This is a genomic window from Pseudomonas sp. RA_15y_Pfl2_54 (genome assembly GCF_963971015.1).
GTDB lineage: Bacteria > Pseudomonadota > Gammaproteobacteria > Pseudomonadales > Pseudomonadaceae > Aquipseudomonas > Aquipseudomonas baetica_A.
Map to the genome: position 1 here is coordinate 55,192 of NZ_CAXAPN010000017.1, position 55,840 is coordinate 111,031.

General features: G+C 60.6%; 56 protein-coding genes and 1 pseudogene (2 of these 57 running past the window's edge). 29 read left to right on the plus strand and 28 right to left on the minus strand.

Going from position 1 to position 55,840, the window contains the following annotated elements:
* The 4 genes from AACY50_RS14250 to moaA form a co-directional block, all read right to left on the minus strand.
* Window positions 1–595, minus strand: the 5' end (the start) of a protein-coding gene (locus AACY50_RS14250) for an NAD(P)/FAD-dependent oxidoreductase (protein WP_339538743.1). 689 nt of this gene lie to the left of the window's left edge; 595 of the gene's 1,284 nt are visible here — the first part of the coding sequence; its start codon is at window positions 593–595; its stop codon lies off the left edge, out of view.
* Between the two features lie 32 nt (window positions 596–627).
* A complete protein-coding gene (locus AACY50_RS14255) occupies window positions 628–1,992 on the minus strand; it encodes a glutamine synthetase family protein (protein WP_339538744.1) in 1,365 nt (454 codons plus the stop codon).
* Between the two features lie 408 nt (window positions 1,993–2,400).
* Window positions 2,401–3,744 carry a chromate efflux transporter gene (gene chrA / locus AACY50_RS14260; RefSeq protein WP_339433233.1) on the minus strand — a complete coding sequence of 448 codons (1,344 nt, stop codon included), beginning with the start codon at window positions 3,742–3,744 and terminating at the stop codon, window positions 2,401–2,403.
* Window positions 3,745–3,936: 192 nt separating this feature from the next.
* Complete coding sequence (moaA, locus tag AACY50_RS14265; protein WP_339433232.1) at window positions 3,937–4,935, minus strand: GTP 3',8-cyclase MoaA; 999 nt, start codon at window positions 4,933–4,935, stop codon at window positions 3,937–3,939.
* 669 nt (window positions 4,936–5,604) lie between these two features.
* Here moaA and AACY50_RS14270 point away from each other — a divergent pair.
* The gene (locus AACY50_RS14270; protein WP_339433231.1) at window positions 5,605–6,063 is read left to right on the plus strand and encodes an REP-associated tyrosine transposase; all 459 of its coding nucleotides are present in this window, start codon (window positions 5,605–5,607) and stop codon (window positions 6,061–6,063) included.
* A gap of 145 nt (window positions 6,064–6,208) precedes the next feature.
* Here the strand turns inward: AACY50_RS14270 and AACY50_RS14275 are convergent, their stop codons facing one another.
* A complete protein-coding gene (locus AACY50_RS14275; RefSeq protein ID WP_339433230.1) occupies window positions 6,209–7,060 on the minus strand; it encodes a CAP domain-containing protein in 852 nt (283 codons plus the stop codon).
* A 199-nt stretch (window positions 7,061–7,259) separates the two neighbouring features.
* On the opposite strand from AACY50_RS14275, the gene AACY50_RS14280 reads away from it, so the two are divergent.
* The gene (locus AACY50_RS14280; protein ID WP_339433229.1) at window positions 7,260–7,880 is read left to right on the plus strand and encodes a cell wall hydrolase; all 621 of its coding nucleotides are present in this window, start codon (window positions 7,260–7,262) and stop codon (window positions 7,878–7,880) included.
* Here the strand turns inward: AACY50_RS14280 and AACY50_RS14285 are convergent.
* Window positions 7,877–8,764: a LysR family transcriptional regulator gene (locus AACY50_RS14285; RefSeq protein ID WP_339538745.1), complete on the minus strand. Its 888-nt coding sequence runs from the start codon at window positions 8,762–8,764 to the stop codon at window positions 7,877–7,879. The two genes, AACY50_RS14280 and AACY50_RS14285, sit on opposite strands and share 4 nt — an antisense overlap.
* Window positions 8,765–8,867: 103 nt before the next feature.
* On the opposite strand from AACY50_RS14285, the gene AACY50_RS14290 reads away from it, so the two are divergent.
* The gene (locus tag AACY50_RS14290) at window positions 8,868–10,280 is read left to right on the plus strand and encodes an MFS transporter (RefSeq protein WP_339538746.1); all 1,413 of its coding nucleotides are present in this window, start codon (window positions 8,868–8,870) and stop codon (window positions 10,278–10,280) included.
* Between the two features lie 51 nt (window positions 10,281–10,331).
* Here the strand turns inward: AACY50_RS14290 and AACY50_RS14295 are convergent, their stop codons facing one another.
* On the minus strand, window positions 10,332–11,045 hold the full coding sequence (locus AACY50_RS14295) for a murein L,D-transpeptidase catalytic domain family protein (RefSeq protein WP_339466112.1): 714 nt from the start codon (window positions 11,043–11,045) through the stop codon (window positions 10,332–10,334).
* 150 nt (window positions 11,046–11,195) lie between these two features.
* Between AACY50_RS14295 and AACY50_RS14300 the strand changes: the two genes are divergently transcribed.
* The 4 genes from AACY50_RS14300 (at window position 11,196) to AACY50_RS14315 (ending at window position 16,087) form a co-directional block, all read left to right on the plus strand.
* Window positions 11,196–12,812, plus strand: a complete 1,617-nt coding sequence (locus tag AACY50_RS14300) for a L,D-transpeptidase family protein (protein ID WP_339433225.1) — start codon at window positions 11,196–11,198, stop codon at window positions 12,810–12,812.
* Between the two features lie 75 nt (window positions 12,813–12,887).
* The gene (locus AACY50_RS14305) at window positions 12,888–13,772 is read left to right on the plus strand and encodes a LysR substrate-binding domain-containing protein (protein ID WP_339433224.1); all 885 of its coding nucleotides are present in this window, start codon (window positions 12,888–12,890) and stop codon (window positions 13,770–13,772) included.
* A gap of 99 nt (window positions 13,773–13,871) precedes the next feature.
* Window positions 13,872–14,987: an agmatine deiminase gene (gene aguA, locus AACY50_RS14310; protein ID WP_339507921.1), complete on the plus strand. Its 1,116-nt coding sequence runs from the start codon at window positions 13,872–13,874 to the stop codon at window positions 14,985–14,987.
* Window positions 14,988–14,989: 2 nt separating this feature from the next.
* Complete coding sequence (locus AACY50_RS14315; RefSeq protein WP_339538747.1) at window positions 14,990–16,087, plus strand: extracellular solute-binding protein; 1,098 nt, start codon at window positions 14,990–14,992, stop codon at window positions 16,085–16,087.
* 104 nt (window positions 16,088–16,191) lie between these two features.
* Here the strand turns inward: AACY50_RS14315 and AACY50_RS14320 are convergent, their stop codons facing one another.
* The gene (locus tag AACY50_RS14320; RefSeq protein WP_339433221.1) at window positions 16,192–16,809 is read right to left on the minus strand and encodes a DNA-3-methyladenine glycosylase family protein; all 618 of its coding nucleotides are present in this window, start codon (window positions 16,807–16,809) and stop codon (window positions 16,192–16,194) included.
* Window positions 16,810–16,877: 68 nt separating this feature from the next.
* Window positions 16,878–17,960 carry a bifunctional transcriptional activator/DNA repair enzyme AdaA gene (locus AACY50_RS14325; protein ID WP_339433220.1) on the minus strand — a complete coding sequence of 361 codons (1,083 nt, stop codon included), beginning with the start codon at window positions 17,958–17,960 and terminating at the stop codon, window positions 16,878–16,880.
* 109 nt (window positions 17,961–18,069) lie between these two features.
* Between AACY50_RS14325 and AACY50_RS14330 the strand changes: the two genes are divergently transcribed.
* The 4 genes from AACY50_RS14330 (at window position 18,070) to AACY50_RS14345 (ending at window position 22,295) form a co-directional block, all read left to right on the plus strand.
* On the plus strand, window positions 18,070–18,483 hold the full coding sequence (locus AACY50_RS14330; protein WP_339494702.1) for a VOC family protein: 414 nt from the start codon (window positions 18,070–18,072) through the stop codon (window positions 18,481–18,483).
* Between the two features lie 292 nt (window positions 18,484–18,775).
* Complete coding sequence (locus tag AACY50_RS14335; protein WP_339538748.1) at window positions 18,776–19,390, plus strand: biliverdin-producing heme oxygenase; 615 nt, start codon at window positions 18,776–18,778, stop codon at window positions 19,388–19,390.
* Window positions 19,387–21,624 carry an ATP-binding protein gene (locus AACY50_RS14340; RefSeq protein ID WP_339538749.1) on the plus strand — a complete coding sequence of 746 codons (2,238 nt, stop codon included), beginning with the start codon at window positions 19,387–19,389 and terminating at the stop codon, window positions 21,622–21,624. Before AACY50_RS14335 ends, AACY50_RS14340 begins: the two co-directional genes overlap by 4 nt.
* 83 nt (window positions 21,625–21,707) lie before the next feature.
* On the plus strand, window positions 21,708–22,295 hold the full coding sequence (locus tag AACY50_RS14345) for a LysE family translocator (protein WP_339538750.1): 588 nt from the start codon (window positions 21,708–21,710) through the stop codon (window positions 22,293–22,295).
* A 21-nt stretch (window positions 22,296–22,316) separates the two neighbouring features.
* Here the strand turns inward: AACY50_RS14345 and AACY50_RS14350 are convergent, their stop codons facing one another.
* Both AACY50_RS14350 and AACY50_RS14355 read right to left on the minus strand, forming a co-directional pair.
* Window positions 22,317–23,150 carry an AraC family transcriptional regulator gene (locus AACY50_RS14350; RefSeq protein WP_339538752.1) on the minus strand — a complete coding sequence of 278 codons (834 nt, stop codon included), beginning with the start codon at window positions 23,148–23,150 and terminating at the stop codon, window positions 22,317–22,319.
* Between the two features lie 35 nt (window positions 23,151–23,185).
* Window positions 23,186–23,392 (minus strand): annotated as a pseudogene (locus AACY50_RS14355) (VOC family protein); the annotation flags it as partial.
* Between the two features lie 15 nt (window positions 23,393–23,407).
* On the opposite strand from AACY50_RS14355, the gene AACY50_RS14360 reads away from it, so the two are divergent.
* Window positions 23,408–23,542 (plus strand): hypothetical protein, encoded by a 135-nt coding sequence (locus AACY50_RS14360; protein ID WP_445261488.1) that lies wholly within the window; start codon window positions 23,408–23,410, stop codon window positions 23,540–23,542.
* Between the two features lie 27 nt (window positions 23,543–23,569).
* On the opposite strand, the gene AACY50_RS14365 is transcribed toward AACY50_RS14360, so the two are convergent.
* The gene (locus AACY50_RS14365; protein WP_339433214.1) at window positions 23,570–24,238 is read right to left on the minus strand and encodes a class I SAM-dependent methyltransferase; all 669 of its coding nucleotides are present in this window, start codon (window positions 24,236–24,238) and stop codon (window positions 23,570–23,572) included.
* Between the two features lie 113 nt (window positions 24,239–24,351).
* On the minus strand, window positions 24,352–24,717 hold the full coding sequence (locus AACY50_RS14370) for a DUF6124 family protein (RefSeq protein ID WP_339433213.1): 366 nt from the start codon (window positions 24,715–24,717) through the stop codon (window positions 24,352–24,354).
* Between the two features lie 543 nt (window positions 24,718–25,260).
* On the opposite strand from AACY50_RS14370, the gene AACY50_RS14375 reads away from it, so the two are divergent.
* The 6 genes from AACY50_RS14375 (at window position 25,261) to map (ending at window position 30,638) form a co-directional block, all read left to right on the plus strand.
* The gene (locus AACY50_RS14375; protein ID WP_339538754.1) at window positions 25,261–25,716 is read left to right on the plus strand and encodes a (2Fe-2S)-binding protein; all 456 of its coding nucleotides are present in this window, start codon (window positions 25,261–25,263) and stop codon (window positions 25,714–25,716) included.
* Window positions 25,717–25,736: 20 nt separating this feature from the next.
* Entirely contained in the window at window positions 25,737–27,899 is a 2,163-nt protein-coding gene (locus tag AACY50_RS14380) for a xanthine dehydrogenase family protein molybdopterin-binding subunit (protein ID WP_339538755.1), read from the plus strand.
* A gap of 1 nt (window position 27,900) precedes the next feature.
* Window positions 27,901–28,479 (plus strand): hypothetical protein, encoded by a 579-nt coding sequence (locus AACY50_RS14385; protein WP_339433210.1) that lies wholly within the window; start codon window positions 27,901–27,903, stop codon window positions 28,477–28,479.
* Between the two features lie 63 nt (window positions 28,480–28,542).
* Complete coding sequence (locus tag AACY50_RS14390) at window positions 28,543–29,508, plus strand: sensor domain-containing diguanylate cyclase (RefSeq protein ID WP_339433209.1); 966 nt, start codon at window positions 28,543–28,545, stop codon at window positions 29,506–29,508.
* Window positions 29,509–29,622: 114 nt separating this feature from the next.
* Complete coding sequence (locus AACY50_RS14395; RefSeq protein WP_221734137.1) at window positions 29,623–29,850, plus strand: ParD-like family protein; 228 nt, start codon at window positions 29,623–29,625, stop codon at window positions 29,848–29,850.
* On the plus strand, window positions 29,847–30,638 hold the full coding sequence (gene map / locus AACY50_RS14400; protein WP_339433208.1) for a type I methionyl aminopeptidase: 792 nt from the start codon (window positions 29,847–29,849) through the stop codon (window positions 30,636–30,638). The genes AACY50_RS14395 and map overlap by 4 nt, the downstream gene beginning before the upstream one ends.
* A gap of 108 nt (window positions 30,639–30,746) precedes the next feature.
* On the opposite strand, the gene AACY50_RS14405 is transcribed toward map, so the two are convergent.
* From AACY50_RS14405 to ribBA, 5 genes are all read right to left on the minus strand, one after another.
* Window positions 30,747–31,901: an ABC transporter ATP-binding protein gene (locus tag AACY50_RS14405; protein ID WP_339433207.1), complete on the minus strand. Its 1,155-nt coding sequence runs from the start codon at window positions 31,899–31,901 to the stop codon at window positions 30,747–30,749.
* A gap of 17 nt (window positions 31,902–31,918) precedes the next feature.
* Window positions 31,919–32,728 (minus strand): ABC transporter permease, encoded by an 810-nt coding sequence (locus tag AACY50_RS14410; RefSeq protein WP_339433206.1) that lies wholly within the window; start codon window positions 32,726–32,728, stop codon window positions 31,919–31,921.
* Window positions 32,729–32,734: 6 nt separating this feature from the next.
* Window positions 32,735–33,682, minus strand: coding sequence for an ABC transporter permease (locus tag AACY50_RS14415; protein WP_339433253.1), 948 nt, complete (start codon window positions 33,680–33,682; stop codon window positions 32,735–32,737).
* Window positions 33,679–34,704, minus strand: coding sequence for an ABC transporter substrate-binding protein (locus tag AACY50_RS14420; protein WP_339433205.1), 1,026 nt, complete (start codon window positions 34,702–34,704; stop codon window positions 33,679–33,681). The genes AACY50_RS14415 and AACY50_RS14420 overlap by 4 nt, the downstream gene beginning before the upstream one ends.
* A 321-nt stretch (window positions 34,705–35,025) precedes the next feature.
* On the minus strand, window positions 35,026–36,135 hold the full coding sequence (gene ribBA, locus AACY50_RS14425; protein WP_339433204.1) for a bifunctional 3,4-dihydroxy-2-butanone-4-phosphate synthase/GTP cyclohydrolase II: 1,110 nt from the start codon (window positions 36,133–36,135) through the stop codon (window positions 35,026–35,028).
* A gap of 65 nt (window positions 36,136–36,200) precedes the next feature.
* Here ribBA and AACY50_RS14430 point away from each other — a divergent pair, with 65 nt between their 5' ends.
* Window positions 36,201–36,497 carry a DUF1330 domain-containing protein gene (locus tag AACY50_RS14430; protein WP_339538756.1) on the plus strand — a complete coding sequence of 99 codons (297 nt, stop codon included), beginning with the start codon at window positions 36,201–36,203 and terminating at the stop codon, window positions 36,495–36,497.
* A gap of 38 nt (window positions 36,498–36,535) precedes the next feature.
* On the opposite strand, the gene AACY50_RS14435 is transcribed toward AACY50_RS14430, so the two are convergent.
* From AACY50_RS14435 to AACY50_RS14470, 7 genes are all read right to left on the minus strand, one after another.
* The gene (locus AACY50_RS14435) at window positions 36,536–37,099 is read right to left on the minus strand and encodes an NUDIX hydrolase (protein WP_339433202.1); all 564 of its coding nucleotides are present in this window, start codon (window positions 37,097–37,099) and stop codon (window positions 36,536–36,538) included.
* 1 nt (window position 37,100) lies between these two features.
* Window positions 37,101–37,853: a GntR family transcriptional regulator gene (locus AACY50_RS14440; RefSeq protein ID WP_339433201.1), complete on the minus strand. Its 753-nt coding sequence runs from the start codon at window positions 37,851–37,853 to the stop codon at window positions 37,101–37,103.
* Between the two features lie 58 nt (window positions 37,854–37,911).
* Window positions 37,912–38,301 (minus strand): carboxymuconolactone decarboxylase family protein, encoded by a 390-nt coding sequence (locus AACY50_RS14445; RefSeq protein WP_339433200.1) that lies wholly within the window; start codon window positions 38,299–38,301, stop codon window positions 37,912–37,914.
* 137 nt (window positions 38,302–38,438) lie between these two features.
* Complete coding sequence (locus tag AACY50_RS14455) at window positions 38,439–38,924, minus strand: flavin reductase family protein (protein WP_339538757.1); 486 nt, start codon at window positions 38,922–38,924, stop codon at window positions 38,439–38,441.
* A 12-nt stretch (window positions 38,925–38,936) separates the two neighbouring features.
* Window positions 38,937–40,418 (minus strand): aldehyde dehydrogenase, encoded by a 1,482-nt coding sequence (locus tag AACY50_RS14460; protein WP_339538758.1) that lies wholly within the window; start codon window positions 40,416–40,418, stop codon window positions 38,937–38,939.
* A complete protein-coding gene (locus AACY50_RS14465; protein WP_339538760.1) occupies window positions 40,415–41,248 on the minus strand; it encodes an alpha/beta fold hydrolase in 834 nt (277 codons plus the stop codon). The genes AACY50_RS14460 and AACY50_RS14465 overlap by 4 nt, the downstream gene beginning before the upstream one ends.
* A gap of 31 nt (window positions 41,249–41,279) precedes the next feature.
* Window positions 41,280–41,870: an amino acid synthesis family protein gene (locus AACY50_RS14470; protein WP_339433196.1), complete on the minus strand. Its 591-nt coding sequence runs from the start codon at window positions 41,868–41,870 to the stop codon at window positions 41,280–41,282.
* A 439-nt stretch (window positions 41,871–42,309) separates the two neighbouring features.
* Here AACY50_RS14470 and AACY50_RS14475 point away from each other — a divergent pair, with 439 nt between their 5' ends.
* Window positions 42,310–43,353 (plus strand): WD40/YVTN/BNR-like repeat-containing protein, encoded by a 1,044-nt coding sequence (locus AACY50_RS14475; RefSeq protein WP_339538761.1) that lies wholly within the window; start codon window positions 42,310–42,312, stop codon window positions 43,351–43,353.
* Window positions 43,350–45,734, plus strand: a complete 2,385-nt coding sequence (locus AACY50_RS14480) for an efflux RND transporter permease subunit (protein ID WP_339433194.1) — start codon at window positions 43,350–43,352, stop codon at window positions 45,732–45,734. Before AACY50_RS14475 ends, AACY50_RS14480 begins: the two co-directional genes overlap by 4 nt.
* Before the next feature lie 102 nt (window positions 45,735–45,836).
* Here the strand turns inward: AACY50_RS14480 and AACY50_RS14485 are convergent, their stop codons facing one another.
* Window positions 45,837–46,556 carry a FadR/GntR family transcriptional regulator gene (locus AACY50_RS14485; RefSeq protein ID WP_339433193.1) on the minus strand — a complete coding sequence of 240 codons (720 nt, stop codon included), beginning with the start codon at window positions 46,554–46,556 and terminating at the stop codon, window positions 45,837–45,839.
* 171 nt (window positions 46,557–46,727) lie between these two features.
* Window positions 46,728–48,464 (minus strand): IlvD/Edd family dehydratase, encoded by a 1,737-nt coding sequence (locus AACY50_RS14490; RefSeq protein ID WP_339538762.1) that lies wholly within the window; start codon window positions 48,462–48,464, stop codon window positions 46,728–46,730.
* A gap of 194 nt (window positions 48,465–48,658) precedes the next feature.
* Between AACY50_RS14490 and AACY50_RS14495 the strand changes: the two genes are divergently transcribed.
* The 8 genes from AACY50_RS14495 to AACY50_RS14530 all read left to right on the plus strand — a co-directional run bounded on the left by AACY50_RS14495 (window position 48,659) and on the right by AACY50_RS14530 (window position 55,358).
* The gene (locus AACY50_RS14495; protein WP_339466132.1) at window positions 48,659–49,981 is read left to right on the plus strand and encodes an MFS transporter; all 1,323 of its coding nucleotides are present in this window, start codon (window positions 48,659–48,661) and stop codon (window positions 49,979–49,981) included.
* Between the two features lie 99 nt (window positions 49,982–50,080).
* Window positions 50,081–51,073, plus strand: a complete 993-nt coding sequence (araD1, locus tag AACY50_RS14500; protein WP_339538764.1) for an AraD1 family protein — start codon at window positions 50,081–50,083, stop codon at window positions 51,071–51,073.
* 9 nt (window positions 51,074–51,082) lie between these two features.
* On the plus strand, window positions 51,083–52,663 hold the full coding sequence (locus AACY50_RS14505; RefSeq protein ID WP_339538765.1) for an aldehyde dehydrogenase (NADP(+)): 1,581 nt from the start codon (window positions 51,083–51,085) through the stop codon (window positions 52,661–52,663).
* A 166-nt stretch (window positions 52,664–52,829) separates the two neighbouring features.
* A complete protein-coding gene (locus AACY50_RS14510; protein WP_339466136.1) occupies window positions 52,830–53,141 on the plus strand; it encodes a DUF5629 family protein in 312 nt (103 codons plus the stop codon).
* Window positions 53,128–54,303 carry a lactonase family protein gene (locus AACY50_RS14515; protein ID WP_339538766.1) on the plus strand — a complete coding sequence of 392 codons (1,176 nt, stop codon included), beginning with the start codon at window positions 53,128–53,130 and terminating at the stop codon, window positions 54,301–54,303. The genes AACY50_RS14510 and AACY50_RS14515 overlap by 14 nt, the downstream gene beginning before the upstream one ends.
* A gap of 156 nt (window positions 54,304–54,459) precedes the next feature.
* Window positions 54,460–54,639, plus strand: coding sequence for a hypothetical protein (locus AACY50_RS14520; RefSeq protein ID WP_339433186.1), 180 nt, complete (start codon window positions 54,460–54,462; stop codon window positions 54,637–54,639).
* Window positions 54,640–54,891: 252 nt separating this feature from the next.
* Window positions 54,892–55,104 (plus strand): hypothetical protein, encoded by a 213-nt coding sequence (locus tag AACY50_RS14525; RefSeq protein ID WP_339433185.1) that lies wholly within the window; start codon window positions 54,892–54,894, stop codon window positions 55,102–55,104.
* Window positions 55,101–55,358 (plus strand): hypothetical protein, encoded by a 258-nt coding sequence (locus tag AACY50_RS14530; protein WP_339433184.1) that lies wholly within the window; start codon window positions 55,101–55,103, stop codon window positions 55,356–55,358. Before AACY50_RS14525 ends, AACY50_RS14530 begins: the two co-directional genes overlap by 4 nt.
* 11 nt (window positions 55,359–55,369) lie before the next feature.
* Here AACY50_RS14530 and AACY50_RS14535 read toward each other — a convergent pair whose 3' ends face one another.
* Window positions 55,370–55,840, minus strand: partial view of a glutathione S-transferase gene (locus tag AACY50_RS14535; RefSeq protein ID WP_339433183.1) — the 3' portion only. Its footprint extends 114 nt past the window's final position; the window shows 471 of its 585 coding nt (coding positions 115–585); its start codon lies beyond the right edge, outside the window — the gene reads right to left on this strand; it ends in the stop codon at window positions 55,370–55,372.

The following is a 55,840-nucleotide window of genomic DNA, read 5'->3' on the forward strand; positions in this document are numbered from 1 at the left end:
CCGCCGCTCGCGCTTCGCCGATGCACAGGTTGAGCGGGTGCAGATGCAGGTTGCGGGTGTTCTTGATCGCCCCGTGATAGAGGTCGCTTTGCAGCAAGTCGCGCACCTGGCTGCGGTCGAGCAGGCTGACTTCATCACCCAGGCCGCGGCGCACGGCTTCTTCGTAATCGTTGCGCAGACCGGTCATGTGGCTGGGCTTGTACGCCGCGTGCAAATGGCCGTGTTTGAGATCGCACTGGATGGCATATTTCTCGACACGCTGCTTGATGATTTCATGCCCGCGCCAGCGCAGGTGCCAGATGAAATCATCGACCTCGTCGCCGAGTTTCGGACGCATCTGTTTGCGCATCGCACCGTCGCCGGAGAGGCTGCCGGTGACTTGCCCGCCGTTGCGCCCGGTGGCACCCCAGCCGATTTTGTGGCTTTCGACGATGGCGACTTTCAGGCCTTTTTCGGCCAGTTCGACGGCGCTGGCGACGCCGGTGAAACCGCCGCCGATGATCACCACATCAACCTTGTGCCTGCCTTGCAGAGTCGGGTAGTCGGTGTCGCGGTTGAGGGTTGCGGTGTAGTAGGAGTTGCTGCGTTCAGTCATGTCGGTATCCAAGGCAAAAAGAGGAAAAAAGATCAGGCTTCGGTCAGGTACCAGCGCCAGTCCTGCTCACCCACTTCGGCCATGAACTGCCGGTACTCCGCACGTTTCACTGCCAGATACACCCCAAGAAATTCCTGCCCCAGCGCATCCCGTGCCCACGCCGAATTTTCCAGCGCCGTGAGCGAGGTCAGCCAGTCGGTCGGCAGCAATTCTTTCGCCTGCGCATACCCATTGCCTTGCACCGGTTCGCCCGGATCGATGACTTCTTTTATGCCGCGATGAATGCCCGCCAGGATCGCCGCCGCTGCTAGATACGGGTTGGCGTCGGCGCCGCAGATGCGATGTTCGATGTGCCGGGTATTGGCCGGACCGCCCGGCACGCGCAGGCTGACGGTGCGGTTATCGACGCCCCAGGTCGGCGCCAAAGGCGCGTAGCTGTTGGCCTGAAAGCGCCGGTAGGAGTTGGCGTTCGGGCAGAACAGCAGCAGCGAATCGAGCAAGGATGCGAGCATCCCGCCAATTGCCGTACGCAGCAGCGGCGTGCCGGCAGGGTCTTCGGAGGCGAACAGGTTGCGCCCCTCGGCGTCAGCGAGGCTGACGTGCATGTGCATGCCCGTGCCGGCCAGATCATCGAACGGTTTGGCCATGAATGTCGCTTGCATGCCGTGCTTGTGCGCGATGGCTTTGACCAGCCGTTTGTAGCGCACCGCCTGATCCATCGCCTCCAGAGCGTCGCCGTGTTCAAGGGTGATTTCCACTTGCCCCGGTGCGTATTCCGAGATCGCCGTGCGCGCCGCAATGCCGTGCAGTTTGCAGGCGCTGTAGAGGTCGGCGAGAAACGGTTCGATCTGCTCCAGCTCACGCAAACCGTAGACCTGAGTGTGTCGCGGTCGCCCACCGTCGGCATCCAGCGCCGGTTGCGGACGGCCGTTGTGATCGCGTTTCGCGTCGAGCAGGTAGAACTCCAGTTCGCAGGCCATGATCGGGTGATAACCCTCGGCCTTGAGGCCGTCGATGACCTTGATCAGCAAGTGACGCGGGTCGGCGATGCTCGCTGGCATACCTTCGCTTGGGTGCATGCTGACCTGCACCGCCGCCGTCGGAATCTGCCGCCACGGCAAGCGCACCAGGCTGCCTTGCAGCGGGTAGGCGCGGCAGTCGATATCGCCGACGTCCCACACCAGCCCCGAGTTTTCGACGTCGTCACCCTGTACGGTCAGGCCAAGGATGGTGCTTGGCAACGGACGGCCGCTCTCGTACACGGCGAGCAGCTCTTCGCGGTGCAGAAGCTTGCCGCGCGGCACGCCGTTGGCGTCGAGGATGAACAGCTCGATCATGTCGATATCGGGGTTCTGTTCAAGGAACAGGCGTGCGTCTTCAATGGCTGCGAATTTCATAATCAATCACTCACGATGGCGCCGCACAGGCGCGCAGAATCGGTCCGGACGCAGCTCGGCATTAGGCGCGGGCGTCCTGGCAGGTATATCAAGGAGTAGGGGGCTGTCGCGGCTTCTTTCAGGCGCGATCAGGCAGGCAGGGCGATATCCGGCGGGCGTGCGGAGTGACGCAGCTTGGAACGGCGCAGGGCCATGGGGAGATTGACGATACGATTCATGCGCGGCCCCTGTGAGGGAGGGCGCACTTAGCGGAGACGTTCAACGAGTTTCGTTGTTGTGGTGACGTACTCATAACGCGTGTTTCCGTTGGCGGAAAACGTCGGTGGCGGGACTGACCCGCCGACCGGTGTGCCCGGATAGTAAGGGGCAATCCACGGGCGTGTAAACGGGAGATTGGCTGGCTGCGTTTCAGCCCATCAAGTGAAAGGCCAGCCCGGCAAGGGCGCAAACGATCAGCACAGTGATCACGCCACGCTTGAAAACGAACAATGCCAACGCCGCTGCAACCGCCAGCGTCACCGAGAAAAAGTCCATGTGCCCGGCAAAGCCGTTCGGCCAGAACACGTGGTAGGCAAAGAAGCACGCCAGATTCAGAATCACCCCCACCACCGCTGCGGTGATGGCGGTCAACGGAGCGGTGAACTTCAGCTCGTTGTGAGTCGACTCCACCAATGGCCCGCCAGCGAGGATGAACAGGAACGAGGGCAGGAAGGTAAACCACGTCACCAGCGTCGCCGCCAACGCGCCAGCGGCGAATGCATGTTCCGGGCCGAACGCCGGTTGCACATAACCACCGATAAAGCCGACAAACGCCACCACCATGATCAGCGGTCCCGGCGTGGTTTCGCCCAAGGCGAGGCCGTCGATCATCTGCGTTGGTGTCAGCCATCCGTAATGCCCGACGGCGCCCTGATAGACGTAGGGCAGCACCGCATAGGCCCCGCCAAAGGTGAGCAACGCCGCTTTGGTGAAGAACCAGCCCATTTGTGTGAAGGTGCCGTCCCAGCCCAATAGAGCGGTCAGCAACGCCATCGGCAAACACCAGAGCGCTGCACCGATCAGCATGATTCTCAGCAATTTGTGCAGGCTGAATCGTGCGTGCTCGGGTGTCGGGGTGTCGTCATCGATCAGAGCGGCGCCGAAGGATTTTCCACCGCTGCGCTGGGCGTCGTTAGCGAAGCGCCGGGGCGCCAGTCGTCCACCGAAATAACCGATCACTGCGGCGCCAAGCACGATCAACGGAAACGGCACATTGAAGGCAAAAATCGCCACGAAAGAGGCGCCGGCAATGGCCCATAGCCACGCGTTTTTCAACGCCCGCGAACCGATGCGGTGGGCCGCGTGCAGGACAATCGCCGTGACCGCCGGTTTGATCCCGTAAAACACCCCGGCCACTGCCGGCAGATCACCGAAGGCGATGTAGACCCACGACAGTGCAATCAGGATGAACAGCGACGGCAAGACAAACAGCACACCCGCGATCACACCGCCCCAGGTTCGGTGCAGCAGCCAGCCGATGTAGGTCGCCAGTTGCTGGGCCTCAGGGCCGGGCAGCAACATGCAATAGTTGAGTGCGTGGAGGAAACGTCTCTCGCAAATCCAGCGCCGGCGTTCGACCAGTTCCTGATGCATGATCGCGATTTGCCCGGCCGGGCCGCCGAAACCGATGCAGCCAAGCTTGAGCCAGAAGCGCCAGGCATCGCGCAGGCTGACCGGGTCGGGGCGAGGTAGATCTTTGGGCGTTGTACTCAAGCGTGGCTCCTGAGGTGAATCCGTGGGGAGCGGCTATCTAATCAGGCTTTTGTGACGCAGTGCCAGACAGTTTGAGAATCCAGCATCTGGCTCCGACCTTGTGGCGCAGCCGCCCGCTGTACGGCGCAGCCTTCGCTGTCCTTGCACAACCGCACATGCAATGCGATCCCGTTTACGCCGATGAGTGACGGTTCAGCCGCCGGTCATGTTCATGAACCGCACGACCTGAACGTCGTCGTTCACTTCAAAATTGTGCCGATACGGCTTGAGCTTCATGGCTTCGATGATGGCTTTCTCCAGCCGTTGCGGTTGCCCAGGGTGGGCGCGCAGCACTGCTTTCAAATCCACCGAATGCTCGTTACCCAGACACAACAGCAAGCGCCCCTCGACAGTCAGCCGCACCCGATTGCAGGTGCCACAGAAGTTGTGGCTGTGCGGCGAGATGAACCCCAGGCGAATGTCCGGTGCCTCGGCCAGCCGCCAGTAGCGCGATGGACCTTGAGTCGATTCGGCAGAGTCGATCAGGGTATAGCGCTCGGCGATCTTTTCGCGCACCTGCGCGCTTGAGAAAAACGACTCCGCCCGGCTGTGCTCGCTGATGATCCCCAGGGGCATCTCTTCGATGAAGGAGACATCCAGCTGACGGTCGATGGCGAAACTCACCAGATCGTTGATCTCTTGATCGTTGCGGCCCTGCATCACCACGACGTTGAGTTTTGTTCGGGTGAAACCGGCCTTGCGCACAGCATCGATACCGTCGATCACCTGAGCCAGATCGCCGGTGCGGGTCATCTGTTTGAAACGCTCGGGGTTGAGGCTGTCGAGGCTGACGTTGAGACGTTTGACCCCGGCATCGAACAGCGGCGCGGCGAGTTTGCCCAGTTGCGAGCCGTTGGTGGTCAGGCACAGTTCGCGCAGGCCGGGCAGGGCGGCGATCTGCTCGCACAACTTGACCACGCCCGGGCGGATCAGCGGCTCGCCACCGGTGAGGCGGATCTTGCGGGTGCCCAGGGCGACGAAGCTTTGCGCCAGTTGATGGATTTCTTCCAGCGTCAGTACCTGTTGCCGGGGCAGGAACTGCATGTCTTCGGCCATGCAATAGACGCAGCGGAAATCGCAGCGGTCAGTGACTGACATGCGCAAATAGTCGACGCGGCGGTTGTAACCATCGATCAGGACGCGTTCTGACATGACAGCCTCGCAGGAATGAGAAATCCGCGATTAACGGAACAAGACCGCGCAGGTTATGGACAACGTTGTGTGGCGTCCAATCACTGTTAATGAACGGCTGATTGATTCTGTCGATGATCAGATATTTCTTGCCCGCGGGGTTATGAATAGCAATCAGACAATGTGCGCAGGGTGAATAAGTACCCACGAACCAATACACCCCCATCCCCTGTGCGGGCTTGCTCGCGAAAGCGTCATGTCAGGCAACATCGATGCTGAATGTGTCGGCCTCTTCGTGAGCAAGCCCACTCCCAGCCTGAATCGTGGTCAACCGCAAATCTTCGCCAATCCACCAACCCCCCTGTGGGAGCGGGCTTGCTCGCGAAAGCGTCAGGTCAGGCAACATCAATGCTGAATGTGTCGGCCTCTTCGTGAGCAAGCCCACTCCCAGCCTGAATCGTGGTCAACCGCAAATCTTCGCCAATTCACCAACCCCCCTGTGGGAGCGGGCTTGCTCGCGAAAGCGTCATGTCAGGCAACATCGATGCCGGATGTGTCGGCCTCTTCGTGAGCAAGCCCACTCCCACCTTGGATCTGCGGTGCAGACACATTCTGCGAAAAAACATGGCCTGCGTGTTGTGATCGCTGATCTAGCCTTTTCTGAACTCAAATCATCAACAAGGCAAAGGAATGCCCCAACGATTCTCGTCACATCGCCTGCGAACCGGCCGTTATTGCGAAAACAACCGAATCTACCTTCTAACCGCCAATACCTTGGGGCGTGAGCCGGTGTTCAAGGATTACAGGCTCGGCCGATTGATCGTGAACCAGTTCAGACAAGCACAGCAGGAGGGCTTTGCTGAAACATTGGCGTGGGTGGTCATGCCGGACCATTTCCACTGGCTGATCCAGTTGCAAAAAGGAACATTGGACCCATTGATGTGCCAGGCCAAATCCTTGAGTACTCGTTCAATCAACAAGGCGACTGGCAGAACTGGGAGTCTTTGGCAGCCAAGCTTCCATGATCATGCGCTGCGACGGGAGGAGGATTTAGTGAAGCTGGCCCGCTATGTAGTCGCCAATCCCTTAAGGGCAGGGCTGGTGGAAAAGCTTGGTGATTACCCGCTATGGGATGCAATCTGGGTTTGACCTACGGATATGGCCAGACACAGATTCTCCATCCAGCGACGACCTACTGTGGGAGCGGGCTTGCTCGCGAAAGCGTCAGGTCAGGCAACATTGATGCCGGATGTGTCGGCCTCTTCGTGAGCAAGCCCGCATTTGATCTGCGTTGTTATTGAGCACCAAACATCGTGGTCCAGTAGATGCCTGCATCGCTTTTCGGGTCGGTCGCGTAAGCGGCGCCGAGTTCCTTGTATTGCGGGTTCATCAGGTTGGCGCAGTGGCCAGGGCTGGCGAGCCAGCCGTCGACGACTTTGCGCACACTGTCCTGGCCAGCGGCGATGTTTTCACCGACCCGTTGACCGCTGTAACCCGCGAGTTCTGCGCGGTCGCCCGGTGTGCGGCCGTCGCGGTCCTTGTGGTCGAAGTAGTTCTTGTTGGCCATGTCGCGGCTGTGATCCTGGGAGACAGTGCCCAAGGTGGCGTTCCAGGCCAGCGGCGGGGCAGCGCTAAAGGCCTGGCCGCCGCACTGACGTGGCTGACGGCGGGCGACATTGAGTTGCTCCAGCAGTTTCTGGCCCTCACTTTGTGCATCGCCCAGCTTGGCTGACAACAGCGGTCGCGCCAGCACAATGCGCCAATCACGATCGGCGCGACTGACGCCGATATCGACGAACTGCGGATCCAGCACCACCTGACAGAAACTTTCCTGAATCGCCTTCATCGCCGCCCCCGCATCCCGTGGGCCGTTGAGGGTGATCGCTTGAACCTTGTTCATTGGGTAACTGGCGCTCACCATGGCCTGCTGCAAATCGACGGCGCCGCTGGCCGGCAGGATCAGGCGCGGATCACTCGACAGTGGCGGTAGTTCGTTGGAGGCCTGGCTGCCGCAACGTTGTGGTTCGCTGCGGTATTTATTGATCGACTCGATCAGTTGCGACTCATCGGTGGCCATGGCCGAGGCGGCAAAGGCCATGCCTGCGGTCAACGCGGCAACGCGTAAAACGGATGGCATGAAGCGCATGGAAATCTCCCTTGAGCTGAGTGCGCCCATGATGCGCGAAACGCCCCCGGTGGGTGCAATGTCTTTTTCTTCATTCGGTGGTTTTTTCAGCGGAACGTTACCCGCGATTTTGCCGTCTACACTCAGCCAAGGCCCCGGAAACCGGGGGGCTCCCCTGCGTAACACCTTGCCCGACTCGGGCCCTGCCGGAAGAACTGACATGGGATTGAAATGGTTGATTGGCTGCTTCGCGTTAACCCTGTTAGCCAACGTTGCAATGGCCACCGATCAGGCGCCGATCCAGGCCAAGGCCGAAGAAAAAGCCCAAGTGCTGGAAGAGAAAGCCGCGGACAAAGTCAGCGCTGCTCCGGCGCCAAAATCCGAAGCGATCACCCCAACTGAAGTGCAAGCAGTGGACCCGGCCGGCGCCGCGCCGCTGGATGATCCCATCACCTGCCTGGCGCGCAGCATCTACTGGGAAGCCAAAGGCAAGGACACCCCGCAAATGGAAGCCGTGGCCAGCGTGGTGATGAATCGTCTTGGCCACGAAGGGTTTCCGGACACGGTTTGCGCCGTGGTGAAACAGGGGTCGGAAGCCAAAACCTGCCAGTTTTCCTGGTGGTGCGATGGCAAGCCGGATCAGGTCAAGGAAGACGCCGAATATGCGCAGGCAAAGGAAATCGCCGGCAAGGCGTTGAACCGTCAGCTCAAGGATCGCACCCACGGCGCGTTGTATTTCCACGACCGCAACGTGCATCCCGGTTGGGCCAAGGCCTACCGTAAAACTGCCGAGACAAAAAAATTCCTGTTCTATAAACCCGCTGGCGGCGATGCGCGTTAGGCGCAGACTTCCCGCACGCAGTTGCGCAGCCATCGATGTGCCGGGTCGGCGTCCATGCGCGGATGCCAAAGCATTGAGACGCTGACTGGGGGCATTTCGAAGGGCAGGGCAAAACTGTGCAGGCCCTTGCGCAGCTTGCTGGTGTGACGTTCCGGGACGGTGGCAATCAGGTCTGATTCGCGCACCAGCGTCAGTGCCGCTGAGAACCCGCCGAATGAAGTGACGATGTCACGCGTCAGCCCCGAGGCGAGCAACGCCTCGTCTACCGGGCCGCTGCTGCGCCCGCGTCTTGAGATGAGAATGTGCTGGCCGCCGGCAAAGCGCTTGGCGCTGATCTTGCCCGAACTCAAGGGGTGCTCCTGACGTATCACCCCGATCCAGCGATCCTCAAACAGGATTCGGCTGTGCAGCGTCGGGTCGGTGCTGTCATCGACCACGCCGGTCTCCAGATCCACCCGGCCTTCGCGCAAGGGTGTGCTGTCCTTGTCGGCTTTTTGCACAAAGCGCAGGCGCACGCCGGGAGCCTCTTCAGCGATACGGGCGAGCAGGGCGGCGGCAAAGGTTTCGACAAAGCCATCGGTGTTGCGCAAGGTGAAGGTGCGTTGCAACTGGCCGGGATCAAGCCCCTTGGCAGGCCGCAACATGGCCTCGGCTTCTTGCACCAGAGGGCTGACCCGTTCGCGCAATTCAAGCGCGCGCGGCGTCGGCACCAGGCCCCGACCCGCGCGCACCAGCAACGGATCCCCAGTGGTTTCACGCAAACGGGCAAGGGCGCGGCTCATGGCCGAAGGGCTCAGTTGCAGGCATTTGGCGGCGCGGGCGACGCTGCCTTCGCGCAGCAGCACATCGAGGGTGATCAGCAGGTTAAGATCCGGCGCGGTCATGACATGGCGTTCTGTGCAGGTATCGAGTGCAAATCATGCGTCTTGCGCCTTGTGTTGTCGAGACTCACGCTATGGCTCACGACCTTTGCCCTGTGAGCGCGCCATGCCCCGACAACCCTTGAACACCCAAGCCCGCTGGGCCCTGTCCAGCCTCGCGCTGTCGATGTTGATGCCGTCGCTGGACACCAGCATCGCCAACGCCGGGTTGCCGACATTGGCGGCGGCGTTTGATGCGACGTTTCAACAGGTGCAGTGGATCGTTCTGGCTTACCTGTTGGCGATTACCACATTGATTGTCAGCGTTGGGCGTCTGGGAGATGGCATCGGTCGACGTCGATTGCTGTTGATCGGCATCGGTATTTTTACCAGCGCATCGTTGTGCTGCGCGCTGGCCCCGGGGCTGGGCTGGCTGATCGGCGCGCGGGCAGTGCAAGGCCTTGGCGCGGCGATCATGTTCGCATTGACCGTCGCGCTGGTGGCTGACGCAGTGCCCAAGGCGCGGGCGGGCAGTGCGATGGGGTTGCTGGGTACGATGTCGGCCACCGGTACCAGCCTCGGGCCGGCGCTGGGGGGGCTGTTGATGTCGCATGTCGGCTGGCAGTCGATATTTGTGCTCAACGTGCCATTGGGTTTGCTTAACGCGTGGCTGGTGTATCGCTATCTGCCGGCGGATCGGGCAGCAGGGCCGCGTGTTGCGTTTGACGGGTTCGGGACAGGCGTGTTGGTGTTGACGCTGGCAGCCTACGCGCTGGCGATGACACTGGAGGAGGGCACGCTGGGGTTGCTGCTGATCAGCCTGTGCGGCGCAGGATTGTTCATTGTGGTCGAGATGAAAGCCAAGGCGCCGCTGATTCGCCTGTCACTGTTCGCCGACCCGCGCCTGAGCGGCAGTCTGGCGATGACGTTACTTGTGGCCACCGTGATGATGACCACCCTGGTGGTCGGGCCGTTTTACCTCAGCCGCGGGTTGGGCCTCGCCAGCACCGTGGTCGGATTGGTGTTGTCGGTCGGGCCACTGTCGGCGGCGCTCGGCGGCGTGCCGGCCGGGCGTCTGGTGGATCGCTTCGGTGCCCGGCGGGTGGTGCCGGGGGCGTTGCTCGGGATGATCGGTGGCTGCGCTGTGCTTGCACTCTTGCCAATGAGCCTCGGTGTGCTGGCATACGTGTTGCCGATGACGCTGATCGCCGGCAGTTACGCGCTGTTCCAGGCGGCCAACAATACCGGGTTGATGGCGACGGTCAGTCAGGATGAACGCGGCGTGGTGTCGGCGCTGCTCGGGCTGGCGCGCAATCTGGGATTGATCACGGGCGCGGCGGCCATGGGGGCGCTGTTTGCCATGGCTTCCGGTAATCCGACCCTGGCGCCTGCGGCGGTCATCGCCAGTGGAATGCACATCACCTTCGGCGTCGCCACGGTGCTGATGGCCATGGCTCTGATCATCAGCCGAATCGGGTTCAACGGTGGGCGCGGGCGTGCTCGCGAAGGCGTTGGCCCCGTCAACCTGTCTGGTGATTGACACACAGCCTTCGCGAGCAGGCCCGTTCCCACAGGAGCGCCGTGGGGGGCGTTAGCTGGCGTGGCTACCCAGAATGCTCGCCACCTGCTGCGGCTGACAGTTGAGGTACGGCGACTTTTTCAGCCAACGCTGATCCGGATACCAGGAGAACATGAACTGGCCGTTCTTGAGTTTATCGATCACCTGCCTGGCAATCTGAGGTCGCACTGCCGGGCAACCCTGGCTACGGCCGATACGGCCCTGACGCTTGCTCCACAACGGATTCACGTAATCGGCGGCGTGGATCACGATCGCGCGATCGCGCGCCATGTCATTGAAACCCGGTTCCAGGCCGTCCATGCGTAACGAATAGCCGTGGGTGCCTTCGTAACTTTCCTGCGTGCGGAACAGGCCCAGGCTGGATTGATAACTGCCTTCGCGATTGGAGAACTGCGTGGCGAAGTTTTCTCCGGAATTGGAGCCATGGGCGACCAGGTCGCGCAGCACCAGTTTTTTCCGGGTCAGATCGAAAATCCACAGTCGGCGCGCGGTGGACGGTTGCGAATAATCGATGATTGCCAGGTGGCGAGACGGTTTCGCACCGTTGCTGACGGCGCATTTCATGGCGTTCAAGGCACCTTTCAGCGCTTGGGGATTGAGTTCTGGCGCGGCGTGCGCGAGGCTGGTGAAGAGCACCGGCGATGGTTTGCCGGCGGCGAAAGCTGGGCTGGTCACGGCGACAAGCGTCGCGCTGGTCAGCAAAAGTCGGCGCAAAAACGTCAACATTTATAAAGTGTCCTCACTGGCTACTTATTTGGCACTTTGGCTCCTGACTCCCAGTCATAACCTGCAAGCCCGCAGATCGGGCCTGACTGTTCAGCGCACCTGATGTAAGGTTGGCCATCATCAAGATGGCCATGGATTGGAGTAAAGCAGTTGTTCAAAAAGTACGCATGCTACTTGAGCATTTGTTTGCTCGCTGCGCCGTTTGTCGCTTGTGCCGATGATTCGTTGCCGCCCTTGCAGACGCTGCCCACGCCGCCGGCCGAAATGCCCGTCGAGCCGCAAAGCCCGTTGCAGGCTGTGCTGATCGGTCTGCCACACGCATGCCCGGCCATCGCCGCGCACCTCAACGGCCCCGCACTGGAGCGACTCAACGCCTTTTATCAGCAGCAGGACTGGATGCCGGTGTGGGCCAGTGAGTCCGGGCGGTTGCAGGCCTTGCACGGGCAATTGCAGTTGTTGGCCGACGATGGTCTCAACCCGAACCGCTACCCGGTCGCGATGACCCCGCCCCAGGATGGCGAGTTATGCGCCGATATCGATATCAGCCGCTATTACCTGCAAGCCTTGCAGGATCTGCATTTCGGTCGATTGCTGCAATCTCATTTCGAGCCGCTCTGGCGTGCCGACGATACGCCGCGCGACCGTCAGACTGAATTGCTCGCAATCGCCGTACCGGGGCTAAATGACCTTCGCGCAGCGTTCGACCTCGCACGTCCGCATCTGGCGCAGTACCAGAGCCTGCGTCAGCTCTACGCCGCGCAACGGCTCAAAGCCTTGCCACAATGGCCGTCAGTCGGCAGCGGACCGCTGCTGCGCCCGGCCATGGAAGACAAGCGTGTGCCGGATCTGGCGCTGCGCCTCTATAGCGAGGGTTATCTGGCCGACTACATCGCCCCCCCCGCCAATGCCTACGACGATGTGCTGGTGGAGGCGGTGAAAAACTTTCAAACCAATCATTCGTTGCAGGCTGATGGTGTGGTGGGGCCGGGGACAATTGCCGAACTCAATATCAGCCCGCTGGCCCGCCGAGACCAACTGCGGGTCAACCTCGAACGGTTCCGTTGGCTGGCGCAAGACATCGAGCCCAATGGCCTGCTGGTCAACGTCGCCGCTGCCGAACTGACGCTGTATCAGGGCGGCAAACCCGTGTGGCAGACCCGCACGCAAGTCGGTCGCGCCGAACGCCAGACGCCGCTGCTCAAGTCGCGCGTTACGCGCCTGACCCTGAACCCGACCTGGACCGTACCGCCGACCATCTGGAAGGAAGACAAGTTGCCGGCGATCCGCAAGGATCAGACGTTCCTCAGCCGCCAGAACCTGCAAGTGCTCGATGCCAACGGTCAGCCCTTGGCGGCAGCCGACATCGACTGGGATAACCCCGGCAATATTCTGCTGCGTCAGGACGCCGGGCCGCGCAACCCGCTGGGGCAGATGGTCATCCGCTTCCCCAACCCGTTCTCGGTGTACCTGCACGACACGCCGAGCAAGGCGCTGTTCGACAAGGGGCCGCGAGCATTCAGCTCCGGCTGTGTGCGGGTCGAGCACCCGATGCAACTGCGCGACCTGCTGCTCACCCCCGCAGAAAGGGCCCGCACCGAGACCTTGCTCGCCACGGGCACCACCCATGAGTTTCGCTTGGCGGCGCCGGTGCCGATCCTGATGACCTACTGGACGGTGCAAGTCGACAGCGCGGGCCATGTGCGCTATTCGCCCGACATCTACAGCCGTGACGGCGCATTGCTGGCGGGGCTGGACAGGGCGCATTAAGCGTCTGCGGGTGCTTGGTTTTCTGAGCACCCGCGTTGCCGGTCAGCATGGCCCACAAAAAACGGATCTATTTCCATGCGACGACTTCCCTCATTGGCGGCCTTGCGCACGTTTGAATGTGCCGCCCGCCACGCGCATTTCGGTCGAGCGGCGGCGGAGTTGTGTGTCACCGACAGCGCCGTCAGCCATCAGATTCGCCAGCTCGAAGAACAGCTCGGCGTGTCGCTGTTTATCCGTGAAGGCCGACAGATTCGTCCGACCATCGCTGCCGGACGCCTGATGCAAAGCCTGCAGCAGGCCTTCGAACTGATGGGCGATGCCTGCGATGAGTTGCGCGATCCGTCGTCGCTGGCGGTCCTGCGCCTGGCTGTCACCGCTGAGCTTGCACAAAAGTGGCTGATGAGTCGCCTCTCCGATTTCTATGCACGCTATCCGCACATCACTTTGCACCTCTATGAACAACCCATCGACGCGAGTGCACCGGGCGAGGACATCGACCTGGCCATCACTTACGGTACCGGCCCGGTGGACAGCAGCGCCTACTTCGTCCGGCCTTTGCCCGACCTGCAATTCTTCCCGGTGTGCAGCCCTGGCCTGTTCAATCAGGGCAGTCTGAAAACGCCCAAGGACCTGACGCGCCACTGCTTGTTGCACGACGACCAGGACGGCAAGACCTGGACTGCATGGCTGACCCGCCACGCCGGCGATCAGCGCCCGGAGCGTCAGCTGTATTTCGCCCATGCCGGGTTGGCGCTGGAGGCCGCCGCGCAAGGGCAGGGCGTGGCGATGGGCGACAACCTCACCGCGCAGGAAGACTTGCAGAGTGGCCGACTGGTGCGTCCCTTCACATCGAGCATGACGGCTCTGGGCCAATACGCGCTGGTTTGCGAGCGCTTGCGGCTAGAGCGTCCGGCCGTGGCGCAGATGCTGGAATGGTTCAACGATCAACTGGCCGATTGATGAGTTGAATTCAACTGTTCCGAAATAATCATCGTTGGCGGGCCAACGCCCTGCGACCTTAGCCTGTGGTCATTCCCATCCCGAAGACGAGGTTTGACCATGGCACGTTTGCTCGACTCCACCCCCAAACACGACGGCTTCCGTCTGCCTGGCGAATTCGAAGCCAAGTCCGGCTGCTGGCTCGGCTGGCCGGAACGCACCGATGTCTGGCGCAACGGCGCCAAGCCTGCGCAGAAAGTCTGGGTGCAGATCGTCACCGCCATCTCCCGCAGCGAACCGGTCACCGTGTGTGCCAGCGCCGCGCAATTCGCCACCGCCCGCCGCCAGTTGCCACCCCAGGTGCGCGTGGTCGAGATGACCTGCAACGACACCTGGTTCCGCGACAGTGGCCCGTGCTTTGTGGTCAATGATCAGAGCGGCGAAGTGCGTGGCGTCGATTTCGAATTCAATGCCTATGGCGGACTCGACGGCGGGCTGTATTACCCGTGGGACAAGGACGACCAGATCGCCAGCAAGATCCTTGAGATCGAGCGTTTCGACCGCTATCGCGCGCCGTTGATTGCCGAGCTCGGCGGGATTCAGAGCGACGGCCAGGGCAGCATCCTCACCACCGAACAGTGCCTGCTCAACCGCAATCGCAACCTGCATCTGGGCAAGGACGAAGTCACCCGGCGCCTGACCGATTACCTCGGTGCCGAACAGGTGATCTGGCTGCCACGCGGGTGCAAGTTCGATGAAACCGATGGCCATGTCGACGACCTCGCCTGTTTCGTTCGTCCCGGCGAAGTGGTCTTGCAGTGGACCGACAACCGTGATGATCCGCAGTGGGAAATCTACCAGGAAGCCTACGACATCCTGCGCAGCACCCGCGACAGTCGTGGCCGTGAGTTGATCGTGCACAAACTGCCGCAACCGGACGCGCTCGAATGGACCGCCGAAGAGGCCGAAGGTCTCGATCAGCAGGACAGTACCCACACCCGTCAGGCCGGCACGAAAATCTGTGCTTCGTACATCAACTATTACGCCGGCAATAGTTCGATCGTGGTGCCGCTGTTTGGTGATCGTCAGGACAAAGTCGCGCTGGCGACGCTGGCCCAATTGTTCCCGCAGCACAAGATCGTCGGCATCGAAAACTCCCGGGAAATCCTCCTCGGCGGCGGCAACGTCGCGTGCATCACCATGCCGCAATACGCCGGCCTGAAAAAAGGAGCCTGAGCATGGGCCTGCACAAACTGACTCAAGCGTTAATGCTGGTGCTTGCACCCCTGTGTGTGCAGGCCGCCGACACCGACAAACCGGTGGTCAATCTGTACATCTGGGGCGAATACCTGGCCCCGGATACGTTGAAGAATTTTGAGGCGAAAACCGGCATTCGTGTGGTGGCCGATCACTTTGATTCGCTGGAAACCGTCGAAACCAAACTGCTCACCGGGCGCAGCGGTTATGACCTGGTGCTGACCGCCGGCCAGCACTTGTCGCGGGCCATCCAGAGCGGCGCGATTCAACCGATGGACAAGGCCCGCGTGCCGCATTTCGCCGGGGTGGGTGAGGAGTTTCGCCAGCACATGGCGGTGTTTGATCCGGGCAATCGTTATGCAGGGATCTACGCCTGGGGCACCACCGGTGTGGGTTATCAGCAAGAGGCGATCAAACAGCGTCTGCCCGATGCGCCAACAGACAGTTGGGCCATGCTGTTCGATCCTGCGGTGGTGTCGAAATTCGCCGATTGCGGGGTCAGTCTGCTCAACGATCCCAACGAAGTGTTCGCCGCCGTCATGAAGTACATGGGGCTGGACATTAACCGGCAGAATCTCGATGACTTGAAATTGGCCGAGCAGCAACTGGCGAAGATCCGCCCGTACATCCGCTACTTCGACAATGACCTGAACATCAGCGATCTGGCCAATGGCAACACCTGTGTGGCGATGTCATGGAACGGCAACGTCGCTATCGCCGCGGGGCAGGCGCAGGCAGCCAACAAGCCGTTCACGCTCAGCTACCGGATACCGAAACAGGGCACGCTGATCTGGTTCGACGCCATGGTCATTCCCAAGGATGCGCCGCATCCGCAGGCCGGGCTCGCGTTGATGGACTACCTGATGACCCCCGAGGTGATTGCGCCGATCACCGACACCATTCACTACGCCAATGCGATTACCGCGGCCGATGGGTTGGTCGATGCGGCGATTCGTCATGATCCGGGGACGTATCCCTCTGCACAGGTCAGGGCTTCGCTGTACAGCAAGAATGACAATGGCAAGGCGTTCAATCGGGCGTTGATTCGGGCATTCAGCCGGTTGAAGTCTGGCCTGTAAATGGGCGTTAAATCGACTGATGTCTTCGCGAGCAGGCTCGCACCCACAGGAAACTGCATTACAAATGTGGGAGCAGGCTTGCTCGCCAAGAACGATAACGCCGTCTACGACTTGGGCACCCGCCACAAATACCACGCGGCCACCGTCCGAAACGGACGCCAGTGCACCCCGATCTCAACCATCTGCTTGCGCGTCGGCTGCTCCTCCAGCCCCTTCAAACGCCGGTAGCCTTCACGCACGCCAAAGTCGTCCGCCGGCAAAATGTCCATCCGTTCCAGGCTGTAGATCAGTAGCATCTCCACCGTCCAGCGCCCGATTCCGCGCAGGCTGACGAGCCGCTCGATCAGCGCCTCATCATCCATCGCCAACGCCGTGGCGTAATCTGGCACCACGCCGTCCAGCGTGGCTTGGGCGATGCCCTGAATCGTCGCAATCTTGCCTGCGGAAAACCCGCAGCCACGGATGCGATCAACATCGGTCGCCAGCATCTGCTCCGGCCGAGGAAACGATTGCCCGGGAAACAACCCGACCAATCGCCTGACAATCGCATCCCCGGCCTTGGCATGCAGTTGCTGATAGGCAATCGAGCGCACCAGCGACTCGTAGGGATCCCGCGCTGGATAAGGTTGATGCAGGCAAGGGCCAACAGTGGCGACGAGCCGCTGCCAATCGGTATCGATTGAGGCAAAAAACGCACTGGCTGTGCGATAAACATTCGCCATGCTAATTCAGCAAGTCATCGATTTCAGGAGTGTTCATCGAGATTCCTTTTGCTGGCTGAGTCCAATCGTTAGAAAAGCCAAGGCTGCGTGAGTTGTCGCGCCGCGTTTTCGAGCCTCAGCAGAAAGGCCTTGCGTGGTTGTCCTCCACCATACCCGGTGAGCGAGCCATCCGCGCCGATCACCCGATGGCAAGGCACCACAATGGCCAGACGGTTGTGCCCGTTGGCCAGGCCGACAGCGCGACTGGCGCCGGGTTTGCCCAAACCGGCAGCAATCGCGCCGTAGGTGGTGGTGTGGCCGTAGGGGATTTGCAGCAGTGCCGACCAGACCTGGCGGGCGAACTCGCTGCCGGGCAGGTGCAACGGTACGCTGAACGTGCTGAGGTTGCCTGCAAAGTAGTCGGCCAGTTGTTGTTCGATTTGCTGTAGCGGCGCGTTGTGCCCCGGTGCGACCGCATAGCCATATCGGCTCTGCAACTCTTCGACTTCCCGTGTCAGCGCTGGCCGATCAAGAAACTCCAGCAACACCAGCCCACGGCGCTCAGCCATGGCAATCATCGGCCCCAGCGGTGTGGTCAGCCGGGTAAACAGCAACGGTTCACTGTTGGCTGCGCGACCGGGCGTGATGTGGAACGACTTCTGAAACGCATCACGAAAACCGCTCAGCGATTCATAGCCGGAATCGAACGCCGCGTGGTCGATGGAGGTGCCTTGCTTGATTCCGCCCAGCGCCATACCGAGTCGGCGGGTGCGCAACCAGGCATGGAAGGTCATGCCGAAATGCTGCTTGAACCAGCGCCGCAATTTCAGCGGCTCGATGCCTTCGGCGAGCAGTTGCGCATCGCTCCAGCGCACCTCCGGATCGGCATCCACGGCTTTGAGCACGCTTTGTACCCAGTCCGGCGCAATGGCCGCCGCGTCCAGCGGTTTGCAGCGCAGACAGGCGCGATAACCGGCGGACATGCACTCGTCGGCATGGGCGAAGAATTCGACGTTCTCAGGTTTCGGCTTGCGCGCCGTGCAACTGGGGCGGCAGAAGATCCCGGTGGTTTTCACGGCCGTGAAGAACACGCCTTCATAAGCAGTGTCGCGTTCGAGCATGGCGCGAACCATCTCGGCGTGGGGCGGCAGGACAGTGGTTTGTATGTTCATGGCGTGAGAGTAAAACCAGTTTGTCGATGGCTCCACCGAAAAATCGACAGTGAATTTTTTTATATTTGCAGCACAATCACCGGGTCGCTGAATGTGAGGAATCAAACCCATGCACCCGTTCGTCATCCAACACATCGATCACATCGTCCTGCGCGTTGCGAACCTGCAACGCAGCATCGAGTTCTACGGCCAGGTGTTCGGCGCCGAAGTGGTCAAGCGTAACGAGCCGTTGGGGCTGGTGCACTTGCGTGCCGGCACCTCAATGATCGACCTCGTCGACCTGCAGGGCGAACTTGGCCGCAAGGGCGGCGGGGCGGCCGGGGCCGAGCGGCGCAACGTCGATCACTTCTGCCTGCGCATTGAACCGTTCAATGAGGACGCGCTGACTGCGCATTTGCAGTCTTTCGGGCTGACCGTGGGAAAAGCCGCCAACCGCTTCGGTGCCGAGGGCTACGGCCTGTCCCTGTACTGCTTTGATCCGGACGGCAATCAGGTCGAACTCAAAGGCCCGTGTGAGATTTAAGCGCGTTTCGCCTTCAACAGCGCCGAAGTCGCCCTCGACAACTGCCTGCGCAACAACGGTTACAGGGCCTGGCGAACTATTGGCCCATCGCCGTCGTGGTACCACGGGCAGGGGCGTTGGTCAGTCCGGTCGAACTTTCCGGATACCGAACCGCTCAGAAACAATCTGAGGCGTCCTTTTTGGCGAAAAAATTGATCCTTGCGGTCAGAAAAGGCGATTGGCGTGTAAGATTTCGCCCAATGTCTCTCCAAACCCCGCCTGGCCCCAAGTGGCCCCACCAAGAGCGATCTACATGCAAGCAAAGCCCCGTGAGGTTTATGTGCCACCGGTGTTGCAAGACCTACGAGCCGGGACTGCCGAGTTGCATATCGCGCTGGAAAAGCGTCTGCCTTTTTTCTCCGACGCCCTTGATGTGCCCGCCTTTAAGCGGCTGATCCAGGCCTATTACGGCTTTTATTTACCGCTGGAAAGCGCGTTGCGGGACAGCGATGCGATTCCCGCCGATTTCGATCTGTCACCACGCCTCAAAGCTCAGACACTGCACAGCGACCTGAAAGCCCTGGGGGATTGCGGGGCGGCGATCGACAGCTTGCCGATGTGTCAGCGGTTGCCACTGATCGACTCAAGCGCCGCCAGCCTTGGCGTGTTGTACGTGCTTGAAGGCGCGACCCTGGGCGGGCAGATTCTGCGCCGGGAAATCGCCAGCCGTTTGGGCCTTGAAGCGCAAAACGGTGCCGCGTTTCTTGATGTTTACGGCGCCGCCACCGGTCGCCGCTGGCGCGAGTTCATTGAATACCTGGGCAGTCGCCCAATGCCCACCGCCGAACGCGAAGCCGTTGTGCTGGCGGCGCAAAACACATTCAGCTGTTTCGAGCGCTGGCTCGATAGCCGGGAGGTACTGGCATGAGCCCGCAAGACAAAGAAGCTTTTGAAAAACTGTTGGACAACTGTGCCGACGAGCCGATTCGTTTCCCTGGCGCCATCCAGCCCCACGGTTTGTTGCTGACCCTGAGCGAGCCTGCGCTGAACATCATTCAGGTCAGCGCCAACGTCGACACCTTGCTGGCCCGCACACCAGAGGATCTGATCGGCCTGCCGCTTGAGCACCTGATTGGCGACGCGCCAGCCCAGACCGTGCGCCAAGCGTTGCTGCAGTCGGCATTCTTCGATGCCCCGCCGCTGCATTTCCAGCTCAATGGCACTGCGTTCGAAGGTCTGCTGCACCGCCATCAGGGCGTGCTGATTCTGGAACTGGAAATCCACGTCGAAAACTTCCAGCCGCGCAACGTGGCCGGCAGACAGACCCACCTGGGGCGGATGCTTCAGCGCTTGCAAGCCGCCACTACGCTGCAGGCGCTGTACGACATCAGCGTCAAGGAAATCCAGGCCATGACCGGTTACGACCGGGTGCTGATCTACCGTTTCGAGGAGGAAGGGCACGGCCAGGTGATCGCCGAAGCCTCATCGCCGTCGATGGAAGTGTTCAACGGCCTGTTCTTCCCGGCCTCCGACATTCCCGAGCAGGCTCGCGAGTTGTACCGCACCAATTGGCTGCGGATCATCCCTGACGCTGACTATCAGCCAGTGCCGCTGGTGCCGAAGCTGCGTCCCGATACGCACACCCCCCTGGACCTGAGCTTTGCCACGCTGCGCAGCGTGTCGCCGATCCACTGCCAGTACATGAAGAACATGGGCGTGCTGTCATCGATGAGCATCTCGTTGCTCAAAGGCGACAAACTGTGGGGCTTGATCAGTTGCGGCAACCGTCAGCCGCTGCACGTTCCACACGACCTGCGCATGGCTTGCCAGACTATCGGTCAGGTTCTGTCACTGCAGATCAGTGCGATGGAAGCGCTGGAACTCAGCCGCCAGCGTGAAGAAAAAGTCGACGCTTTGGCGTTGCTCAATCAGGCGATGATCGACTCGCCGCAAAATGTTTTCGACGGGTTGGCGAACCAGCCGCAAGTGCTCATGGCGCTGACCAACGCTGGTGGTATCGCCATCATTGAAGACAATCAGTTGCACCGTTACGGTCACTGCCCGGAACCGGAAGAAATCCGTGCGCTGCACAAATGGCTGCAAGGCACCGGTGAGCCGGTATTTGCCAGCCATCACCTGGCCAGCGTTTACCCGCCAGCCGCGCACTATCAACAGGTGGCCAGCGGCGTGCTTGCCATGAGCCTGCCAAAACCGGTGGATAACGGCGTGCTGTGGTTCCGTCCGGAGGTTAAAGAAAACATCAACTGGAGCGGCGACCCTCACAAGCCGCTGGATCTGGAAAACTCCGACGCTGGTTTGCGCCTGCGCCCGCGTACCTCGTTCGAAATCTGGAAAGTCGAGATGGCCGGTATCTCCACCAAGTGGAGCCACGGCGATCTGTTCGCCGCCAACGATCTGCGTCGTTCGGCGCTGGAAAATGACTTGGCCCGACAGGTATGCCGCGAACAGGAAGCGGTGCGCGCCCGCGATGAACTGGTCGCAGTGGTGTCGCACGATCTGCGCAATCCGATGACGGTTATCTCGATGCTCTGCGGCATGATGCAGAAGGCTTTCAGCTCCGACGGCCCGCACACTTCGCGCCGAATCTCCACGGCCATCGACACCATGCAACAGGCCGCCGGACGTATGAATACGTTGCTGGAAGACCTGCTCGATACCTCGAAAATCGACGCCGGGCGCTACGTCATCACGCCACAGAAACTCGATGTCGGGCAGATGTTCGAAGAAGCGCAAGCATTGCTCGCACCTTTGGCACTGGACAAGGACATCAGCATTTCCTTCGAGGCAGACCCCGATCTGCGCATCCACGCCGACCCCGAGCGATTGTTTCAAGTGCTGTCGAATCTGGTCGGCAATGCGATCAAGTTCACCCCGCGCTTGGGCACGGTCGGCGTCCATGCCAAATTGGTCGGCAATGAAATTGTCTTCACCGTGCGTGACAGCGGCGAGGGGATTCCCAGTGAAAACCTGCCCCATGTATTCGACCGTTACTGGACAGTGAAAGAGGGCAATCCGACGGGCTCAGGCCTGGGTTTGTACATCACCCAAGGCATCGTCGAGGCGCATGGCGGACGTATCGTTGCCGAGAGTGAGCCAGGGCAGGGCAGTGAGTTCCGCTTTACGGTGCCGCGTCTGGATTGATCGCAGGGGCATTTTCTTCAATACCGTGGACAGGGCGCTGGTTACCGTGGACGCCTTGTTCCTTGGTTTGAAGCAGGTGTGCGATGAGTCTGATTGTTTCGATGGCGGCGTTTGCCCTGGCCGCGTCCATTACCCCCGGCCCGGTCAACATCGTGGCGCTGAGTTGCGGCGCGCAGTTCGGCTTTCGCGCCAGCCAACGGCATGTCGCCGGAGCTACGTTGGGCTTTGTCTTGTTGCTGGTGCTGATGGGCTTGGGGCTGCATGAAGTGCTCAAACTCTGGCCATTCATGACCCGCGTCGTGCAACTGGCCGGGGTGGCGTTTCTGCTGTTCATGGCCTGGAAGCTGGCGACCGACAACGGGCAGTTGAATGCCGGGGACTCGGGCCGCGCACCTTCGATACTCTATGGCGCGGTCATGCAGTGGCTCAACCCGAAAGCCTGGCTGGCGTGCGTGGCCGGCATGGGCGCGTTTGTCGCCGATGGCGAGGCGCGGCTGGTCTGGCAGTTTGCGGCGGTGTACCTGGTGATCTGCTATGTGTCGGTGGGCTGCTGGGTGTATGCCGGGACGTTCTTGCGCGGCTATCTGGGCAACCCGGCGGGGATGCGCCTGTTCAACAGGCTGATGGCGGGGTTGTTGGTGGTGAGTGCGATTTATCTGTTGTTGCCTTGAAATCCTCACAGGGGATTGCTGTCAGCCCCGATACTGCCCCGGCGTCGCCGCCAGATGCTGTTTGAACGCCCGTTGAAAGTGCGCTTGATCGGCAAACCCCGCCTCAAGCGCCACATCGGCAATCAACCGTCCACTGCGCAACCGCTCGCGAGCGAACTGGATGCGCTGGTTGATCACAAACGCATGGGGCGTCATGCCGTAATGCTGCTTGAAGGCGCGGATCAGGTACGACGGCGACAACTGCGCCGCGCGGCAAATGTCATCGAGGCTCAGCAGATCGGTGCAGTGTTCGCGGATGTAATCGGCGGCGCGTTCAAGCTTGAAATTCGGCTCGCGCGATGGCTGTTCAGCCGGGTTCAGGCGCAATTGCAGATTCGTGAAAAACTCGACCGCAGCGCTCTGTTTTCGCAGCACATCCTGTTGCCCGTCGACGAGAATTTCGTATAACCCCTTGAGATCGCGGAACAGGCCGGCATCGTTGAGATGGGTGGTCGCAAAGCGGCGGAATTCAAGCTCGGCACTGAAGCCCAGTTGATGTTGCAAATCGGTTAGCCATGGCGTTTCGACGTACAGCATCAGGTATGACCACGGCTGATCATCGATCGGATTGCAGGCGTGCACATCACCGGGGTTCATCAACACCACGGTGCCGGCGGCGACTTCGAACTGCGCCTGTTCATGCACATACGTGCTGCGCCCGGCGGTAATCGCCCCGATGGAGAAGTGCGCATGAGAATGCCGCGCATAACAAACCTCGCGACCATCGGCGATGGCCCGGGCTTCGATGAAGGGCAGGGCCTCGTCGCGCCAGAAACGCGGGGCTTTTTCAGGGTTTTTCGCGGCAGCGTGTTTCATCGACGTCGTTCCCGGCAGGCCAGCGCCCGAGTGTATTAGCTCTGGCCGGCAAAGGCTCGTTCCAGTTGGGCAATGTCGAGTTTTTTCAGGGTGTACATGGCCTGCATCTCCCGCTGGGATTTGCGGGTGTCCGCATCCAGCATCATGTGCATGAACGCCACCGGCACGATTTGCCACGACACGCCGAACTTGTCCTTGAGCCAGCCGCATTGCTGCGCTTCAACCGGCCCACCGGCGCCTACCTCTACGATGGCCACATGCCGATCGCGCTGTTGGTAGTGATGCACGCCATGACCATCATTGGCCCAACCCTGCTGAAAGTGGGCTGTGTGATGCGCCTTTTGGCGCAATACCGCCTCAGTGGCCCGCCGCTGATCCAGCAAGCACTGTAAAACCCTGTGGGAGCTGCGTGACTGAAACTAGCGCCGCTCAGCCACCATCAGCAACGACTGCGGCACAGGGCTTTGCGGATGCTGCGGTTCTTGCAGTGCGGCCAACTGGAAACCTGCCATGTCGAGCGCATTGATCCAGCTCGACAGCGTGCGGAAATACCACGGCATCGGCTGCCACTGGCCTTCGAACCCGGCGAAGGTCTCTTGCCGCCAACCATCCTGATAATCGCCGGCCGCGACGGCCCATGGGTGCAGCGTCTGGATCACCAGCACACCGCCGGGCACCAGCAAGGCGTTCATCGCCGCGAGCAGCGGGATGATGTCCTGATGCAACAGAGAGAAATTGGCGCAGATCAGGTCGTAGTCCCGCCCGATGTCCACATTCGCTTCAACCAGCGCTTCATAACTGGCGACATACACTTGCGATGCACCGGCCAAACGCGCCGCTTCAACCAATGTCGCGTCGCCATCCACGCCCACTGCAGCAATGCCCCGATCCGCCAGTGCCCGCAATAACCAGCCTTCGCCGCAACCCAGGTCGAGCACGCGCGCAGGTTGCCGGCCCATGATTGCCAGCAGGATCGCCTGATCGGTGACCTGCTGACGGCTTTCAATCGCGCCGCTGCGGACCACTTCGATCCAGACGTGGGCGTTGTCGTGCCAGCTCTGCAAAAGAGTGGATTCAGGGGAGGGCATGTCGTTGTCCGGACCGTTGAGTGGAGGATGCCGTGCGCAAAGATCAGTATGGACGCCGCGTTCAAGATCGCCATGCAGGATGCACTGGCCCTGCATGGCGAACCGTGTGGTACCTACTGCGGCAGGCGCAGTTTATCCAGCAATCGGTTGACCAACAGCTCGTTCAACATGATCACCTGTTGCAGCGCCAGCAGCGGTTTTCGCTCCGGGCCGCCCACCGAGTCGGCGATGTTACCGGCCATGGCATGAGCGTATGACAGCGACTCACAGGCTTCGACGAGCAGGGTTTCTTCATCCAGCGTGGGATCGACGAGAAAGACGGGGCGAAACTTGGGCGAGCTTGGCGGGGCCGACAGTGCTTCGGGTCTGAGGTAGTAGTCGAGGGCGCGATCAGTTGCTTCTTTGACCTTTTGCGGGTCAAGGGCGGGGTCGTGTGGGACTGGATCGGTGTGCGGTGGGTTGGGTGTGATTTTGAACATGGATGAAACTCCTATTGCAGATTTCAAGGAACCATCACTCTCGCTACCAAACGAGGGTGGCGGCCATACGCGGGTTGGTAGACCGGCTGCAATAGGAACCCGGCGCTCGCAAAGGAGCCCCACGCATGACCACCATATGAAAGACTGCACAAGGTGTTGCCACACGACCATTACAGACGGGCTACCAAACCCGATCACTGTTTTGCAGTGACAGGGAAACGATACAACCCGCCCCACAGCCGTGTAAGCCGGCGGATTCTGGCGTACGCGTAGGTAACGGCGCAAGGTTTTGTAGCCTGTATGGCGTAACGCGGAGTGTCATTTAAACGCGCTGACGCAATGATGTTTACGCAGAGGGAATGTGGGTTAGCGAGAGTCTGCGACACCCTCACCATTCAGAGCACGCATGCATGACCGGTGGTCGCCGCATCTGGCCTAAAACGCAAATTGCGCTTAGCTCAATGGGATAAGCCCAAGCGTGCGCAGGCTTCGCGGCCGCAGCGACGCCCCTTCAGAACACCGTGAGTCTGAGGAAAATCCCCGATGCTGACCCTGAATATCAATGGCAAGGATCAGGAGCTCGATGTCCCCGCGGACATGCCGTTGCTCTGGGTTCTGCGCGATATCGCGCACCTGACCGGTACCAAATTCGGCTGCGGCATGGCCCAGTGCGGCGCCTGCACCGTGCATGTCGACGGTGCGCCGTTGCGCGCCTGTATCACCCCGGCCACCGCCGTCGCCCATGGGCAGAAAATCCTCACCATCGAAGGCCTGTCCACGGACGGCTCGCACCCGGTGCAGCAAGCCTGGGCAGAACTGGATGTGGTGCAGTGCGGTTATTGTCAGTCCGGGCAGATCATGTCCGCCGCAGCCCTATTGGCGAAAATCCCCAAACCCACCGACTGCGATATCGATCAGGCGCTCTCCGGCAATATCTGCCGTTGCGGCACTTATCCAAGAATTCGCGCCGCGGTCAAACGTGCGTCCGAAATCGGTTGAACCAGACGGGGAGACAGACCATGAACAGTCCCGTATCGCGTCGGGGTTTTCTCAAAGGCAGTGCCATGTTGGGCGGCGGTCTGGTGGTGGCGTTTGTGGTGCCCGGCGCCCATCGTTTTGCGTTGGCGGCGGAGAATGAAGGCAAGGTCTTTGCGCCCAATGCGTTCCTGCGCATTGCGCCGGACAACAGCGTCACCGTGCTGCTTGGGCATTCGGAGATGGGGCAGGGCATCTGGACCGGGCTGACCATGCTGATCGCCGAAGAGCTGGAGGCCGACTGGTCGAAGATTCGCGTCGAACACTCGCCAGCCTCGGCCGCCGATTACGGTCTACCCGGTTTTGGCGGCATGCAGATTACCGGCGGCTCGACCTCGACCTGGATGGAGTTCGACCGCTATCGGCTGGCGGGCGCTACGGCGCGGCAAATGCTGGTTGAGGCGGCGGCCAAGCGTTTTGACGTGGCGCCTTCGACGATTCGCACCGAGTCGGGCGTGGTGATCGCTGGCGATAAACGCGCCACTTACGGCGAGTTGGCGGACGCCGCCGGGCAATTGCCGGTGCCCGATCCGAAATCCATTACATTTAAAGAGGCCAAGGACTGGAAGGTCATCGGCAAACCCACGAAACGCCTCGATACCCCAGAGAAGATCACCGGCCGCGCCAGGTTCGGCATGGACGTGCAGTTTGAAGGGTTGATGACGGCGATGGTTGCCCGAGCGCCGGTATTCGGTGCCCGCGTCAAATCCTTCGAGGGCGCCGAAGCGCTGGCCGTGCCGGGCGTGCATAAAGTGGTGCAAGTGCCGACCGGGGTGGCCGTGATCGCCGAGCATTATTGGGCGGCGAAACTGGGCCGTGATGCGCTGAAAGTCGATTGGGACCTGGGGCCGCACGCAGACCTGAGCAGCGAGAACGTGCTGGAGCGCTTTCGCAAACTGGCCGCCACACCGGGCACGTCGGCCAGTCAGGCCGGGGATGCCATGGGCAACTTCGGTAAAGCGGCGAAAAAGATCGACGTTGAGTACAGCGTGCCATACCTGGCTCACGCGCCGATGGAGCCGCTCAATTGCACGGTGAAGATCAGCGCCCAGAAGTGTGAAATCTGGACCGGTACGCAATTTCAGACGCTGGACCAAATGATTGCCGGCAAGATCACCGGACTTAAACCCGAGCAGGTCGAAATCCACACCGAATTCCTTGGCGGCGGTTTTGGTCGTCGGGCCAATCCAACCTCCGATTTTGTGGCCGAAGCGGTGGAGGTGGCGAAAGCGGCGGGCATGCCGGTGAAAACCGTATGGTCGCGCGAGGATGACATTCGCGGCGGTTATTACCGCTCGATGTTCCTGCATCAGGCGCGTATAGGGCTGGGAGCCGATGGCATGCCGTTGAGCTGGCAGCATGTGCTGGTCGGGCAATCGATCATGACCGGTACGCTGATGGAGGCGACCATGGTCAAGAACGGCATCGACCCGACGTCGGTTGAGGGCGTGGCCGACAGCCCTTACGTCAAAGGTCTGGCCCATCATCAGGTTGAACTGCATTCGCCGCAGACCGGGATCAATGTGCTGTGGTTACGCTCAGTGGGGCACAGCCACACCGGGTTTGTCATGGAGTCGTTGATCGACGAAATGGCCGCTGCGGCAGGCAAGGATCCGGTCGACTACCGCCGCACGTTGCTCAAGGCGCATCCACGGCATCTCGGCGTGCTGAATCTGGCGGTGGAGAAGGCCAACTGGTCGGCGCCGCTGCCGGACGGGCATGCCTTGGGCGTGGCGGTGCACGAATCGTTTGGCAGCTATGTGGCGCAAGTGGCCGAGGTTTCTCAGGACGATCTGGCCATTCGTGTGCATCGCGTAGTGTGCGCGGTGGATTGCGGGATCGCGGTCAATCCACAGAGCATCGCGGCGCAGATGGAGTCGTGCATCACCTTCGGTCTGGGCATGGCGCTGCACAGCAAACTCACGCTCAAGGACGGCATGGTCACGCAGTCCAACTATCACGACTATCAGGTGCTGCGGCTCAACGAAATGCCGGTGGTTGAGGTGCATATCGTGCCCAGCCACGATAAACCCGGCGGCATCGGCGAGGCGGGTGTGCCGCCGACCGCACCGGCGGTGGCCAACGCCGTGTTTGCTTTGACCGGGCAGCGACTGCGCCAATTGCCGCTGCAATTGTCGGGGGTGTGAGATGAAACGACATCTGCTGTTGGGCGCACTGGTTCTGATGGGTGCAGGTGGATACACCTCGCAACTGTTCGCCGATGATCAGCAAGCCTTGAAGGCGTTCGACACCATTCAGAAAGTATTCCAGAGCCCGCGTTGCCAGAACTGCCACATTCCCGGGGATTCACCCTTGCAATTCGATGCCGGCACGCCCCACGCGATGAACGTGGTGCGGGGCATGGACGGCAAGGGCGCCGCCGGTTTGCCGTGCGCAACGTGTCACGCCCAAAGCAATCCGCCCGCCAGTTACGGCCCCCATGCGCCTCCCGGTGCGCCGCACTGGAGCCTCCCGCCGGCGGCGCACAAAATGGCCTGGATTGGCCTGCCAGCGGACAAACTCTGCGCGATGATCAAGGACCGTTCGAGCAACGGTGATCGCGATTTTGCCGCGCTGATCAAACACGTCAGCGAGGACAAACTGGTGCTATGGGGCTGGAACCCCGGGGCAGGGCGTGCGCCGGTGCCGGTGCCCCACGACCTATTCGTGAACCAGTTCAAGCTCTGGGCCGATGCCGGCGGGCCGTGTCCGGTGGCGGGGGGATGAGAATCTGAGCCGTTGCTGAATTAGCGCTACGCTGAAGTGTATGGATGCCAATGGAGTGTGCGAATGCTGGTCCCAGGAAAAACCGCCAATGAAGACGCGCGCATTCAAGCGCTGCACGGACTCAACCTTCTCGATTCTGCTCCGGAGGAGCGTTTCGATCGACTGACGCGACTGGCCAGGCGCCTGTTCAATGTGCCGATTGCCCTGGTGACACTGGTCGACAAGGATCGGCAGTGGTTCAAGTCTTGTGTCGGGCTGGAGGTCACGCAAACGCCCAGGGACGTCTCATTCTGCGGTCATGTGATTCTCAAGGACGATTTGTTGCTGGTGCCCGACGCCCGCCAGGACGAGCGTTTCCATGACAACCCACTGGTCACGGGCGAACCGAACGTTCGCTTCTACGCCGGCTACCCGCTGACCGTGCCCAATGGCAACAAGATGGGCACGCTTTGCCTGATCGACACCAAACCCCGTGAACTCGATGACGAAGAACGTGCGCTACTGCGTGACCTGGCTGGTATGGCCGAGCAGGAGTTGATGGCGGTACAGATCGCGAGCATGGACGAGTTGACGCTGTTGTCCAATCGCCGTGGGTTCATGCAGTTGGCCCAGCACGCGCTGGATGCTTGCGCACGGCTGAACAGGCCGGCGACGCTGCTTTTCTTCGACCTCAATGACTTCAAGCAGATCAACGATCTCTATGGTCATGCCGAGGGTGACAGTGCGCTCAAGACCTTTGCCGACGTGCTGCGCATTGCCTTTCGTGAGAGCGACGTGGTCGGGCGATTGGGCGGCGATGAATTTGTCGCCTTGCTGACAGGCTCCAGTCACGTCGAAACCACGGCGATCATGGCGCGACTCAACGAGATTCTCCAGGAGCGCAACGCCATGTTGCAGCGTGGTTATGCGATTCGCTTCAGCGTCGGCCAGATCGAGTACGACGCCAAGCGCCATGACACTGTGGATCGGCTGCTGGCGGATGCGGATGGCGCGATGTATGCGCATAAGCAGGCGTTGAAGCGTGTCTGATTCAGATTAGTCATGCATTTGGGAATGGATTGTGTCGTCAATGTTCGGCGCAATGGTTTCGTTTACTCCGATGACTAATATATGATCCGTATACATTTCGTATCGGATTTTGCCATGGGCATCGTAAAGATTTCAGAAGACATGCACGAGAATCTGCGCATCTCCAGTAACGCCCTCAGCCGCTCGATCAACGCGCAGGCCGAGCACTGGATGCGCATCGGCATGCTCGCCGAGTTGCACCCCAACCTCGATCACAGCGCCATTTGCCGCTTGCTCATCCGCGCCGAGCAGAACGGTGGGCTGGATTTGCAAACACTGACTCAGGAAGCCGTCACCGCATGAGAAACCAGATCAAGATCAATACCCGGGCCGAGATCGCTCAATCGCGCGTCGCCGGCAAGCTCGCCGCCGAAGTGCTGGCGATGCTGGTGCCGCACGTCAAGGCTGGCGTGACCACGGATGAACTGGATCGGCTGTGCAATGACTACATCGTCAACGTACAGAAAGCGGTTCCGGCCAATGTCGGTTATCACGGCTTTCCAAAAACGGTCTGCGCCTCGGTCAACGACGCGGTGTGCCACGGCATTCCATCGGGCACACCGTTGAAGGATGGCGACATCGTCAACCTCGACATCGCGGTGATCAAGGACGGTTGGTTCGGCGATACCAGCCGCATGTATGTGGTGGGTGAAGCGACGCCGCAGGCGCAGCACTTGATCAAGACCACTTACGACGCCATGTGCGCCGGCATTCGCACGGTGCGTCCGGGTGCGACCCTGGGTGATATCGGCCATGCGATCCAGAGCCTGGCGGAGAAGGAAGGCTTCAGTGTGGTGCGCGAGTATTGCGGGCACGGAATCGGCAAGGTCTACCACGATGAGCCGCAGATCCTGCATTACGGTTTTCCCAATCAAGGCATGAAGCTCAAGGCCGGGATGATTTTCACCATCGAACCGATGCTGAACGCGGGTAAACGTCATGTGAAGAACATGCCGGACGGCTGGACTGTACTGACCAAGGACGGTTCGTTATCCGCGCAATGGGAGCACATGGTGGCGGTGACGGAAAGCGGGTTTGAAGTGTTGACGCCGTGGCCGGATCAGATTGAGGGTTTTGCCGCGATTAACTGAGGGCCACAAAACCTGTGGCGGCGAGCAAGCCCGCTCCCACAGATTTGACCGGCGATGGACGGTTTTTTGGATTCGCCCCACAGGGGGATTTGTAGGGTGTTGATGCGTTTAGTGAGCGCCGGCGGCTTTGTTCAGGTCGCTTTCGCTCCATTCGGTGTAGACGCAGGCATCGGCGGTGGCCCAGCGTACGCGTACCGGATCCCCCGCCTTGAGTGGCATGCCCGCCGCCGACAGCGCTTTGACGGTCATCGACGTCCCGCCCGAGGTCACCACGCTGCAGGTCTGGCTCTCGCCGAGAAACAGCACTTCAACCACCGTCGCTGACACCTCATTCCACCCCCCCATCAACGGCTCATCGCTCGCTTGCTGCACGCTCAGCGCCAAGGCTTTTTCCGGGCGTACCATCAGCAGCACATCCTGATCAGTGTGCAGGCCTGCGGTCAGTCGGATCGACAGCGGCTGCCCTTCAAAACTCGCGGCCGCATTGCCCTGCGCCTTGAGTTTGAGGAAGTTCGAATTGCCGAGGAACGAGGCGACAAACGCGTTCGGCGGATTCTGATACAGGTCATACCCGCTGCCCAAACCAACGATCTTGCCGTGACTGAAAATCGCAATGCGTTGGGACAACCGCATGGCTTCTTCCTGATCGTGGGTCACGTAAACGATGGTGATGCCCAACCGACGATGCAGTTGGCGCAGTTCGTCTTGCAGGTCTTCGCGCAGTTTTTTGTCCAGCGCACCCAGCGGTTCGTCCATCAGCAGAATGCGTGGCTCATAGACCAGCGCCCGGGCGATGGCGACACGCTGTTGCTGGCCGCCGGACAGTTGCGAAGGGCGGCGATGAGCGAACTGTTCAAGTTGCACCAGTTTGAGCATCGCATCGACACGCTTGTCGCGTTCGGCCGCAGCGAGTTTGCGGATCGCCAACGGGAAGGCGATGTTGTCGCGCACCGACAGGTGCGGGAACAGCGAGTAACGCTGAAACACCATGCCGATGTCGCGCTTGTGCGGCGGCACATTGACCAGCGACTGGCCGTTGACGAGGATCTCGCCGCTGCTCGGGGTTTCGAAACCGGCGAGCATCGACAGTGTCGTACTTTTTCCGGAACCGCTGGAGCCGAGGAAGGTGAGGAATTCACCGTCCTTGATGTCCAGGGAGATGTTGTCCACGGCGGCAAAGTCGCCGTAGTGCTTGTTCAGGTTGCGCAGGCTGACCAGGGGGTTGTCGTTCTGCTGGGATGCGTCTTTGATCACGGCACTCATGTCGTACTCCTGGGCGCTCAGGCGCTGATGTTGTTGCGCCGGCGCAGGGCGGCGGCGATCACCATGACCAATACCGACAGGCCGATCAGCAGCGTCGAAGCGACGGCGATCACCGGTGTCAGGTCCTGGCGCAGGGTGGTCCACATTTTCACGGGAAGGGTTTGCAGGGTCGGGCTGGCCATCATCACGCTGAGCACCACTTCATCCCACGAAACGAGGAAGGCGAAGAGGGCGCCGGCGACCATGCCCGGACGAATCGCCGGGAACGTCACCTTGAGCACCGCTTGCAGGCGTGAGGCGCCGCAGATCACTGCCGCGTCTTCGATCGACTGATCGAACAGCTTCAGCGAGTTGATGATCGAGATGATGGTGAACGGCAACGCGACGATCACATGGCTGACCACAAAGGCAAACATCGTCCCGGTGTAACCGAGTTTGAGGAACAGCGCGTACACCGCCACGGCGATGATCACCAGCGGCACGATCATCGGCAGAGTGAACAGGCCATAGAGCAATTCCCGGCCGGGAAAGCGCCCACGTACCAAGGCAAACGCTGTCGGCAGACCGAGGATCACGGCGCAGACGGTCGTCAGCACCGCCACCTTGAGGCTGGCGAGTGCCGCATTCATCCAGTCGGGGTTGGAGAAGAACTGGCCGTACCATTTCAGTGTCCACCCCGGTGGCGGGAACACCAGCCATTGGGACGAGCCGAACGACAGCAGGACAATGAACACGATCGGCAACAGCAGAAACAAACCGATCAGCCCGGTGGTGGTGTAGAGCCCGAAACGCATCCGGCGGCTCATGGCATTGGGAGTCAGGAGCATCTCGGCTTACCTCGCGTTACTGGCGCCAACCGGGGATTCCGGCTGAAGCTTCAGGTAGAAGTAAAACAGCACCAGGGTGATGGCGATCAGCAACGCGGCGCCGGCACTGGCCAGGCCCCAGTTGAGGAACGATTGCACCTGCTGAATGATGAACTCCGGCAGCATCATGTTCTGCGCTCCGCCCAGCAGCGCCGGGGTGACGTAGTAACCGAGCGACATCACAAACACCATCAACCCACCGGACGCCAGCCCGGGCCTGCACAGGGGCAGGAACACCCGCAAGAAGTTGGTCCATGGGCTGGCCCCGCAAATCGAGCCGGCCTGCAGGATCATCGGGTCGATGGCCTGCATGGTCGCCTGCAATGGCAGCACGATGAACGGAATCATGATGTAGCTCATGCCGATCACCACGCCGGTCAGGTTATGCACCATTTCCAGCGGCTGATCGATGATGCCCAGCGCCATCAAAGCCTTGTTGATCACCCCTGAGGCTTGCAGCAGCACCAGCCACGAATAGGTGCGGGCGAGGAGGCTGGTCCACATCGACAGCAACACGATGTTGAGGATCCAGCGACCCCAGCCGCGCGGCACCAAGGTGATCGCCCAGGCCAGCGGGAAGCCCAGCAACAGACTGAACAGCGTCACCAGCCCGGCCACTGAAAAGGTGTTGAGCAGCACGCGGGCATACGCCGAGTTGGCGAACAGTTGTTCATAGTTGCCAAGGCCCGGGGTGGGTTCGAGCACACCGCGCAACAGCAAACCAATCAACGGCGCCAGAAAGAACAGGCCGAGGAACAGCAGCGCCGGGACGAGGTTGCCGGCGCCGCGCCAGCGTTGTCTGAGGGAGGGGGCTTGCGGCATCGCAATCGCCTTTTGTCCTGCGGCCGAGCCGGCAGCGCTTGCGGCGCTCCCGGTGGCAGTGGAGGGACGGGACGCAGTGGCCGCCATTTTCATTTGACCAGCCATTCGTTCCACCGTGTCGCGATGGCCTGGCCGTTTTTGGCCCAGTACGCGAAGTCGAGAGTGATCTGATCCTTAGCGTAGGCAGTCGGCAGGTTCGGGGCCAGCACCGAATCCAGGCGCGCCACGCTGTCGACGTTGACCGGGGCGTAAGCGGTCAGGTTGGAGAAGTCGGCCTGGCCTTTGGCACTGCTGGCGTTGGCCAGGAACTTCATCGCCGCGTCCTTGTTTTTCGAGCCTTTTGGAATCACCAGAATGTCAGCCATGACCAGATTCTGCTTCCAGCTCACACCCACCGGCGCGCCATCTTCTTGCAGGGCGTGAATGCGGCCGTTCCAGAACTGACCCATGCTGACTTCACCCGAGGCCAACAGTTGCTGCGACTGCGCGCCGCCGCCCCACCAGACGATGTCTTTCTTGATGGTGTCGAGTTTCTTGAAGGCGCGATCCAGGTCCAGCGGGTAGAGCTTGTCGGCGGGTACGCCATCGGCCAGCAGCGCCAGTTCGAGCACGCCGGGGCTTGGCCATTTGTACAGGGCGCGTTTGCCGGGGTAGGTCTTGGTGTCGAACAGCGCCGTCCAGTCTTGCGGCTTGGCAGCGCCGAGCTTGCCTTCGTTGTAGCCGAGGACGAAGGAGAAGAAGAACGAGCCGACGCCGTAATCGCTGACAAAGCGTGGGTCGATCTTGTCGCGCTGAATGACGTTGAAATCGAGGGGTTCGAGCAGCCCTTCAGCGGCGGCGCGCAGGGCGAAATCGGCTTCGACATCGACCACGTCCCATTGCACGTTGCCGCTTTCGACCATGGCTTTGAGTTTGCCGTAGTCGGTCGGACCGTCCTGCACGACAGTGATGCCGCTGGCCCTGCTGAACGGGTCAGCCCAGGCCTGTTTCTGCGCATCCTGGGTGCTTCCGCCCCAACTGACAAAATTCACGCTCTCGGCGGCCATGGCGGCCTGGCCGGTGACGCTCAGCAGTCCGGCAAAAAGGATTGCGGTTGCAGCTTTGTTCAACACCATTTTTACGCCCTCATTGTTGTGTTTTTGAGCGGGCTTGCGTTGTTGCCCGCCTATCGGGGAGCAGTAGATGGACGTTCTTTGGAATGTCCGGTCTATGGAATATCATATTATGGTATTCCAAACTTTGTGCAAGCACTTTGCCTTACCGGTTATCTGGCGAATGTCCTTTTTGGGGCCGTGAGATGACGATCGGGAAATGCAAAACCCTTGTGGGAAGGGGCTTGCTCCCGAACGCGGTCGGCCATTGAACATTGATGTCGACTGATACATCGCCTTCGGGAGCAAGCCCCCTCCCACAGTTGGAATTGTGTTTGGCGTGGATTATTCGGTGAACGGGATGCTCTCGACCACCTCCAGGTCATACCCGGTCAGGCCTGCATACTTCAGTGGCGGGCCGAGATGGCGCAACTTGCCCACACCAAGGTTCTGCAGAATCTGAGCCCCGGTTCCCACTTCCGAATAAATCCGCGATTGCGACCGGCTGAACTGTCGGGGTGGTTGAGTCAGTTGCGGTACACGCTCCAGCAAAGCCTGGGACGACTCATGATTGGCCAACACCACGACAACGCCGTGGCCCTCGGCCGCGACCCGCTGCAGCGCCGCCCATAATGTCCAGTTGCTCGGCCCGCTGTACTCGGCGCCGACCAGATCGCGTAGCGGATCGATCACATGCACGCGCACCAGCGTCGGCGCTTCGCGGCGCAAATCGCCCATGACCATCGCCATGTGCACGCCGCCTTCGATACGGTCTTCAAACGTGATCAATCGGAACGTGCCATGCACCGTCGGCAATTCGCGCTCACCGATGCGTTCGATGGTGTGCTCGGTGCTCAGGCGATAGTGGATCAGGTCGGCGATGGTGCCGATCTTGATCCCGTGCTTGCGCGCGAACACTTCCAGATCCGGGCGACGGGCCATGGTGCCGTCATCGTTCATTACTTCAACAATGACGGATGCCGGGGTAAAACCGGCGAGGCGGGCCAGATCGCAACCTGCTTCGGTGTGACCGGCGCGGGTCAGCACGCCTCCTTCCTTGGCGCGCAGCGGGAAGATATGCCCGGGCTGCACAAGGTCTTCGGCGCGGGCGTCTCTGGCGACAGCGGCGGCGACCGTACGGGCGCGGTCAGCGGCGGAAATGCCGGTGGTCACGCCGACCGCCGCTTCGATGGAAACCGTGAACGCGGTGCTGAACACGCTGCCGTTGCTCGGCACCATCTGTTCAAGCCCCAGGCGTTGGCAATGATCGTCGGTCAATGTCAGGCAAATCAGCCCCCGGGCCTCACGGGCCATGAAGCTGATCGCTTCGGGCGTGCAACGGTCGGCGGCCAGCAACAGGTCGCCTTCGTTTTCCCGGTCTTCGTCATCGACAAGCAGGACCATTTTGCCGAGGCGATAATCTTCGATGATTTCTTCGATGCTGTTGAAGGCCATGCTGGACTCTCGATGTGGATGTAATTCGTGGTATACCATAATACAAATTCAACCAAGAGGTCACTATGAAGGCGTACTGGATTGCTCTCGTGGACATCACCGATCCCGATCACTACAGCCAATACACCCAACGCGCCCCGAAAGCGTTCGCCGAGTTTGGTGCGAAGTTCTTAGCCAGAGGCGGGCGCAGCGAAGCGATGGAGGGGCGGCAGACGCCACAGCGCTGCGTGGTGATCGAGTTCGACAGCTACGAGCAGGCCGTGGCGTGCTATCGCTCGGCGGCGTATCAGGAGGCGAAGCGCTACCGCGAGGAATGGGCGAGGGCAGAAATCATCATCGTCGAGGGCGTGGCGCCACTTTGAGAATCACCACAAATCCCCTGTGGGGGCGACGGTGATCGTCAGCGGATGAAATGAATCTTGCCGCTGTCGTCGTTGCCCATGTAGATCCCATACACCCCGGCCTGGCGTTCCTCGATGTAGCGTTCGAGGATCTGCCGGATCGCCGGGTAGTAGATCTGCTCCCACGGGATGTCTTCGGGGGCGAAGAACTTGTAGTCCAGGGTCTCGGGGCCGAACTGGCCGGTGATCTCCAGCGCGAGGGCGCGGAAGATGATGTACACCTCGCTGATCTTCGGCACGCTGAAGATCGAATAGGGCGAGACGATTTCCGCGCGCACGCCGCTTTCTTCCCAGACTTCGCGCAGCGCCGCCTCCTCGGTGGTCTCGCCGCTTTCCATGAAGCCCGCTGGCAACGTCCAGGTGCCCGGACGCGGTGGTATCGCTCGTTGGCACAAGAGGTATTTGCCGTCCTGCTCGATGATGCAGCCGGCAATGATCTTCGGATTGACGTAGTGGATGTAGCCGCAGCCGCGGCACATCAGGCGCTCGTGCGTATCACCCGGCGGCACCTGCTGACCGAGGTCAGGGCCACCGCATTTCGGGCAAAAGCTCGGGCTGGACATGTCAGTGACCTATGCGCGGTTCTTTCAGCGCGATGGGCAGGGTGATCGCGGGAGTTGCGCCGGTCTCTTCCTGTTTGCGCTTGAGGTAATCGAGGGCGACCGTCGCGGCAGCGCGGACGTGATCAACGCAGGCCTGATGCGCCAGCAGCGGGTCGCCGCTCTTGATTGCCGCGACCATTTTTTCCATTTCCTGATTACTGGCGCCACGACGGTTTTCCTGGGACACCGACGTCGCCCGCAGGTAGCTGATGCGTGCCTGCAACTGGCGCAATTGCGTGGCCGCAACGTGGTTGCCGGAGCCTTCGAGCAGGACGTCGTAGAAGCCTTGTACCGAGTCGATCACCTGTTGCAGCTCGCCGTCCTTGAGCGCCTTGCGGTTCTCTTCGAGGGCTTTTTCCAGGGCTTTGATGTCCTTGGCTTTGGCGCGCAGGGTGAACAGTTGAACGATCAGGCCTTCCAGCACGCAACGCAGTTCGTAGATATCGACGGCGTCGGCCAGGGTGATGATGGCGACACGCGGGCCCTTGGCGTCAGCGAATTCCACCAGGCCTTCGGATTCAAGGTGACGCAAGGCTTCGCGCACCGACGTGCGGCTCACGCCCAGGCGATCGCACAGATCGCGTTCAACCAGACGATCGCCTGGCATGAGCTGGAAATTCATGATCGCGCTACGCAGTTTATCCAGCACGATTTCGCGCAGGGTAACGGGGTTGCGATTGACCTTGAAGCTGTCGTCGAGTGGCTGGCGTTTCATGGGATCCGCTCTTTAAGTTGGCTGTCCATGCCAGACGGGCATCTAAACAGCCGAGGGGTTAACTGGAGGCCTCGGCGTCGGCTTCGGCGAAGGCTTCACGGGCGAGCCGGAAACTGTCCACGGCCGCCGGGACGCCGCAATAAATGCCGACCTGAAGCAGAATTTCGCGTATTTGCTCACGACTCAGGCCGTTACGCAAGGCGCCACGTACATGCAGCTTGAGTTCATGCGGGCGGTTAAGCGCCGAGATCATCGCCAGGTTGATCATGCTGCGTTCTTTGAGCGACAGACCTTCGCGACCCCAGACATGACCCCAGCAGTATTCGGTGACCATTTCCTGCAGCGGACGGGTGAAGTCGTCGGCGTTCTCTATTGAGCGTTGCACATAGGCTTCGCCCAAAACCTGAGTGCGGATCTTCAGGCCTTTTTCGTACTTTTCGTGACTCATCATTCCTCCAATCACCCTGTTTCTCCCTGTGGGAGCGGGCTTGCTCGCGAATGCGGTGGATCATTCGACATTGATGTCGACTGACACGATGCCTTCGCGAGCAGGCCCGCTTCCACATTGGGAACAATGTGTATCCGTCAGGCCAAGGTGGGCAGGGCGCCCAGCTTGCCCTTGTGATAAATCATCGGCGTTACCGGTTGCGCTGGCAGGATCAGATTTTTCACCGCGCCAACGATGATCGCGTGGTCGCCACCGTCGTATTCACGCCACAACTCGCACTCGATGATTGCGGTGGCTTTGGCGAGAATCGGATTCCCGAGTTCGCTCAAGTGCCACTCGATGCCTTTGGCTTTGTCCTTGCCTTTACCGGCGAAGGCGTAGGCTTCAGCGGTCTGCTCGGCGGACAGCAAATGGATTGCGAATTTCTTGCTGTCACGCAGCACGGGGTAGGTGTCGCAAGCGTAATTGGGGCAGAACAGCACCAGCGCCGGATCAATCGACAGCGCACTGAAGGCGCTGGCGGTGATGCCGACGATGGCGCCATCCGGATCGAGGGTGGTGACCACCGTGACGCCGGACGGAAACGAGCTCATGACGTCTTTGTAAATGCCGGGTTCGATCATGTCGCAGGACTCCTAGCGCATCACAAACGGATCAGGCATTGGCGCCTGAGAGAGGTTGATCCACACCGTTTTCAGTTCGGTGTAGGCCAGCACCGAGTCGATGCCGCTTTCGCGTCCATAGCCACTGTTCTTGAAGCCGCCTATCGGTGCCATCGCTGAAACGGCGCGGTAGGTGTTGACCCAGATGATCCCCGAACGCACGTCGCGCGCCAGGCGATGGGCGCGGCCCAGATCGCGCGTCCAGATGCCGGCGGCGAGTCCGAATTGCGAGTCGTTGGCGATCGCCAGCGCTTCGGCCTCGTCCTTGAAACGGATGACCGACGCCACTGGGCCAAAGACTTCTTCCTGCATGATCTTCATCGAATTGCGGTCGCACTCGAACAGCGTCGGTTCGTAGAACCAGCCCTCGCCAAGATCAGCCGGCCGCTTGCCGCCGGTCCGCAAACGCGCGCCCTCGGCGATGGCGTCGGCGACCAGCCCTTCAACCACTGCCAGTTGCTGCGCGGTGGCCATTGGGCCCATTTCGCTGCTGTCTTCCTGCGGGTTGCCGATGCGGATGCGCTGGGCGCGGTCGACCAGACGACTGACAAACTCGTCGTAAATCTCGTCCTGCACCAACAATCGCGAACCGGACACACAGCTCTGGCCCGAGGCCGCATAGATCCCGGCAATCGCGCCGTTGATCGCGCTGTCGAGATCGGCGTCGGCAAAAATGATGTTCGGCGACTTGCCGCCCAGTTCCAGCGACAGCTTGGCGAAGTTCTCGGCGCTGCTGCGCACCACATGCCGGGCCGTGGCCGCGCCGCCGGTGAAGGCGATCTTGCGGATCAGCGGATGGCGGGTAAGGGCGGCGCCGGTGCTCGGGCCGTAACCGGTCACAACGTTGACCACGCCTGGCGGAATCCCGGCTTCGAGGGCCAGACGCGCCAGTTCAAGGATGGTCGCCGACGCGTGCTCTGACGGCTTGATCACGATGGTGTTACCGGCGGCGAGCGCCGGCGCCAGTTTGATCGCGGTCAGGTACAGCGGGCTGTTCCAGGGAATGATCGCCGCGACCACGCCCATGGCTTCGTGAACCGTGTAGGCGAACAGGTCGGGCTTGTCCAGCGGCAAGGTGCCGCCTTCGAGCTTGTCAGCCAAACCGGCGGTGTAGTGGAAGAATTCCGGCAGATAACCCACCTGACCCCGGGTTTCACGGATCAGTTTGCCGTTGTCGCGGCTTTCCAGCTGCGCCAGTTGCTCTTTGTTCTCGGCGATCAAGTCACCGAGGCGGCGCAGCAGTTTGCCGCGCGCGGTGGCGGTCAGACCGCGCCAGGCAGGGCTGTCGAACGCGCTTTGCGCTGATTGCACAGCGCGTTCGACGTCGGCCTCATCTGCGTCAGGCAGTTCAGCCCAAGGTTCGGCCAGGGCCGGATTGAGGCTTTGGAAAGTCTTGCCGCTGAGGGCATCGACCCATTCTGCGCCGATGCACATCTGGAAGCGTGCGAGTGTCATGCAACGATCCCCTTTATATGGTTTTGTCGGGAGTGTGCGAATTCGAGAAATTCCAACAGCGTCTGGTTGACCAGACGCGGCGACTCTACGGGCATCATATGCCGTTGTTCCGCCAGCACGGCAACCTTCGCGCCGGGGATGCGGCGGGCCAGTTGCTCGGCCATTTCCGGGGTCGAACCGGGGTCGAGCTCGCCCGTGGCGATCAGCGTCGGCGCCTGAATGCTGCTCAGGTCGTCGGCGCGGTACATGTCCTGCGTTGCGAACAGTTCGTAGGTGGTCAGGTAACCCTGTGGGTCATTGCCGGCCAGGGTCTGGCGGATCGCGGCGATCTGCGCCGGGTTGGCGGCCTGATATTCGCGGCTGAACCAGCGCGACAGCGCGGCTTCGGCATTGGCGTCCGGACCGTGTTCGGCGGCTTGAGCGGTGCGCGCAATGACGCCGGCGCGCTGCTCTTCGCTGCGATTGAACACGCTGTTGAGCACGACCAGGCTTTGCAGGCGCTGCGGGTAATGCAGCGCAAAGGCCCGCGCCACCAGACCGCCCATCGAGAAGCCGATCACCGCTGCATGCGGCAGGTTGAGGTGATCGAGCAGCTCCAGCAACTGATCGGCGTAACCGAGCAGGTCGGTACCGCTGGCCGGTCGCGGGCTGGCGCCATGGCCAAGCATGTCGTAAGCGACCACCCGATATTGCGTGGCGAGGCCGACGATCTGGCCGCCCCACATTTCTTTGTTCAGGCCCACGCCGTGGATCAAGACCACGGGCTGGCCTTCGCCGGTCGCCAGATAACTGGTGCCAGCCGGGGTGAGTTCAGCGGTGAGCCGAATCATGGAGCGCTCCTGCAATGCCTTTTTATTGTGATTACTGGGCTTTTTCGGCGGCCAGTTCTTCCAGATCGATGTAACGGTTGCCGATGCGCGGGTGCAGGCGGCCACCGTCGGCGCAACCCAGCACCACGACGATTTCGTCGGCGCGCGGTGCGTCTTCGATCTGCATTTCCAAGGTGATGTAGTGCGAACGCAGGCCTTCGTCGTCCTTGTGCATCATCGGAATCTGAATCGAAGTGCCCGGGCCGCCGCGCTTGTTGGTGAAGCTCAGGTAGCTCTTGGCTTTGACCGCTTCGCGGTAGTGGTTGCCGAAGCGCAGGGTGTGGATCACGGCGGAGGCGTGTTCGATTTCGCCGTCAGCACCCACCACGGCAGCCTTGCCGTAGGCCTCGATTTTTTCTGCGCCGCCAATGAGGCCGACCAGACGCTCGACCATCATGGCGCCGAGGTCGGAGCAGTTGGCGCGGATCTGCGGTTTCAGGTCTTCGACAAAGCCGTTACCCACCCAAGGGTTTTTCATCACAACAGCGAGGCCGACCATGGTCACCGGCGTGTCGGTGGCTTTGCCGCCTTCGATGAAGGTTTCTTCGACATAGCTGACGATCTTGCGAATTTCGAAACTCATGAGCTGCTCCGTAGGGGGATTGAGAGTGTCTGTGCGTCTGATGGTATACCATAATACCAATCGTGCAAGTCCCCTCGGTAACTTTTGCCGCATCCATCCGGCGAATGGCCATGCATTCACCTACAGCCACAAATCCCCAAAACACCACTAACCCTGTGCGAGGGAGCTTGCTCGCGAAATCGGCGCATCCACATCGCCTTCGGGAGCAAGCCCCCTCCCACAATGCAAATCACTGGCGACAGGAGCCTGTATCTGGTTAACAAAAGATAACGTGGCGCCGATTGTCAGACGTTTCGAAAGCCCGATAGGATGAGCCAGCTTCCGAAGGGGCTCTGGATGGCGGGTTTCAGGACTATGCTTCTGACCAGTCATCACCGGAGCACCCTTGCGGCGCCCTTGAAGGCCAAACGGCCTAACAATAATAAATAGGGGAAGGTCTATGAGTCGTTGCCGCCCGCCGGCGTTTCGCAACACCGCGTTGCTGGTCACAGCACTCTCCATGCTGGGCTTCGCCAGCGTGTCGGCACCCGTGATCGCCGCCGAGGCGCCAGCCGACGTGGTGTATGCCCTCGAATCAGCCAAAGCCGCAAAAAGCCTGATGCTTGACGTCGTCCATGCCGGCGCCCGATTGGTGGCCGTCGGGGATCGTGGGCACATTCTCTATTCCGATGACCAGGGCAAGTCCTGGACCCAGGCCAAGGTGCCGAGCCGGCAACTGCTGACCGCTGTGTACTTTGTCGACGACAAACATGGCTGGGCCGTCGGCCACGATGCGCAGATTCTCGCCAGCGAGGACGGCGGTCTGACCTGGACCAAACAATTCGAAGACCTCAAACGCGAATCGCCGCTGCTCGACGTCTGGTTCAAGGACGTCAACAGCGGTATCGCCGTAGGTGCCTACGGCGCGCTGCTGGAAACCACCGACGGCGGCAAGCATTGGGAAGACATCAGCGACCGCCTCGACAACGAAGACCAGTTCCACCTCAACGCCATCGCGGCGGTGAAAGACGCCGGGCTGTTCATTGTCGGCGAGTCGGGCAGCATGTTCCGCTCCGCCGATGAGGGGCAGACCTGGGAAAAACTTGAAGGTCCTTATGAAGGCTCGCTGTTTGGCGTGATCGGCACGGCCCAGCCCCAGACGCTGCTCGCTTACGGCTTGCGCGGCAACCTCTACCGCTCCACGGATTTCGGCAGCACCTGGGAACAGGTCGAGCTGAAAGCCGCGCGAGGCTCGCTGGAATTCGGTCTGTCCGGCGCTACGTTGCTCGAGGACGGCTCGATCGTGATCGTCGGCAACGGTGGCTCGGTGATCAGCAGCAGCGACGACGGCCAGACCTTCAGCGTGTTCAATCGCCCGGATCGCATTTCGCTGTCGTCGGTCACCGCCGCCGGCAACGGCAACCTGATTCTGACCGGGCAGGGCGGTGTTCACACCACGCTGTCAAACGGTGCCGAGATCAATAATAAGAAGGCGGGGCTATGACTTCCTTGAGCAATCATCATCAGGATAAGGCGACGTTCCTTGAACGTCTGATTTTCAACAACCGCCCGGTGGTGATCCTGATCTGCCTGGTGGTGAGCATTTTTCTGTTCTGGCAGGCCACGCTGATCCGGCCGTCCACCAGTTTCGAGAAAATGATCCCGCTCAAGCATCCGTTCATCGAGAAGATGATGGAGCACCGCAACGATCTGGCGAACCTGGGCAATACCGTGCGTATTTCGGTGGAGGCCACCAACGGCGACATCTTCTCCAAGGAATACATGGAGACCCTGCGCCAGATCAACGACGAGGTGTTCTACATCTCCGGCGTAGACCGTTCCGGTCTGAAGTCGCTGTGGAGTCCTAGCGTGCGCTGGACCGAAGTGACCGAAGAGGGTTTCGCCGGCGGTGAAGTGATTCCGCAGAGCTACAACGGCTCGCAGGACAGCCTCGATCTGCTGCGCAACAACGTGCTCAAGTCCGGTCAGGTCGGACGTCTGGTGGCCAACGACTTCAAGTCGAGCATCGTCGACATTCCGCTGCTGGAGTCCTACCCGGACCCGCAGGATCAGGGCAAGTTGCTGGCGCTGGATTACCGCAAGTTCTCCCATGAACTGGAAGAAAAGATCCGCGACAAGTTCGAAGCGCAAAACCCCAACGTCAAAATCCACATCGTCGGTTTCGCCAAGAAAGTGGGCGACCTGATCGACGGTCTGGTGATGGTGGTGCTGTTCTTCGGCATCGCGTTCGTCATCACCCTGATCCTGTTGCTGTGGTTCACCAACTGCGTGCGCAGCACCATTGCGGTGTTGAGCACCACGCTGGTGGCGGTGGTCTGGCAACTGGGGTTGATGCACTTCTTTGGCTTTGGGCTTGATCCGTATTCGATGCTGGTGCCGTTCCTGATCTTCGCCATCGGCATCTCCCACGGTGTGCAGAAGATCAACGGGATCGCCCTGCAATCGAGCGAGGCAGAAAACGCCCTGACCGCCGCACGGCGAACGTTCCGGCAACTGTTCCTGCCGGGGATGATCGCGATTCTCGCGGACGCGGTCGGCTTCATCACGCTGCTGATCATCGACATCGGTGTGATCCGCGAACTGGCTTTCGGCGCGTCCATCGGCGTGGCCGTGATCGTGTTCACCAACCTGATTCTGCTGCCGGTCGCGATCTCTTATGTCGGCATCAGTAAACGCGCCATTGCCAGAAGCAAGAAGGACGCAAACCGCGAACATCCCTTCTGGCGCCTGCTGTCGAACTTCGCCAGCCCGAAAGTCGCACCGGTCTCCGTTGCTCTGGCGCTGATCGCCTTCGGTGGCGGCCTCTGGTACAGCCAAAACCTGAAAATCGGCGACCTCGACCAAGGTGCGCCGGAGTTGCGTCCGGACTCGCGCTACAACAAGGACAACAACTTCATCATCAACAACTACTCGACCAGCTCCGACGTGCTGGTGGTGATGGTCAAGACCAAGAAAGAAGGTTGTTCGCGTTACGAAGCCATGGCACCGATCGATGAGCTGATGTGGAAGATGCAGAACACCGAGGGCGTGCAGTCGGCGATCTCGCTGGTGACCGTGTCCAAGCAGATGATCAAGGGCATGAACGAGGGCAACCTGAAATGGGAAACCCTGTCGCGCAACCCAGACGTGCTGAACAGCTCGATTGCACGGGCCGATGGCCTGTACAACAACAGTTGCTCAGTAGCGCCGGTGCTGGTGTTCCTCAACGATCACAAGGCTGAAACCCTTGATCGGGCGGTGCATGCGGTGCAGGAATTTGCCAGGGAGAACAATAAGGACGGTCTGGAGTTCATCCTGGCGGCGGGTAACGCCGGGATCGAAGCCGCCACCAACGAGGTCATCAAGCAGGCTGAATTGACCATCCTGATTCTGGTGTACATCTGCGTGGCAGTCATGTGCATGATCACCTTCCGCTCGTGGGCGGCGACCTTGTGCATCGTGCTGCCACTGGTGCTGACGTCGGTACTCGGCAACGCACTGATGGCGTTCATGGGCATCGGCGTGAAAGTCGCGACCTTGCCGGTGGTGGCGCTGGGTGTGGGGATCGGCGTGGACTACGGCATCTACATCTACAGCCGTCTGGAGAGTTTCCTGCGTGCCGGTCTGCCGTTGCAGGAAGCCTATTACCAGACCCTGAAATCCACCGGTAAAGCGGTGCTGTTCACCGGCCTGTGCCTGGCCATCGGCGTGTGCACCTGGATCTTCTCGGCGATCAAGTTCCAGGCCGACATGGGCCTGATGCTGACCTTCATGCTGTTGTGGAACATGTTCGGTGCGCTGTGGCTGCTGCCGGCACTGGCCAAGTTCCTGATCAAACCGGAGAAGCTGGCGGGGCAGAAAGGCAATTCGTTGTTTGCCCACTGACCTGAGCGCCTGAAACGACAAAGCCGCAACCTTCGGGTTGCGGCTTTTTTTATATCTCGATATTCACACTAACCCCCTGTGGGAGCGGGCGATCTTCAGTGTTCAGGAGCGTTCGGTACCAAGCACTACGCTCAGCGCACTGCGTGCATCATCCAGTTGCACCAACGTCGCATGCCTTGCACCCAAGGCATCACGGTTCTCGATCGCGGTGAGAATCGCCTTGTGCCGTGGCAACGCCAATTCATGCAGGTTCGGCCGTTGATTCGAATGCTTCAACGCCTCGGCAATCGCCACCGAGAGCATGTTGCACAGATTTGCCAGCAAATCATTGTGAGTCGCATCGGCAATCCTGCTGTGGAAATCCAGGTCCGGTTGCAGCAGGGCTTGCGGTGTCGACGCAGCCTCCATGCGCTGGTAAGCCTCGCCGATGGCGGTGATCTCAGCGTCGGTCGCATGCTGGGCGGCGAGGGCGGCGGCGGCCGGTTCGATGATGCTGCGCACGCTGGTCAGGACATTGAAAAATTCATTCTGCGGGCTGCTTTGCATCAGCCAGTGCAGCACGTCCGGGTCGAGCATGTGCCATTCGCGGCGCGCCTTGACCACCGTGCCCACGCGCGGTCTGGAGTACACCAGACCTTTTGCCACCAACACCCGCGTGGCTTCGCGCAACACCGGTCGACTGACCGCGTACTCCTCGCAGAGCAAGGCTTCGGCGGGCAGTTTGTCGTCGGGCAGGAAGCGTCCGGAGACGATCTGCATGCCCAATTCCTGGACGATGCGCGAGTGCATGCTTTTGCGGTCGGAAGGTTTGCGGTAATCCATGGGGAGTGGCGCGATCCTGAGCGATTAAGATGCCGCGCATCATAGCAGGCACGACACAAACGTGAGGCAGACAGACAATCAAATGTGGGAGCGGGCTTGCTCAAGAAAGCCCGCTCCCACAGGGGGATGCATTCCAATGCAGGCGCTGGCGAAGGCTGCGATTGTTTGTTTTTAATGGGAATGGCGCGGCACTTCAGCTCCACGGCAGCCGACCAGGAAGTCGAAATCGCAGCCCTGATCCGCCTGCAGCACATGGTCGATGTACAGCTGACGATAACCGCCCACCAATAATTGCTGCGGCGGTTGCAGGTCAGCCATGCGCGCGGCCAGTTCGGCGTCCGGAATGTCCAGGTGCAGACGCCCGGTGGCGCAGTCGAGTTCGATCCAGTCGCCTTCTTTCACTGTGGCCAGGGGCCCGCCGGCGGCGGCTTCCGGGGCAACGTGCAAAACGACCGTGCCGTAAGCGGTGCCGCTCATCCGTGCGTCAGAGATGCGCACCATGTCCGTCACACCCTCGGCCAGCAGCTTGGCCGGCAGGCCCATGTTGCCGACTTCAGCCATGCCCGGATAACCCTTCGGCCCGCAGTTTTTCATCACCAGAATCGAGTTGGCATCAACATCCAGTTCTGGGTCGTTGATCCGCGCCTTGTACATGTCGAAGTTCTCGAACACCACGGCACGGCCGCGATGCTGCATCAACGCTGGCGTGGCGGCGGACGGTTTGAGCACGGCACCAAGAGGTGCCAGATTGCCGCGCAGTACGCAGATGCCGCCGTCAGCACGGATCGGATTGTCGAGGGTGCGAATGACCTCGTCTTCGCCGTAGATCGGCGCGACTTTGGTGTTCTCGCCAATGGACTTGCCGTTGACTGTCAGCGCGTTCGGATGGGGGATCAGATTGGCCTCACCGAGACGGCGCAGCACCGCTGGCAATCCCCCGGCGTAATAGAACTCTTCCATCAGAAAACGCCCGGAAGGTTGCAGGTCGACGATGGTCGGCATGCCGCGACCGATGCGCGTCCAGTCGTCCAGTTCCAGTTCGACGCCGATGCGTCCGGCGATGGCTTTCAAATGGATCACGGCGTTGGTCGAACCGCCGATGGCGGCGTTGACGCGAATCGCGTTTTCGAAGGCTTCCTTGGTCAGGATCTTCGACAGTTTCAAATCTTCACGCACCATTTCCACAGCGCGCATGCCGGACATGTGCGCCAACACGTACCGCCGCGCATCTACCGCCGGGATGGCCGCGTTGTGCGGTAAGGAAGTGCCCAGTGCTTCAGCCATGCAAGCCATGGTCGATGCGGTGCCCATGGTGTTGCAGGTGCCCGCCGAACGCGACATGCCGCCCTCGGCTGCGAGGAAGTCGTCCAGGGTGATGGTGCCGGCCTTGACCTGCTCACTGAGCTGCCAGACCACGGTGCCCGAGCCGATGTCCTTGCCTTTGTGCTTGCCGTTGAGCATCGGCCCGCCGGTGACAACGATGGCCGGCACATCGCAACTGGCCGCGCCCATCAGCAGCGCCGGAGTGGTTTTGTCGCAACCGGTCAGCAACACCACGCCGTCAATCGGGTTGCCACGAATGGCTTCTTCGACGTCCATGCTCGCCAGGTTGCGTGTCAGCATGGCGGTGGGACGCAAGTTCGATTCGCCGTTGGAGAACACCGGGAATTCCACCGGGAAACCACCGGCCTCGATCACCCCGCGTTTGACGTGCTCCGCGATCTGGCGGAAATGCGCGTTGCACGGGGTCAGTTCCGACCAGGTATTGCAGATGCCGATGATCGGCTTGCCATGAAACTGGTGGTCGGCGATGCCCTGATTCTTCATCCAGCTGCGGTACATGAAGCCGTTCTTGTCGGCCGTGCCAAACCATTGGGCCGAGCGCAGGGTGGGTTTCTTATCAGACATGATCGATTCTCTTATTGTATGACTATAGTGTTCGAGCTGAGGCTTAACATAAGCGCAAATTAGGCGGTTTGGAAGTGGTTGTTGGGTAATTAGTATTACTATATAGTCGTTTTCGACGGAGGGATGGTCCTGGCGGTTTTCCGTGAGAGGCGTCCCCCGAGGTTCTATAAAAACAACAATCGGAGACCGATCCCATGAGCCAGGAACTGCGGCTTATTCGCCGCATCACGCTGAAACTGATCCCCTTCCTGATCCTGCTGTACCTGATTGCCTATGTGGATCGCTCCGCCGTCGGCTTCGCCAAACTGCACATGGGAGCCGACATCGGCATCGGTGATGCGGCTTATGGCCTCGGTGCTGGGCTGTTCTTCATCGGCTACTTTCTGCTGGAAATCCCCAGCAACCTGATGCTTGAGCGTTTCGGCGCGCGGCGCTGGTTCGCGCGGATCATGATCACCTGGGGCGCCATCACTATCGGCATGGCGTTCGTCCAGGGCCCACACAGTTTCTATGTCATGCGCTTTCTGCTCGGTGCGGCAGAAGCGGGGTTCTTTCCCGGCGTTCTGTACTACATCACCCAATGGTTCCCGGTGCGCCATCGCGGCAAGATTCTTGGCCTGTTCATTCTTTCGCAGCCCATCGCGATGCTGATCACCGGCCCCGTCTCCGGCGGCCTGCTGGGGATGGACGGCGTCCTCGGGCTGCATGGCTGGCAGTGGCTGTTCATCGTCATCGGCACCCCGGCAATCCTGCTGACCTGGCCGGTGCTGCGCTGGTTGCCGGATGGCCCGGAGCAAGTGAAGTGGATGGATCAGGCCGAGAAGGACTGGCTGACCCGTGAGCTGAAAAAAGATCTGGAGGAATACGGCCAGACCCGTCACGGCAATCCGCTGCATGCGCTCAAAGACAAACGCGTCTTGCTGCTGGCGCTGTTCTATCTGCCGGTGACCTTGAGCATTTATGGCCTCGGCTTGTGGCTGCCGACGCTGATCAAACAATTTGGCGGCACTGATCTGGTGACCGGTTTCGTGTCATCGGTGCCGTACATCTTCGGGATCATCGGTTTGCTGATCGTGCCGCGCAGTTCAGACCGTTTGAATGATCGCTACGGCCATCTGGCAGTGCTTTATGTGCTGGGCGCGATAGGTCTTTTTCTCAGTGCCTGGCTGTCGATGCCAGTGGCGCAGTTGGCCGCGCTGTGTCTGGTGGCGTTTGCGCTGTTTTCCTGCACGGCGGTGTTCTGGACCTTGCCGGGGCGCTTCTTTGCCGGCGCGAGTGCAGCGGCAGGGATCGCGTTGATCAACTCGGTGGGCAATCTTGGCGGTTACATCGGGCCGTTCGTGATCGGCGCGTTGAAGGAATACACCGGGAATCTGGCGTCGGGCCTGTATTTCCTCTCGGGGGTGATGATGTTCGGGTTGGTCCTGACCGGTGTTGTGTATCGAGTGCTTGAGCGCAAACACGTACTGCCCGTTGACCAGTTCGCCGCCAGCGCACGCGGCGCTACCCGAACCTGAATCTAAAGAACAGCACAGAACCCATGTGGGAGCGAGCAAGCCCGCTCTCACAGTGGTTCGGCGTGGTTTTCAACATTTGTGCTCTAAAAGGAGAAGAACATGCATCTGGTGCAATTCGAATTGAGTAACGGCGAGCGCCGCGTCGGTGTCGTCGACAAAGGCGTGGTGCGCGAAGTGCAGGATACCCGCACCGTGCGCGATCTGGCGCTGGCGGCCATCGAAGCCGGCGGCACGCTGGAGCAGCAAGTGCAAACCCTTGGCCTGGGTATCAGTCATGACTATGCGCAGTTGCTCAACGAGCTGCGCATCCTGCCGCCACTCGATCACCCGGATCCGGCCCACATGCTGGTCAGCGGCACCGGCCTGACACATCTGGGCAGCGCTTCGGCCCGCGACAAGATGCATCAACAGGCGGGCGACGAAGCCGCCATGACCGACACCATGCGTATCTTCAAATGGGGCGTTGAGGGCGGCAAGCCGGCGGCAGGGCAGGCCGGTGTACAGCCGGAATGGTTTTACAAAGGTGACGGCAGTATCGTCGTGCGCCCGGGCCAGCCATTCCCGTTGCCGCCGTTTGCCGAGGATGCCGGCGAGGAACCGGAAATGGCCGGTCTTTACATCATCGGTCCTGACGGCAAACCCTATCGCCTCGGTTTTGCGGTGGGCAACGAGTTCTCCGACCACGTCATGGAACGCAAGAATTACTTGTATCTGGCGCACTCGAAATTACGCAGTTGCAGTTATGGTCCGGAACTTCGCGTCGGTGAACTACCCCAACACTTGGCAGGCACCACTTGCATCCTGCGTGACGGCGAAGTGTTGTGGCAAAACGAATTCCTCAGCGGCGAGGCCAACATGTGCCACAGCCTGGCCAACCTCGAATACCACCACTTCAAATACAGCCAGTTCTTGCGTCCGGGCGACGTACACATTCACTTCTTCGGCACCGCGACCCTGTCGTTCGCCGATAGCATTCGCACGCAGCCGGGCGACGTGTTCGAGATCAGCCAGGCCGAATTCGGCGCACCGCTGATCAATGGCATCACACCGGTCGCAGCAGCATTTGAACCGGACAGCATCGGCACCCTTTAAGGAGATCCCATGACTCAGATTCTCGGTCACAACTACATCGGCGGTCAGCGTAGCGCGGCCGGTAACGTCAAACTGCACAGCGTTGACGCCAGCAGTGGCGAACAACTGCCCCACGATTTCATTCAGGCCACCGAGCAGGAAGTCGACGCCGCCGCCAAAGCCGCCGCTGCCGCGTACCCTGCTTATCGCAGCCTCAGCGCTGAACGCCGGGCGCAGTTTCTCGATGCCATTGCCGATGAACTCGACGCCCTCGGTGATGATTTCGTCGCCCTGGTTTGCCGCGAAACCGCGTTGCCGGCCGGGCGGATTCAAGGTGAGCGCGCACGCACCAGCGGGCAGATGCGCCTGTTCGCCAAAGTGCTGCGCCGTGGCGATTTCTATGGGGCGCGGATCGACCTGCCGCTGCCGGAACGCCAGCCAATGCCGCGCCCGGATCTGCGTCAGTACCGCATTGGCCTCGGCCCGGTGGCGGTGTTCGGTGCGAGCAATTTTCCGTTGGCGTTTTCCACGGCCGGCGGCGACACCGCTTCGGCTCTGGCCGCCGGTTGCCCCGTGGTGTTCAAGGCCCACAGCGGGCACATGGCCACCGCCGAGCGGGTGGCCGACGCGCTGATTCGCGCGGCGGAAAAAACCGCCATGCCGGCCGGCGTATTCAACATGATCTACGGGGGTGGCGTTGGCGAATGGCTGGTCAAGCATCCGGCGATTCAGGCGGTGGGCTTCACCGGTTCGCTCAAGGGCGGTCGTGCGCTGTGCGACATGGCCGCCGCACGCCCGCAGCCGATCCCGGTGTTCGCCGAGATGTCGAGCATCAACCCGGTGATCGTCTTGCCGCAGGCACTGGCGGCACGCTCGGAGAGCGTGGCGCGTGACCTCACCGCGTCGGTGGTGCAGGGCTGCGGTCAGTTCTGCACCAACCCGGGTCTGGTGATCGGTATTCGCTTGCCGCAATTCACTGCCTTTGTGCAGCAGGTCGCGGGGCTGATCGGCGATCAACCGGCGCAAACCATGCTCAACGCAGGCACCCTTGGCAGCTATGGCAAAGGCTTGCACAAGCTCTTGGCACATCCTGGCATCGAGCATCTGGCCGGTAATCCACAGCAGGGCACTCAAGCGCAGCCGCAATTGTTCAAGGCTGATGCCAGCCTGTTGATCAACGGCGACGAAGTGTTGCAGGAAGAAGTGTTCGGCCCGACCACGGTGATTGTTGAAGTGGCCGATCAAGCGCAGCTCGGCTTGGCGTTGAACGGTCTTCACGGGCAACTCACGGCGACGATCATTGGTGAACCTGCTGACTTCGAGCGCTTCCCCGAACTGACGCCGCTACTGGAACAGAAGGTCGGGCGAATCCTGCTCAACGGGTATCCGACCGGTGTCGAGGTGTGTGATTCGATGGTGCACGGCGGGCCGTATCCGGCCACGTCCGATGCGCGCGGTACCTCGGTCGGCACGCTCGCGATTGATCGCTTCCTGCGCCCGGTGTGCTTCCAGAATTATCCGGACAGCTTGCTGCCCGAGCCGCTGAAAAACGCCAATCCGCTGCGTATCCAGCGCCTGGTTGACGGTAAGCCATCGCGCGACGCCCTCTAAACCCACCCCCAATCCCCTGTGAGAGCGGGCTTGCTTGCGAATGCGGTCTATCAGAAACATATGTGTAGACTGACACGCCGCGTTCGCGAGCAAGCCCGCTCCCACAAGGTTCTGCTGCGACAATCAGCTATCATTGGCGCTTTCCCCCCTAGAAAGACTGTTTGCCATGACTGCCCAAACCCTTCTCAACGCCCTCGAACACTGCGATATGGTCGAAATCGACGGCTTGCATGCCTTCAAATTCGCCCTCGATGAAGACGATAACCTGCACATCGAGTGCATCGATGGCCGAGCGGCCAAGCATTGGGAATTCACGCCGGCGCAGGTTGAAGCGGCAACGTTTGACGAAGACCTGCAGAGCTGGCTGATCATTGGTTTTGCCAGCGACACCAAGACAACCGGCGAACATCGCCTGGTCTGCCTCGGCGACGTCATCAGCAGCAGCGACGACGAGGATGAAACTGATGAAAATGCGTAAGTTCTGGCCTCTGTTGATGGCTGGCAGCGTCGGCGCGATGGGCCTTTCCACGGCCTCTGCCGAAAGCTCCCAGTTGCTGGTCGGTTCCTACACGGCGGGCTCCAGCCAAGGCATCTATCGAATGAATTTCGACAGCGCCACAGGCCAGATCGATGCCAGGCCGCTGCAAGTGGTCAACAGCGAAAACCCTTCGTGGCTGACCGTTTCCAAAGACCAGAAACGTCTGTTCGTGGTCAACGAAAACGGCCCCGGCCAGAAGGATTCAATCGGCCGCGTCAGCAGCTACGCGATTGATCCAAAGACCCAAGCGCTGAGCCTGATCAATCAGGTGCAAAGTCTGGGCAACGAGCCCACCCATTCGAGCCTCAGCGGTGACGCCAGCCACCTGTTTGTCAGCAACTATTCGGTGGTCGAAGATCCGGGCGGCACACTGGCGGTGTTGCCCGTCGACAGCGACGGCAAGCTCAAACCAGTGGTGCAGATGAGCGGCCACCCGGCGAGCCGGGTCAATCCCGAGCGTCAGGCGTCCAACCACGTGCATTCGACGGTGTCCTCGCCGGACGGTCGCTATGTGTTCTCCAATGACCTGGGCGCGGACAAAATCTTCATTTACCAATTCGACCCGAAAGGCAATCCGGAGCTGCCGCTGACTGCGGCGAAAACCGCTTCGGTATCGTTGCCGGCCGGCAGCGGCCCGCGTCACCTGTTGTTCAGTGCTGACGGCAAGCATGCCTGGCTGACCATGGAAATGAGCGCGCAGGTTGCGGTCTTCGACTACAACGACGGTGTGCTGACCCAGACGCAAATGATCGACCTGGCGGCCGGGCAGCCGATTTCCGACAAGGCCGCCGCCGCGCTGCACGCGTCCGCTGACGGCAGATTCCTCTATGTCAGCAACCGTGGCACCGCCAATCAGTTGCTGGTGTTCGCTATCGACCCGGCCAGCGGCCAGCTCAAAGAGTTGCAGCGACGCTCGGTGGAAGGTGATCACCCGCGCGAGTTCAGCCTCGACCCAACGGGCAAATTCCTGCTGATTGCCAACCAGAAGAGCAACGAGATTGTGGTCGTCGAGCGCGATGGCAAGACCGGTTTGCTTGGCAAAACCGTGCAGAAACTGCCAATGGACGCCCCGAGCGACCTGAAGTTTCTGACGCGACAATAAGCCACAGGCCCCGGTTTACGGGGCCTGTCTCTTTGTATCAATCGCGCTGATAACAGCTAATGCTACAAAGCATTTCAAGCAAGCAACCGTCGAGCGTTAAGTTTGCTTCACAGCCCAGCCGGGCAAGCAAGCCAACCGAATACGAGGGTTACCGCCATGAACTTCAATCTCTTCTCTGTCATCGCCGCTTCCGCCATCTCTGCCACTGTTGCATTGCCTGCCAGCGCCCACGCTGACGTCAGCAGCAAAAAATCCCACACCCAGAGCTACACCCAGAAGTACCTGCAACAAAGCGCCAATTTCTACGCTGCCCTGGATCACAAAGCCCAACACTGAAAGTCTGCACGCCCAAGGGCTGCCGAAGGCTGCGATTTCTTGATCTTGTTTTTCAAAAGCAAAATCAAGAAATCGCAGCCTTCGGCAGCTTCTGTGCGTGTGTGTTTTGCAACACGATAGGTTTTATTCAACGTCGAGATAGACGGGCTAAATGATCAATGAAGCTGATGGTTACTATGGGAAACCCTGAGTGGTGGCTGCAGCTTTTTTGATTGATTCTGTTGGCACTGAAACATGCCAACGGAGAACACCATGGCCAGCGCAATCATCACTTCTGCCAAACGCGGCGCCTACCTGGTCATCGGTCTTTACCTGGCCGTGGTGCTGGTCGTCAGCGTCACATCGCAAATGGAACACCGTTTCGACGCACCGATTCAAGTTGCCCATCCCGGCATTCAGTTCGAACTTCGCTCGCAAAACGTGACGGTCGATCAGGCCGAACTCGCAGGAGTGGGCGGAGCATGAAAGGCTACAGACTCTGGGTCATCGCCGGTCTGGCGTTCCTGATCAATGGTGCTTCATTACTGGGGATTGGCCAGGGCTCGGTTGGCGCGCTGGCCCGGGCCATAGAGGCCAATCACAACATCGCGCACAACATTGAGCGCGCCAATACGCTGGGGCTGATGGCAGGCAATCCGCCGATCAAAGTCTCGGCCGATTTTCTCGGCCCCTTTGAAGTGGATTGCTCGGCACTCGGGATGTGCCAGGCTCTGGCCTGAACCCGGGTGCTTTATTTCCTCATGATCGAGGTAAAGAGGTCAGATTCGAGAAAGCGCTGCAACCACACTTGCAGCCGCACGTAAGGCGTCTGCGCGAACCACTCGCGATCAACATGGGCGAATTGGCGAACGAATGGAAACAGCGCCACATCCGCCAGGCTTGGATGATCCGCCAGCAAGTAATCACGATCCTTGAGCAACTCATCAAGCGTGTGCAAGAACAGCATCCCTTCAGCCCGATACGCCTCCATCGGCTGTTCGGGATAACGCTCGGCGTACTTGTAGCGATTCAAGTGAACCTTGAATACCTGATCATTGGCTTCGATCAGCTCGGCAATTCTCGAATCACCCTCCAGCCGCCAATCCTGCGGATCATTGTGCGCCAGTGCCCAGCGCATGATCTCCAGGCTTTCATCGATCACCCGGCCATTTGCATCCAGCACCGGCACCGTGCCCTTGGGTGAGAGCACCAGCATCTCGGC

Coding starts and splice junctions, on each gene's coding strand:
- AACY50_RS14255 (WP_339538744.1), bottom strand. CDS start 1,992: ATGAAATTCGCAGCCATTGAAGACGCACGCCTGTTCCTTGAACAGAAC.
- moaA (WP_339433232.1), bottom strand. CDS start 4,935: ATGTCAGAACGCGTCCTGATCGATGGTTACAACCGCCGCGTCGACTAT.
- AACY50_RS14270 (WP_339433231.1), top strand. CDS start 5,605: ATGCCCCAACGATTCTCGTCACATCGCCTGCGAACCGGCCGTTATTGC.
- AACY50_RS14275 (WP_339433230.1), bottom strand. CDS start 7,060: ATGCGCTTCATGCCATCCGTTTTACGCGTTGCCGCGTTGACCGCAGGC.
- AACY50_RS14280 (WP_339433229.1), top strand. CDS start 7,260: ATGGGATTGAAATGGTTGATTGGCTGCTTCGCGTTAACCCTGTTAGCC.
- AACY50_RS14285 (WP_339538745.1), bottom strand. CDS start 8,764: ATGACCGCGCCGGATCTTAACCTGCTGATCACCCTCGATGTGCTGCTG.
- AACY50_RS14290 (WP_339538746.1), top strand. CDS start 8,868: ATGCCCCGACAACCCTTGAACACCCAAGCCCGCTGGGCCCTGTCCAGC.
- AACY50_RS14295 (WP_339466112.1), bottom strand. CDS start 11,045: ATGTTGACGTTTTTGCGCCGACTTTTGCTGACCAGCGCGACGCTTGTC.
- AACY50_RS14305 (WP_339433224.1), top strand. CDS start 12,888: ATGCGACGACTTCCCTCATTGGCGGCCTTGCGCACGTTTGAATGTGCC.
- aguA (WP_339507921.1), top strand. CDS start 13,872: ATGGCACGTTTGCTCGACTCCACCCCCAAACACGACGGCTTCCGTCTG.
- AACY50_RS14315 (WP_339538747.1), top strand. CDS start 14,990: ATGGGCCTGCACAAACTGACTCAAGCGTTAATGCTGGTGCTTGCACCC.
- AACY50_RS14320 (WP_339433221.1), bottom strand. CDS start 16,809: ATGGCGAATGTTTATCGCACAGCCAGTGCGTTTTTTGCCTCAATCGAT.
- AACY50_RS14325 (WP_339433220.1), bottom strand. CDS start 17,960: ATGAACATACAAACCACTGTCCTGCCGCCCCACGCCGAGATGGTTCGC.
- AACY50_RS14330 (WP_339494702.1), top strand. CDS start 18,070: ATGCACCCGTTCGTCATCCAACACATCGATCACATCGTCCTGCGCGTT.
- AACY50_RS14335 (WP_339538748.1), top strand. CDS start 18,776: ATGCAAGCAAAGCCCCGTGAGGTTTATGTGCCACCGGTGTTGCAAGAC.
- AACY50_RS14340 (WP_339538749.1), top strand. CDS start 19,387: ATGAGCCCGCAAGACAAAGAAGCTTTTGAAAAACTGTTGGACAACTGT.
- AACY50_RS14345 (WP_339538750.1), top strand. CDS start 21,708: ATGAGTCTGATTGTTTCGATGGCGGCGTTTGCCCTGGCCGCGTCCATT.
- AACY50_RS14350 (WP_339538752.1), bottom strand. CDS start 23,150: ATGAAACACGCTGCCGCGAAAAACCCTGAAAAAGCCCCGCGTTTCTGG.
- AACY50_RS14360 (WP_445261488.1), top strand. CDS start 23,408: ATGCCGATCGCGCTGTTGGTAGTGATGCACGCCATGACCATCATTGGC.
- AACY50_RS14365 (WP_339433214.1), bottom strand. CDS start 24,238: ATGCCCTCCCCTGAATCCACTCTTTTGCAGAGCTGGCACGACAACGCC.
- AACY50_RS14370 (WP_339433213.1), bottom strand. CDS start 24,717: ATGTTCAAAATCACACCCAACCCACCGCACACCGATCCAGTCCCACAC.
- AACY50_RS14375 (WP_339538754.1), top strand. CDS start 25,261: ATGCTGACCCTGAATATCAATGGCAAGGATCAGGAGCTCGATGTCCCC.
- AACY50_RS14380 (WP_339538755.1), top strand. CDS start 25,737: ATGAACAGTCCCGTATCGCGTCGGGGTTTTCTCAAAGGCAGTGCCATG.
- AACY50_RS14385 (WP_339433210.1), top strand. CDS start 27,901: ATGAAACGACATCTGCTGTTGGGCGCACTGGTTCTGATGGGTGCAGGT.
- AACY50_RS14390 (WP_339433209.1), top strand. CDS start 28,543: ATGCTGGTCCCAGGAAAAACCGCCAATGAAGACGCGCGCATTCAAGCG.
- AACY50_RS14395 (WP_221734137.1), top strand. CDS start 29,623: ATGGGCATCGTAAAGATTTCAGAAGACATGCACGAGAATCTGCGCATC.
- map (WP_339433208.1), top strand. CDS start 29,847: ATGAGAAACCAGATCAAGATCAATACCCGGGCCGAGATCGCTCAATCG.
- AACY50_RS14405 (WP_339433207.1), bottom strand. CDS start 31,901: ATGAGTGCCGTGATCAAAGACGCATCCCAGCAGAACGACAACCCCCTG.
- AACY50_RS14410 (WP_339433206.1), bottom strand. CDS start 32,728: ATGCTCCTGACTCCCAATGCCATGAGCCGCCGGATGCGTTTCGGGCTC.
- AACY50_RS14415 (WP_339433253.1), bottom strand. CDS start 33,682: ATGAAAATGGCGGCCACTGCGTCCCGTCCCTCCACTGCCACCGGGAGC.
- AACY50_RS14420 (WP_339433205.1), bottom strand. CDS start 34,704: ATGGTGTTGAACAAAGCTGCAACCGCAATCCTTTTTGCCGGACTGCTG.
- ribBA (WP_339433204.1), bottom strand. CDS start 36,135: ATGGCCTTCAACAGCATCGAAGAAATCATCGAAGATTATCGCCTCGGC.
- AACY50_RS14430 (WP_339538756.1), top strand. CDS start 36,201: ATGAAGGCGTACTGGATTGCTCTCGTGGACATCACCGATCCCGATCAC.
- AACY50_RS14435 (WP_339433202.1), bottom strand. CDS start 37,099: ATGTCCAGCCCGAGCTTTTGCCCGAAATGCGGTGGCCCTGACCTCGGT.
- AACY50_RS14440 (WP_339433201.1), bottom strand. CDS start 37,853: ATGAAACGCCAGCCACTCGACGACAGCTTCAAGGTCAATCGCAACCCC.
- AACY50_RS14445 (WP_339433200.1), bottom strand. CDS start 38,301: ATGAGTCACGAAAAGTACGAAAAAGGCCTGAAGATCCGCACTCAGGTT.
- AACY50_RS14455 (WP_339538757.1), bottom strand. CDS start 38,924: ATGATCGAACCCGGCATTTACAAAGACGTCATGAGCTCGTTTCCGTCC.
- AACY50_RS14460 (WP_339538758.1), bottom strand. CDS start 40,418: ATGACACTCGCACGCTTCCAGATGTGCATCGGCGCAGAATGGGTCGAT.
- AACY50_RS14465 (WP_339538760.1), bottom strand. CDS start 41,248: ATGATTCGGCTCACCGCTGAACTCACCCCGGCTGGCACCAGTTATCTG.
- AACY50_RS14470 (WP_339433196.1), bottom strand. CDS start 41,870: ATGAGTTTCGAAATTCGCAAGATCGTCAGCTATGTCGAAGAAACCTTC.
- AACY50_RS14475 (WP_339538761.1), top strand. CDS start 42,310: ATGAGTCGTTGCCGCCCGCCGGCGTTTCGCAACACCGCGTTGCTGGTC.
- AACY50_RS14480 (WP_339433194.1), top strand. CDS start 43,350: ATGACTTCCTTGAGCAATCATCATCAGGATAAGGCGACGTTCCTTGAA.
- AACY50_RS14485 (WP_339433193.1), bottom strand. CDS start 46,556: ATGGATTACCGCAAACCTTCCGACCGCAAAAGCATGCACTCGCGCATC.
- AACY50_RS14490 (WP_339538762.1), bottom strand. CDS start 48,464: ATGTCTGATAAGAAACCCACCCTGCGCTCGGCCCAATGGTTTGGCACG.
- AACY50_RS14495 (WP_339466132.1), top strand. CDS start 48,659: ATGAGCCAGGAACTGCGGCTTATTCGCCGCATCACGCTGAAACTGATC.
- araD1 (WP_339538764.1), top strand. CDS start 50,081: ATGCATCTGGTGCAATTCGAATTGAGTAACGGCGAGCGCCGCGTCGGT.
- AACY50_RS14505 (WP_339538765.1), top strand. CDS start 51,083: ATGACTCAGATTCTCGGTCACAACTACATCGGCGGTCAGCGTAGCGCG.
- AACY50_RS14510 (WP_339466136.1), top strand. CDS start 52,830: ATGACTGCCCAAACCCTTCTCAACGCCCTCGAACACTGCGATATGGTC.
- AACY50_RS14515 (WP_339538766.1), top strand. CDS start 53,128: ATGAAAATGCGTAAGTTCTGGCCTCTGTTGATGGCTGGCAGCGTCGGC.
- AACY50_RS14520 (WP_339433186.1), top strand. CDS start 54,460: ATGAACTTCAATCTCTTCTCTGTCATCGCCGCTTCCGCCATCTCTGCC.
- AACY50_RS14525 (WP_339433185.1), top strand. CDS start 54,892: ATGGCCAGCGCAATCATCACTTCTGCCAAACGCGGCGCCTACCTGGTC.
- AACY50_RS14530 (WP_339433184.1), top strand. CDS start 55,101: ATGAAAGGCTACAGACTCTGGGTCATCGCCGGTCTGGCGTTCCTGATC.